The organism is Bacteroides sp. CACC 737 (assembly GCF_013874375.1).
Taxonomy (GTDB): domain Bacteria; phylum Bacteroidota; class Bacteroidia; order Bacteroidales; family Bacteroidaceae; genus Bacteroides; species Bacteroides uniformis.
Genome location: NZ_CP059408.1, coordinates 2,880,962 through 2,938,632 on the forward strand (window position 1 = coordinate 2,880,962; position 57,671 = coordinate 2,938,632).

Below are 57,671 nucleotides of genomic sequence, written 5' to 3' on the forward strand. Positions count from 1 at the left end.
CGTCCTATGCCAGGCAAAAGAATGTAGGACTCATCCTTTGGGCAGGCTACCATGCCTTTGCCCGCGACATGGAACATGTATGCAGGCACTATTCCGAAATGGGCATCAAGGGATTCAAGATTGACTTTATGGACAGGGATGACCAGGAAATGGTAGACTTCCACTACCGGGCTGCCGAAATTGCCGCTAAATATAAGTTGATGGTAGACTTTCACGGCACGTACAAACCTACCGGGCTGAACCGCACTTATCCCAATGTCATCAACTATGAAGCCGTTCACGGGCTGGAACAGATGAAGTGGAGTGACATCCATACCGACCAGGTAACCTACGATGTCACCATGCCATTCATCCGTATGCTGGCCGGACCGGTGGACTATACACAAGGCGCCATGCACAATGCCAACAAACGGTGTTACCACTCCTCAATGGATACCCCAATGAGCCAGGGAACCCGTTGCCGCCAATTAGCTGAATATGTAGTATTTGAATCACCATTGAACATGTTGTGCGACAGTCCCACCAATTACGACCGTGAAGAAGAATGCACGGAATTCATCGCTACCATCCCTACCGTTTGGGAACAAACAGTAGCCATGAACGGAGAAATTGGAAAATACATTACAATGGCGCGCAGGAAAGGAGATGTCTGGTATGTCGGCTCCCTGACCAATTGGGATGCACGTACTCTGACACTGGACCTTTCTTTCCTCGGTACAGGCAGATGGAAAGCGGAAATGTTTCATGACGGAGTGAATGCCAACCGCCTGGCTTCCGACTACCAAAAGACCGTCACAGACATTCCTGCATCCCGTAAACTGACCGTCAAAATGGCACAAGGAGGCGGATGCGCATTGAAAATATACAAAGAATAATTCATAGGCTTTTTAAACGTTAACTGATACATACGATTTATGAAAATTAAAAGACTAATGATTACTTGTTTGCTCGCAGTGTCTGTACTGGGAGGCAAGTCACAAGCACAAGACTTATTGTCCAATGTTTACGGACGCGACTACCGGCTACTGAATGGGAAGTGGGGAGCCATTGTAGACCTTTATGACCAAGGGGAAAGGATGCAGGTGTACAAAAACAGAAAACCTCAAGACAACAAGCAATTTTATGAATACTCTTTCGACGGAGGTTTGGTCCTGAATGTACCTGCCGATTTCAATTCACAAATGCCCGAATTGAAATTTTATGAAGGGACTGTATGGTACGGACGCTCTTTCGATACCCCAAAGACTGACGGCAAACGTTTGTTTCTCTATTTCGGTGCGGTAAGTTACCGTAGCAAAATATATCTGAACGGGGAAAAAATAGCCAGCCATGAAGGTGGATTCACTCCCTTCCAGGTGGAAATCACAGATAAGGTAAAGCAAAAGGACAACTTCCTGGTGGTGAAAGTCAACAATACCCGCACCACGGATGCCATCCCTGCCATGTCCTTTGACTGGTGGAATTACGGCGGCATCACACGCGATGTAATGTTGGTAAGCGTTCCACAAAGCTACATCAAAGACCATTTCATCCAGTTGGACAAGGTACAATCCAACCTGATTCGTGCCAAAGTAACCTTATCCGAAGCAAAGCCTGGCATCAACGTGCAAGTCGCCATCCCCGAATTGGGCATCAGACAGAACATGACTACCGATGCCAACGGAATTGCCCAGGCCACTATCAAAACCAAAAAACTGCAACGTTGGTCACCGGATGCTCCAAAGCTGTATGATGTAACCATCACTTCGGAAAGTGACCGGCTCAACGAGCAAATTGGTTTCCGTAACCTTTATGTAAAAGGCGAAGATATCTATCTGAACGACCGGCCCATCTTCCTGCGCAGTATCAGCTTCCACGAGGAAATTCCGCAACGCCGCGGGCGTGCCTTCTCAGAAGCGGACGCAACAATGCTGTTATCCGAAGCCAAAGAGCTGGGTGCCAACATGATTCGTCTGGCACATTATCCACAAAATGAATATACTGTCCGCCTGGCAGAAAGAATGGGATTCCTTTTATGGGAAGAGATACCTATCTGGCAAGGGATTGACTTCAAGAATACCGCTACCCGTGAGAAAGCAGGCAGAATGATTAAAGAGATGGTGATGCGCGACAAAAACCGTTGTTCCGTTACCTTTTGGGGGATTGCCAATGAAACAGCCACTTCCGCCCCGCGCAATGAATTTCTGAAACACATGAAACAATGTTGCCTGGACATCGACTCAACCCGTCTGATTACGGCCGCCTTCGATTTGGTACGCTTCAACCGCGAAAGCCGGAACTTTGAGATGAATGACTCCATTATCAACATCCTGGACATGGTAGCCATCAACAAATATATGGGATGGTATCATGACTGGCCACTGGCTCCGGACCAGGCTGTCTGGAATGTAGCTCCCGGCAAACCTCTTTTCATTTCCGAGTTCGGAGGCGAAGCGCTCTATGGCAAACATGGCGACGCGGAAGTCAAGAGTTCTTGGAGTGAGGATTATCAGGCACAACTCTACAAGGACAATCTGGAAATGTTCAAGCATATCCCCAACCTGCGCGGAACATCGCCGTGGATTCTTTTTGATTTCCGTTCTCCCTTCCGTTTCCATCCACACCAGGGAGGGGAATGGAACCGTAAAGGACTGGTTTCCGACCAGGGACAACGCAAAAAAGCATGGTACATCATGCGTGATTACTATAACCAAAAGAAAACAGAACAATGAAACACAAAATAAAACACTACATGGCTGCCCTCCTCCTGACCTCTATGGTCTGGAGCGGGCATGCCCAAGAAAAGAATGAAATGGACTTGTCCGGTGAATGGGCATTCCAGACAGATGTCATGGACTTCCGGAGAGGTTCACTGGACGTACGTTACTGCCATCGCCTGCAGGAAAGCATCGTTCTGCCGGGAATTACAGATGACTATAAAATAGGCTACAAATCTCCTTACCGCCACCTGGATAGGCTGACCCGTGTCTACGAATATATGGGCCCCGCATGGTACCAGCGGGAAATAGAGATTCCTGCGGCATGGAAAGGCAAACGCATTTTCCTCTATTTTGAACGTACACACTGGCTCAGTTCGGTATATGTAGGCAAAGAAGAAGTGAGTAAAATAGACTACATCAGTATTCCCCACAACCACGAACTGACCCAATGGCTACATCCAGGCAAAAAAGAACTGATAACTTTCTGCATAGACAACCGCTACCAGTACGATACCCATAAATGGGACCATGCCCACTCCGAATTTACCCAAATAAACTGGAACGGAGTATTGGGCGAAATTAAACTGGTAGCTGTAGACCCGGTCTATGTAGATGACATGCAGGTCTATCCGGACATCAAGAACAAAAGCATCAAAGTCAAAATGACTGTCCGCAACTGTACAGAACATACCGCCAGCGGCAAAATATCCTTCCACGTGACAGGAAAGGACTATAGACTACAAAAGGAAGTACCAGTAACAGTGACCGATTCCATTACTTATATCGAGGAAGAAATGTTTTTGGGCAAGGATATCCATTTGTGGAATGAGTTCCATCCCAATCTTTATACGTTGGACTGTAAGCTGACTTCCAGTGTAGAGGGCCAATCCTATGCGCATGAGAAAAGCACAACTTTCGGTATGCGCGAAGTAGAGGCCGGTGAGGACCATATCATCCTTAATGGCGAACCCATACACCTGCGCGGTACCGTTGAAAACGCAGTGTTCCCCAAGACCGGCTATGCTCCTGTGGACGATGCCTCTTGGGAACGTGTACTCCGTATCCTGAAAGAATATGGTATGAACCATATGCGCTTCCACTCCTGGTGTCCTCCTGCCGCTGCGTTCCGTATGGCAGACAAGCTGGGTGTCTATCTAGAGGTGGAAATGCCGATGTGGGGTAAAGATGCCCAACCCGATGAGAAGCGCTGGAATTTCTTCCGTCGCGAGCTGCGGGGTATCTTGAAAGAATATGGGAATCACCCTTCCTTCATTCTCTACTGTAACGGAAACGAAATTACCGGCGATTTCAGTTTCATAGAAGAGCTTACCGCCACGGCCCGCCAGTTGGATAACCGCCGTCTATACAGCGGTTCCACAGCCCGCACACGTGTCAAATCAGACCAGTTCTACATTACCCATCAGACTACCAAAGGACACATGGCCATCTACGAAGGACGTCCTTATACAAACTGGGACAAAAACAAGGAACTGGGAGTAGGCCTGCCCATCATCTCGCATGAATCCGGACAGCGGTGCATCTATCCCAATTTCGAGGAAATAAAGAACTTCACCGGCCCCGTACAAGCGCGTAATTTCGAGATATTCCGTGAACTGCTGGACAAAAACCACATGCTCGACCAAGCACATGACTTCTTCCGTGCTTCTGGAGCCTTGACCGCCATAGAGTACAAGGATGTCATAGAAGCCCAGTTGCGCACTTATCTGAAAGGCGGTTTCCAATTACTGTCTCTGAATGATTTTACCGGACAAGGATATGCACCGGTAGGCATTCTCGATCCTTTCTGGAATACCAAAGGGCTCATCACACCGGAAAAGTGGCGCGAGTTCTGTGCACCGACTGTTGCGTTGCTCCGTTTCGACAAACGCGCACTTTACAATGATGAAGTATTTGAAGGAAAAGCGGAAATATACAATTATGGACCTGCCCTATTGAAAAACGCAAAAATCAATTGGAGTATCACCGACAGCAACGGTAAAACCCTTAAGAGCGGAAAACTGAAAACACAAACTGTCGGAAAGAACGGGGTATTTCCACTTGGCAGTTTCAGTTATGCATTGAACAATATCACTGAACCACAGAAGCTGACGGTCCATCTTTCTGTTGCACACGTAAAAAACAGCTGGGATATCTGGGTATATCCCCGTCATAGCAACTTAATGCAGTCCACTAGTGAAGTGCTCTACACCACAGTATTCGATGAAAAAGCAAAACAACACCTTGCCGATGGCAAGAAAGTGGTACTCTGCCCCAAACCTTCCAAAGTAAAAGGTCGTAAATCAGTGTTCCACAATCACTTCTGGAATCCGATAATGTTCAAATGGCCTCCTATGACCATTGGCTGTCTGATTCATGACGACCAGCCTATATTCGAGCATTTCATAACTTCCTACCATACTGACTGGCAGTGGTGGGACATTCTGGAAAATGCCAAGGTTATTGAGATGAAGGATGCTCCGGCAGCACTGCGGCCTTTCATACAAGTAATAGACCATTACGACAATAATGAAAAGCTCGGTATTGGTTTCGAAGCAAAAGTGAAGAAAGGCAGTTTACTGGTACTGGCCGTAGATACCCAGAAAAACATCAACGAACGTCCTGCCACCCAGCAATTGCTGGAAAGCATTGACCGCTACGTAAAGAGTGACAAATTCGCTCCGCAAATTACCGTTGATGAGTCCTACATTGAATCATTCTTAAAGAAATAAATAAAGGAAATATGATGAAATTATTCTTGCTTTGGGTTCTTTTGTTGCTGCCGGTCGGACCGGCAGCAGCACAAGAGATAAAAATGTCACAAACAGCTCCATTGGAACAAGTTTATGGAGAAACAGTAGAAGATGATGCCTTACTGCCCATGAATGAACTGGATATGGATTTTGGCTATGCCCTTTATGAGACAACCGTTGATGTGGAAGAGGAGAATCCCACACTAACTATTGAAAACGTACGGGATTATGCTGTGGTCTATGCAGACGGCAAACTGCAAGGATATTTAAAAGATAGCAGTAAAAGCCTGAAAACCAATCTACCGATAGGCATACACAAACTTAGTATCTATACTGAAAATATCGGACGTATAACCTATGGTCCTGAAATTCTGGACAATTCAAAAGGTATCTACGGCAGCATAACATTGGGAAAGACAGATTTAGAAGGCTGGAAGATGACCCCATTGGAAATTAAGGAATGCGATGTGGCCGGAATAACTTTCAAAGAAGGTACCTCCTCCATCCCTTGCTTCCGTAAAGGTTGTGTCACAGTAAGCAACCCGGCACAAGAGACCTTTCTTGACGTATCCGGCTGGGGAATGGGAGAAGTCTGGATAAACGGGCAATACTTGGGTGCCTACTGGGAAGAAAATGCAGAAAAGACCCTGGAGATACCTACCGGTGCTCTGATAGCAGGTAATAATGAAATAGTGGTATTTGAACTAAAAAATAACGAACAAGCTTCCATGACACTAACCGATAAGCCTATTTTCAAATAAGCTCTTGCATGTACTTGTTTATATTCCTTAAAAAAACGACCTTTATGTAGGAGCAGATTCCGAAAAACGTGTCTTATTTAATGAGAATAGCATAATTATATATATCATGAAGAAACTAACATTTATCAGTTGCCTCCTTTTAAGTGGTTGCCTGGCCGGAGCAATGGCTGCAAACAAAAAGCAACCCATCTACAAAGATGCCAAAGCTCCCATTGAGGAGCGTGTGAATGACCTGGTCAGCAGAATGACACTGGAAGAAAAGGTACAACAACTCAACCAGTACACTTTGGGGCGGAATAACAACGAGAACAATCGTGGTGAGGAAGTAAAAAAAATTCCTGCCACACTAGGCTCCCTCATTTATTTTGATGAAGATGCCAATCTGCGTAACGAGGCTCAGAGAAAAGCAATGGAAGAATCACGTCTGGGTATCCCCATCCTTTTCGGATACGACGTCATCCACGGGTTCCGTACCATTTATCCCATCTCTTTGGGACAAGCATGTTCTTGGAATCCCCAATTGGTAGAACAAGCATGTGCCGTTGCCGCCCAGGAAGCACGCATGTCCGGGGTAGACTGGACTTTTTCCCCTATGATTGACGTGGCAAGAGACGGACGCTGGGGACGTGTTGCAGAGGGCTATGGCGAAGACCCTTATACCAATGCTGTATTCGGTGTCGCATCTATCAAAGGATACCAAGGTGAAGACATGTCCGACAGCAAGCGAGTAGCCGCCTGCCTTAAACATTATATCGGATACGGCGCTTCTGAAGCAGGACGTGACTATGTTTATACGGAAATCTCCAATCAGACTCTGTGGGACACCTATATTCCTCCCTATGAAGCTGGCGTAAAAGCCGGTGCCGCTACTTTAATGAGTTCATTCAATGACATCAGCGGTACTCCCGGAAGCGCCAACCATTACACGATGACAGAAATTCTGAAGAACCGTTGGAAACACGACGGCTTTGTTGTTTCAGACTGGTCTGCAGTACCGCAACTTATTGACCAGGGCCATGCTGCCGACCGCAAAGAAGCTGCCCGTCTAGCTTTCAACGCCGGCCTGGAAATGGACATGATGGGGCATTGCTATGACAGGCATATGGCAAAGCTGGTGGAAGAAGGTAAAATAAGCATGCAACTGGTGGACGATGCAGTGAAACGCGTGCTCCGTATCAAATTCCGCCTTGGACTTTTTGACAATCCCTACACCCCGACATCTACAGAAAAAGAGCGCTTCCTCCTTCCACAAAGCCTGGCTATTGCAGAGAAACTGGCAGAGGAGACCATTGTTCTACTGAAGAATGAAAACAAGGTACTCCCTCTGGCAAATGGAAACAAGCCAACTATCGCCGTCATGGGGCCTCTGGTACAAAACAGTGCCGAGCTCCTGGGGTCATGGTATGGACATGGACATGCAGAAGATGTCCTCCCCATCAAAAAGGCGCTGGATGCAGAATTTGCAGGCAAGGCCAAACTGATTTATACCGAGGGTTGTGGTTTCGACGGTAACGACACTTCCAAATTCAGTGAGGCACTGGCTGTAGCCCAGAAAGCAGATGTCATTCTACTCTGCATGGGTGAAAAGAAAAAGTGGAGTGGCGAAAACGCATCGCGTTCCATCATAGAACTGCCTACCATTCAAGAGGAATTCATTGCTGAAATGAAGAAAGCAAGCAAACCGATTGTTCTGGTACTGGCTAACGGACGTCCTTTGGGACTCTCTAAGGTGGAACCTCTCTGTGACGCCATCGTTGAAATGTGGCAACCGGGAGTACCTGGCGGTAAACCATTGGCAGGTGTCTTGTCCGGCCGGGTAAATCCTTCGGGCAAGCTTTCCATTACTTTTCCACGTTCCACCGGACAGATTCCAATCTATTACAATCAGCGCAAAACAGCCCGTCCACAAAGTGGCAAATATCAAGACATCCCCTCTTCCCCACTGTATGAATTCGGATACGGCTTGAGTTATACCACCTTTAATTATGGTAATATCAACTTGCCCAAAGAAACCATCAGACGCGGTGAAAAGTTGGTAATGGAAATCCCAGTCACCAATGTAGGCAAACGTGACGGTGCAGAAGTGGTGCATTGGTTTATCTCAGACCCATTTAGCACGATTACCCGTCCATGCAAAGAGTTGAAGCACTTCGAAAAGCAACTAATTAAAGCAGGTGAAACACATATATTCCGCTTTGAAATAGACCCGATACGTGATCTTGGTTTTGTAAATGCCAATGGTGAACATTTCCTTGAAAATGGAGAATATTATGTAATAGTGAAAGACCAGAAAGTAAAATTCACGGTTATAGATTAATCTTCTTTTTATATTGTAGGCCATCCTCCTTTCATCATTCTAAAAGACAGATGGCCTGCAATTTCTATTTTTAGAACAAATAAGTATACTGTTCTCCTAAAAATTTCTTGATATGCTTCAAGGCTTTGGTTATTTGGGCCTCCACCGTCTTGACAGAAATACCCATTTCCCCGGCAATTTCTTGATTAGTCTTCCCTTCTTCCCTACTTTTGCGATAAACCTGCCCACATTTGTTCGGAAGGGAACAAACAGCTTCTTCAATCAATCGATTAAGTTCTTCCATCTCCACCGAAGTATCAGCCGCAAGAGCATATCCATATTCTTCTCCTCCCTCGATGGGAACCGTATCCTTTTCATCGCGTAAAGCATTCAGGCAACGATTGCGTGCAGACTGGAAAAGATAAGCCTTGAATGAGATTTTAAGAGTCAAGTCGGCCCTACCCTCCCATAAATTCATAAAAATGGAAAGGGCCAGTTCTTCTATCTCCTGCTTGTCTCTCAGATAAAGGGACATGAAGCGGCAGAGTGAAACAAAATAAGTATCGAAAAGGTGCTTGAAAGCCTTCTCGTCATCTTGTTTGATTAACTGTAACAATAGGATATCATCTTCTGCAGGCATATCGAAGTTATATTAGATAAGGGCTTCTTGAGCGGCAAAGATACTAATATTATTCGTTCCTCGAAATTTATTAAAAAAATAATTGGAATTGGAATAAGGGTTAAACTCAAGTGATGTGTCATATAAGTGAAGGCCTATAAAAACATCATGATCATGAAAAAAAGTGTTCCTTGGAATTTAATCATTCCTAAGTTGAAACAGGAAATTTCCGCAGACGAAGAGCGGCAATTGGAGACTTGGTTACGCAGCAGTAACAACGAAGCGTTATTCAAGGAATTACAACTGTTATGGGAAAAAATTCAGGCAAATGTAGAAAACTATACGCCCAATACCGAATATTATTGGAATGAACTTGTCAACCGTATGCACGCCAGCGAGCCTAAGCAGACTGAAAAACCTGCAAAGAAACGCTTCGAGCTGAAACGGATATACCGCTACGCAGTAGCAGCATGTATAGCTGTTGCCATCGGTTGCTCATTCTACATAGGATTCCTTAACGGACAGCTTGAAGCCATGCCGCAGTTATACTCTAATTTGTCGGGTAAGTCTAAGGTTCTCCTTCCTGACGGAAGCGAAGTATGGATGCATACAGAGACCTCTTTGCAATACGAATCACAAATGAATAAGGATGAGCGTATCGTAAATGTAACTGGTGAAGCTTACTTCGATGTAGCACACGATGCTGACAAACCTTTTATCGTGCAGACAGAAGGTATGCGTATCGTAGTTCACGGAACCAAATTCAATGTCGATGCATTCCCCGGTTCGGAAAATACAGTAGTGAGTTTGGTAGAAGGGTCCGTCTCTTTGGAAACCGAGACAGAGAACCGTTTCCTCAAACCAGGCGAAACAGCTACTTTTAATCGGAAAACCCTGACACTTAAGGTAGAAAAAGATGATGTACATTTTGCCTCTTCGTGGGCAAATACACAACTCGTATTCAGAAACCGTTCATTGGGAGACATTTGCAAACTGCTTTCTAAATGGTATCGGGTAAAGATAGACGTGGATCCTACATTATCCAATAAATATTTCTATACGTTTACGTTGCGTAGCGAACCGCTGGACGAAATACTCCGTATCATGTCACGCATCCAACCTATGAAATATACCTTTAACGAAGAGAATGAATTGACAATTTCGTTTGCAGACACAAAACAAAAAGTAAAATGAAACAGTAACAAAAAACTTATGCCAAACAAATGAGAAATGCACGTTATTTAATAATTAACGAAAAGTAAACACCTACATTAATCTTTAAATTTAAGACAATTATGGATATAAGAAAACAACTCATCATTCTTATACTAGTACTTCTATGTGCCCCAGTTTCTGCACAAAAGAAAGAGAAACTGATCACACTGAAGTTCACAAACATCCCATTATCAGAGGCTATGCCAAAAGTGGAAAAGCAAAGCGGATACACTTTCTTCTATGAATCGCAGCAAATAGACATCAAACAGAAAGTCAGCCTAAATGTTAAGAATGCAACTATTAATAAGACAATAGCAGCCTTATTGAAAGGGACCAATGTTAAATTTGAAATCGACGCAACACACATTATTTTATATACCGGAAAGAATAACAAGGCAATATCCGGGCAACCACAGAACATCTCTGGTACAGTAATTGACGAAAGTGGTGAACCAATTATCGGAGCAAATGTCATGGTGGAAGGAACCAATACTGGTGTCATCACAGATCTTGACGGAAAATACACGATCAACGCACCGGCAGGGAGTAATCTCAAAATTTCCTATATCGGTTATGTGACACAGACTGTAAAAGCTGGTAGAAACAGTACCGTAAAGTTAGTGGAAGACAGTAAAACACTGGCAGAAGTCGTGGTAATCGGCTATGGTACACAACGTAAGTCCGACCTGACTGGAGGTCTGGTATCAGTAGACCAGAAGAAGCTGAACATGATAAATAGCAGTAACTTAATGGACCGTCTCGCAGGACAAATCCCGGGCTTAAGCGTAACTACTGGTGATGCGAAACCAGGAGCAGACCAAACCCTCCGTGTACGTGGTGAAAACTCATTAAGTGCCGACAATGCACCGCTCATCGTATTGGACGGTATTCCTTACAATGGTTCTTTGAGTGATATTGACCCAAACATCATCGAAAGCCTTAGTGTCTTAAAAGATGCTTCCGCAGCAGCTATCTACGGCTCACGCGGTTCCAATGGTGTTATCTTGATTCAATCAAAGAAAGGCAAGAAAGGTGCACCCCAAGTTACATACAAAGGGCAGTTCAGAATGTCGCAACCCCAACAGACTATTGATGTGATGACTCCAGACGAATACATCACATTTAAACAAGACATTGCACGCCTGAAAGATGGATGGAGTGGTGACCAATTGGCTCCTGAGAATATTCTGAGTGCCAGCGAACTTATAAATTACAAGAAAGGCGTTACAAACGACTGGCAGGACTATATTTTCCGCAATGCATTTACCATGGAACATCAGGTAGGCATTTCCGGAGGTACTGAAAGTACCACTTACATGGGGGCAGTTTCCTATCTGGATCAAGAAGGTGTAGTCTATAACTCTGCCATGAAACGTTACAATATTAATTTGAATGTCACACAAGTATTAAACAAATGGCTGACTATCGGTATACAGACCCAATTTATTCAAAGAGATGGCGGTGGTATAACCCCGAATATTGAACATGCTGTAAAACAGAGTCCTTATGGTATCTACAAAGATGAAAACGGCAAGTATTATGAAGAACCTATGGACCAATCCTTGATTATTAACCCGATGGCCAATGTCAATGCCGATCAAGATCAAACAAGACGTAACTTCTTCATCAACACCTATGCTGACATTCTGTTGCCGGTAAAAGGTCTTTCAGCCCGTACAACCTTTGGTTACAACTACCGTAGCAACTTTACCGGCACATACTATGGCCGTGACACCAAAGACGGTAGAACAGCCAGCGGAAAAGCCAGCATCAATAATGAGCACTACTGGGATTACACTTGGGAAAACTTGCTCAAGTATAATCGTGAATTTGGCAAGCACCGTTTCGACGCTACAGGTTTGTTCAGTGTACAACAGACTCAGAAGAAAACTTCCAATTCAAGTGCCGAAAGTTTTGTAAACGATGACTCCAGCTATCATAATATCAATGCAGGTGAGAAAAATAAGACTGTAAAGTCCAGTTTATCAGAAACCTCCATGTTATCTTATATGCTTCGTCTGAATTATTCATATGCCGGAAAATATATGCTGACCCTAACCGGACGTTCCGATGGTTATTCTGCCTTCGGTGCAAACAATAAGTATGCATTCTTCCCGTCAGTGGCTACTGCATGGAACATTGCTTCCGAAAGCTTTATGGAAAATACCCAAAACTGGTTGGACCAACTGAAGCTCCGCGTATCTTATGGTTCCAACGGTAACCAAGCCATCAGCCCCTATCAGACGCTGGACCGTCTACATCTCACAAACTATATCTGGGGTGACGGTGGAGCAGGTGTCAATGGTGCTTATCTAGCCAATGACGGCATTGGAAATCCGAATCTGAAATGGGAAACAACCCGAACATTCAACGTCGGTATTGACTATTCATTCTTTAACGGCCGCATCAACGGTAACATTGAAATGTATGTCGCCAACACAAAAGACTTGCTGATGAAGCGTACTGTTCCTATCATGAACGGTTATAAAACTATTTGGGATAATGTGGGTAAAACACGTAACAAAGGTGTTGAATTCACTTTAAACACTGTCAACATACGCAATAAGAATTTCGAATGGAGCACCGGAATCATCTTCTCACTAAACCGTGACAAGATTGTAGACCTGCGTGGTGACAAAAAAGATGATATCACCAATAAGTGGTTCATCGGCAAACCTTTGCGAGTTTACTACGACTATGACGTTGACGGTATCTGGCAGGAAGGTGACAAATTCACCTATACTACAGCAGACGGTACCGAAAAAGAAATCCAAAAAGGTGCCAAGCCAGGCTCTGCCAAAGTGAAAGATGCAGACGGAAACGGTTACATTGATTCCAACGATAAAGTCATCATCGGTTCAAAGAATCCAAGCTTCCTGATGTCTATGAGCAATACTCTAACCTACAAAAATTTCTATCTGTCATTTTTACTGAACGGAACATTCAAGGTTACACGTGAGCTGAATGAAGCCAATATCGGAAGTTGGAGTTACAATTTATACAACTATCTGCATAATGCCGATTACTGGACGCCGGAACATACCAATGCCAAATATGCTTCTCCGGTATATAACAACTTCGACGGACACAGCTATTACAAAAACTTTACATACATCCAAATAAAAAATATCACTTTAGGATACAATTTTGAAAAGAATTTAGTAAAGAAATTGGGGCTGAGTGGTTTGGGAGTCAATATCAGCGTGGAAAATCCTTATACATTCTGTGATATACGCAGCGTATTGAACTATGACAACAGTTGGTTTGCCTCTTACCCGACTGCACGTTCCTACGTACTTGGACTGAACTTATCATTCTAAACTTACTTAAATATATATACAATGAAAAATTATATATCAAAAGCAACTCTAGCTCTGTTAGTAGCTCTGTCTGCTACCGGTTGCTCTGACTTTCTGGATGAGAAACTGAAAAGTGAACTGGCCCCGGATAACACATATACAAGTTCCTATGGTTTCGAGGTAGGTTCCACCGGACTTTATGCCCAAGCACGTTCTGAATATAACACTTGGGGTGAAAACGGAGCCTTCATGCATAATGCCGCTTGCCCTTACGAAGCATTACAAATTGCCACTGACCTTGCTACCATGGGTACCAAAGACGGTTCTATCCAACCGTTCGGTTATTTGACATTAACTCCCAATACCGGTATTGTAGGCTCCTACTGGAATTGGGCCTACAGTCTGATTGCAGGAGCCAATGAGATGTTGAAATACTCTGAAATAAACACGAACTGGGATAATAGCACAGACAAGGCGCTCTATCAAGCAGAATCACGTTTTTTCCGTGCTTATGCATACCGTACGTTGGTTTATCTGTATGGAGACGTTCCTTATGTGGACAAGATTCAAGATCAGTTCAGAATTGATTTTACCCGTACACCGAAGGAAGAGGTTATTGCCCACATGGTAGAAGACCTTCAGTTTGCTGTCGAGAACCTGCCTACCGACCCTGATGCCGTAAAAGTTGGCAAGCTAACCAAATGGGCGGCAGAACACTTGTTAAGTGAGGTTTACTTAATGCAAGGTGATTATGCAAAGGCTGAAACAGCTGCAGAAAATGTCATCAACAGCGGATATTTCCACTTGATGGAAGACCGCTTCGGTGAAAAGGCAAAAGCAAACGGCGATGTGTTCTCCGACCTATTCGTTGAAAACAATCAAAATCGCACATCCGGCAATATGGAAAGCATTTGGGTCATGCAGTTTGAATATAACACTACTGGTGGCGGTACAAATTCCGATGACTGGACACGCCGTGCCTGGGAACCCAAATACTTCGAAATTACCGGTTTTGTTTTGGCAGACTCACTGGGTGGCCGCGGCTTGTCGCAATTGGTACCAATGAAATGGTGGATTGGAGAAGATACCGGTTTCTTTGATGAAGAAGACATTCGTAATTCCGAATACAACATCAAACGTAACTGGTATTACAACAACGAGAACATGCCCGACCTTTATGGTAAAAAAGCCACGATTACAGACGAAACATGGTTTACCACCTTCCGTCTTTATCCGGCTCTGACAAAATTCTTCTATGGCCGTTCCGAAAACCTTTCTTTGACCGGTTCCTACCGTGACCGCATGAAGTTCCGTTTGTCCGAAACTTATCTCTTACTCTGCGAGGCAAGGTTGGGTTTGAAGGATATTTCAGGTGCCCGCGAAGCAATCAATGTAGTACGCCGTCGCGCACATGCTCCTGAGATTACAGACAGTGAAATGACCATGGACTTCTTGCTGGACGAACGTATCCGCGAGTTGGTAGGTGAAGAATCACGCCGCTTTACCTTATGCCGTACCGGCAAATTATTGGAGCGTACCCGCAAATACAATACAGAATCGGGTCCCGTTATGCGTGATTACCATACATTATGGCCGATTCCTCAGAGCATAATCGATTCAAATACGGGAGCAGAATTCCCGCAAAACGAAGGATATTAACAGCACAAAGACAAAATAAAACACGAATAAAGGTAAAAAGATAGTTTTCAAGATTCTCATAAAGGGAATTGTCCGCGTCCGTTGAGAACAAAGGCAATTCCCTTAATTTTATCAACAAACAATCATGAAGATACACAGACAATTAACAGCAACAGCCTTTCTGTTTATCAGTATGGCAATCATGGCACAAGTGCCATTCAGCAAAAAGGAAGTAAAAGAGAAAATGAAGCAAGTGGCGGACTGGCAAATTTCCAATCCTAACACTGCCCACGAACACCACGACCTGGACTGGACCAATGGAGCACTTTATGTAGGTATGGCAGATTGGGCAAAACTGGCAGAAGAGGAGTACAATGACAGCACCTACTATCAATGGCTCTATAAAATAGGAAGACGGAACTGCTGGCAACCCCATCAGCGATTGTACCATGCAGACGATATAACCGTTTCCCAATCATTCATTGATTTATACCGTAAATATAAAAAAGAGGAAATACTAGCTCCTACCCTGGCACGTACGGAATGGATCGTCAACCATCCATCCAACGGTACATTCAAACTGGAGTACGGTGACAACAAAACCCTGGAACGCTGGACCTGGTGTGACGCCTTGTTCATGGCCCCCCCGGTTTATGCCAAGCTATACCGCGAAACCAACAACCGGAAATACCTCCAATTCATGGACAATGAATACCGGGCTACCTACGAATATCTATTCGATAAGGAAGAGAACCTTTTCTACCGAGACTGGCATTATTTCGGCAAAAAAGAAGCCAATGGCAGAAAGGTGTTCTGGGGACGTGGAAATGCCTGGGTACTGGCCGGATTGGCAGAAGTATTGCAGGAGTTGCCCAAAGGCTTGATGGAACGCGCTTATTACGAAGAACTGTTTGTCCGGTTATGTACCCGTATTGCCGGATTGCAGAACGAAGACGGTTATTGGCATGCCAGCCTTTTGGACCCGGCTTCCTACCCTTCTCCCGAAACCAGTTCTACCGGTTTCTTTGTATATGCACTGGCATATGGTGTGAATGCAGGTATCTTGGACGAAGATGACTTTATGCCAGTCATTATAAAAGGATGGAAAGCGTTGACTAATGCTGTAGATGCAAACGGCAAACTTGGCTGGGTACAACCGATCGGTGCCGATCCTCGTAAAGTCACCCGTGACATGACAGAAGTTTACGGTGTCGGCGCTTTTCTTGCAGCAGGATGCCAGATTTACAAGATGGCTGTAGATACGGAAGCCGATTACATAAAAATCTGGCCGGACAAGAAAACCATGCAGGGAAATCCTTTGAGTGGCTGGGTAATCTATGCAAACGAGAATGTAAGCGATGACTTCTGGAAGAAATACGACCATATCTATGTACCGGAAAAAGGAACGACCGTGAAGATTTCCGATTATGCTCGTACACTCTATATCCGTACTCATTGGAGTACATTCAATCCTGCCGAAGGAGTCTACGGATGGGACACGGATGAAAAGTTGAAAAAAGTAATTCAAGGTGCACTCGACAGAGGCATGCGTCTTTCTTTCCGCGTGATAGTCGATAGTCGTGACAGAAAGAACGAAGCTACTCCGGCTTATGTATTCGATGCAGGAGCCAAATACTATACTGATAACGGGAAACGTTCTCCCTATCCCGATGACCCTATCTTTCAGGAGAAATATGCAAAATTCATAGAAGCGTTTGCCCAGAAGTACAATAATCCCGACTTGGTAGAATTTATAGATGGCTACGGCCTTGGCAAGTGGGGCGAGGCACACACCATGAAGTACATCGACCCTAAAAACCGTGAAACTGTATTCAACTGGATCATTGACCTGTATCTCAAGAATTTCACGAAGGTGCCTTTAGTCATCAACTACCACCGTTGGATGGGTGCAGGTAAAGACTGGGCCGGTGAAGAGAATTTTGATCCCGACAGCAAACGTCTGTTGGACAGTGCTTGTGAGAAAGGTTTTTCTTTACGCCATGATGCTTTCGGAATGAGAGAGTATTACGGCCAGTGGGAACGGAATTATGTAAAGCCTTGGATTATGAAGCGTCCGGTATTGCTGGAAGGTGGCTGGATTGTAAGCAAACACCCTTACCACAATGACCCGAGCGGTTACAAAACAGCCAAAGAAGTTCGTATAGGAGAATTTGAAGACGGCCAGGAAGCTCATGTCAATATGATGGATTTCCGTGTAGGAGACGAAACCATGAGTTGGTTCCGTGATGCCTATCCTCTGGTTGAGCGTTTCATCTCCGAAGGAGGTTATCGTTTGTATCCCGATTCCATTGTGGTTCCCAAAGAGATAAAGAACGGGACAAGAATAAGAATAGCACATCGTTGGAACAATTTAGGCTGGGGATACTGTCCTACCAATATACCACAATGGAATCAGAAATACAAAGTAGCCTTTGCCTTATTGAATCAAGACAATCAGATAGCCTACTCCTATCTGGACAGCAATACCGATTTGTCGGTCTGGATTAAAGACCATCCCACTTCTTATGAGTTTACTCCTAAAATCAAGGGAGTCAAGAAAGGCAACTATACTTGGGCAGTGGCTTTGGTAGATACGACCAAAGGCAATGGCAGTAATATAAAAGGACTGAATATCTCTGCCAAAGGTACTTACACAAACTCCGGTTGGCTGAAACTGGCAGAAGTAACTATAAAGTAAATACATTAAAAACACACAAAGGTATGATGAAAAGAAACGACTTTCATGTTTCAAGATTATCGGCAAGGCTCCTCCTGCTGCTTGCCCTGCTGCTTGCCTCCCCCGGAGGATTGCAGGCAAAAGCAACTGACGCAGACACTCTTAGAGTGCTGGCCATAGGCAACAGTTTCTCACAAGATGCAGTGGAACAATATCTGCACGAACTGGGAAAGTCCGAAGGTTATATCATGATTATCGGCAACATGTATATCGGAGGATGTTCATTGGAACGGCATGTAAAAAATATACGCAACAATACACCGGCCTACGCCTACCGCAAAGTAGACAAAAATGGGGAAAGGGTAGAAATCCGAGAAATGACCATTGAGAAAGCCCTTGCCGACGAACCATGGGACTATGTAAGCCTGCAACAAGCAAGTCCGGTATCAGGCATTTACGAAACATACAAAGCGTCCCTCCCTGAACTGGTGGATTATGTCAAACCACGGGTCAGTAAAAAGACAGTTTTAATGATGCATCAAACTTGGGCCTATGCCGGCAACAGCACTCATTCGGGATTCAAGAACTACAATTCAAGTCAGATGAAAATGTACACCGATATTGTCAATGCCGTTAAGGAAGCAGCCGGATTGGTGGGCATCAAAAAAATCATCCCCTCCGGCACTGCCATCCAGAATGCCCGCACCACCTTTATAAGCGACCACATGAATAGGGATGGCTATCATCTGGACCTGAAAATAGGCAGATATACCGCCGCTTGTACCTGGTTCGAAGCTTTGACCGGCCAAAATGTCATAGGAGCCCCCTACTCCCCCAAAGGCATGAACTATGACGAGAAGGAAGTAGCCCAGACAGCAGCACACGCAGCCATACTTTGTCCGGACAAGGTCACCCATCTGGTCGACCTGAAGCAGCCGGCCGCCAAAGCCAATTACAATGAAGTGAATGTTCCCGAATACACCTTGCCTGATGCGTTGACACTGGAAAACGGAAAACCGGTAACAACAGCAGAACAATGGACGAAGAAACGCCGTCCCGAACTATTGCGACTCTTTGAAACAGAGATGTTCGGTAAGGCTCCCAAACATCCTAAGGACATGCATTTCGAAGTATTGACGGAAGACAGCCATGCACTTGGAGGACTGGCTACTCGAAAAGAAGTCAATGTCTATCTTACAAAGGACAACAAAAAGTATTTCAACATACTCATGTACATTCCCAACCAACGTGCGGGAACCGTACCGTTGTTCTTCGGACTCAACTTCAAAGGTAACCACACCATCAGCACCGACCCCGGCATATCATATCCTACACTTGAAAAACAAAAAGAGTTCAGATGGAGGAAGCTCCCCGAAAGAGGTATCGCCTCGGCACGCTGGCCCATAGAAACGATTATGAAGAACGGCTATGCGCTTGCCACTATTTACCGGGGAGACATCGATCCTGATTTCGATGACGCCTTTAAAAACGGAGTTCATCCTTTGTTCTACAAAAAGGGACAACGCCGCCCTGCCGATAACGAATGGGGAACCATTGCAGCATGGGCATGGGCCATGAGTTGTGCCATGGACTATTTTGAGACGGACAAAGAGATAGATGCATCCAAAGTGGCTGTCTTCGGTCATTCCCGACATGGCAAAGCTGCATTATGGGCCGGTGCTACAGATCCACGTTTCTCCCTAATCATTTCCAACTGTTCCGGTTGCGGAGGTGCAGCGCTCTCCCGCCGTGCCTTTGGCGAAACAGTCCGTGCCGTCAACCGGCAATTCACGCATTGGTTCTGCCGCAACTTCTGGAAATACAATGATAAGGAGGAAAATTTACCGTTCGACCAACACGAGCTCATTGCCCTGCAAGCTCCCCGTCCGGTCTACATAGCCAGTGCAACCGAAGACCGCTGGGCCGACCCCAAAGGCGAATTCCTATCCGGAGTATATGCCACTCCCGTATATGAGCTTTTTGGCAAGAAAGGATTAGAGTCTACAGAGATGCCTGCTACAGATACCCCCGTCCGAGATGGAAGCATTGCCTACCATATCCGCACCGGAATCCATGACATTACGGTTTATGATTGGGAACAATACATCTGGTTCGCTGATAAATGGTTCAAAGGCAAATAAGAAACTTCCCCTTCAGGACATTCGGAGAGATATGAGTCACCAGGAATAAAGAAATGAGCGCCCGGACAGGATAACGAAACCCAGCATACAATAGTCCGGGACTTTGTTTCCTTTACATAGGGACTTAGTCATACACTCTTGCAGATAGAACACTGACGTGAGAAAACTTTAAAAAACATGAATCCGACGAATCAACAGAGCGTCTGAATTCGTCGGACTCACGTTAAATAATCTGAGTTCTATATAAAAATCAACGCTTTAACAACTCATCTCTTCTGTTGCAACCCCTTCAGCAAGTGGTCCACCGCCGCTTTCAGCTGTGCATCTTCTCCCTTCAAAACAGCTTCCGGCACATTATAAACCAAGATGTCCGGCTGTAAAGTCCGGTTCTCCAGATAGTTACCCTGCATATCCACACAACCTACCTGCGGAATACCGAATACAATACTTGGATCAATCTGGCTTTCCCACCAGACAGCAGTCATGGTTCCTGCCACTGGAGCACCTATCAGCTTACCGATACCCAACGTCTTGTACACAAAAGGAGTACCGTGGGCATTGCTGTAATTATCCTCGCAAACCAACATACACGAAGGTTTCAGCCATCTATCAAAAGGATCGCTGCCGATGTACTGGCCGCGCGGCACAAAGCGTTCATACTCCTTGCCGCTAAGTAACGTCGCTACTTGTTCGTGCAGCCATCCGCCTCCGTTATGGCGGGTATCCACCACAACAGCCTCTTTCTTACGACTGCTTTCGCTCAACAAATCGGAGTAAATCTTACGGAAGCTCGGACTATCCATACCTTTGATGTGAATATAAGCAATGCGCCCGCCGGAATATTCATCCACCTTCTTGCGACAGTTTTCCACCCAGCGCTTATACAATAGCTCATTCTGGGCACCGTAAGATATGGGCTTCAAGGTTTCTTCAAACCGCTTGCCGGTAGCAGGATCATAAACAGAGAGAATCACCTTGCGCCCTGCCTTACCTTCGAGTAACGGGAAATAATCGGCACCTGCCTTAATGGCAACACCATCCACTTTTTCGATAATACACCCCGGTTTGACATCCGTCTTTTTCTTCGTCAATGGACTTTGAGCTATAATTTCTTTAATCTTCAGTCCATCGCCCGCATAAGCTTCATCATAGAACACTCCCAAAGCTGCCGTAGGAAGTGCTGCGCCCGAAGCATAATAACGCGCTCCCGTATGAGAACCGTTCAATTCACCCAGCATCTCACTCAGCATTTCCACAAAATCGTAGTTATTGTTGATATAAGGCAAGAAGCGCTTATAAGTTTCTTTGTATCCATTCCAGTCCGTACCTTGCAAGTCTGCCACATAGAACTTATCATTTACCTGCTGCCAGATGTGGTCGAAGATATATTCACGCTCACCGTAAGGACGGTAATCGAAGAAAGCCTCAAATTCAATTGGAGAAATCTTGCTGCCTTCAATCTCTATCTTCTTCATTCCGTCGCGGGCACAAAGGAAGATATTCTTCCCTTCCTTATCTGGCTGCAAAGCGCCTGCACCTACTTTCTTCAAAAGAACTTTTGTAACATTCTCTTTCAGGTTGTGCTCCCAAAGATCGTACCCATCCTCAAAAACAGACAGATAATAGAGTTTATCCCCTTTAGCAGAAAGCATGGCATCTGCCATATGCGAGGAATTGACGGTCAGGCGTACAATACGGTCAAAGCGGTTTGCAAGATCGAACTTCAACGGTTCTACCTTTTTCTCCTTATCTTTGTCGGCATCCTCTTTTTTCTTCTTGGCATCCTTTTCGTCTTTCTTTCCGGCTTTTTCTTTCTCTGCCTTCTCCGCTTCCTCAAGCAAAGCGGTTTCTTCCTTGTTCATCAAGAAACGGTCGTATGCTTCAGCATCAAAGAACATGATATAAGTATCGTCTTCGGCTCCCCAACTGCCGTGGCTGCGATACCCCGCACGGTCACTGGTCCAAATCATGGCTTTGCCGTCCAATACCCACTTGGCATTGCCATCGTTGTACCCGCTTTCGGTCAGGTTCACCATTTCACCCTTGCCATCGGCATTCAGCAGCACAACATCTTTGTTGTTCCATCCACCTACACCGATATAGTCCGAAAGAATCCATTTGCTGTCCGGACTCCATTGGAACCACTGGTCACCGTCCGAATAAGAGTATTGGTACTTGCCATCCATAACGGTACGTACAGCCTTCGTCTTCAGATTGATGACACGGATGGCGCTACGGTTTTCGAGAAAGGCAATCTCTTTGCCGTTAGGGCTATATTGGGGTTGGAAAGAAGCGACATCCGAATTCGTCAGGCGTTCTTCCTTCAGCTCTGTAGCATAGGTAAACAGCTTTTCATCCTTACGCACAATCGTCGAAGTGTAAAGTTGCCAAAGCCCGCCACGTTCGGAAGCATAAACCAGTGTCCGGCCATCGGGGGCAAAGTCTACAGTGCGTTCCTGATAGGGAGTATTCGTTATCTGCTTCGTAGTCTTATATTCCACTGAAGTGACGTAGATATCGCCACGCAAAACGAAAGCCACTTCCTTACCATCCGGAGACACTGCCATTTCCGTGGCGCCACTACTCTTAATCTGGCGGATAATATCCTTGTCGTTTCTGTCGGAAACAATGCAGATGTTCACCTTTTGCGCTTCTCCACCGGGAAGCAGGGTATAAATCTCACCATCAAATCCATAGCACAACCTTCCGTCCGTAGCGGCACTGAGATAACGTACCGGATTTTTGGTATAGTGCGTCAACTGCACGGCCTTCGCATCTCCGGGAGTACGTCGGTAGATATTGAAAGAGCCGTTTTCCTCACTCAGATAGTAGAATGTTTTTCCATCAGGAGCCCAAACCGGTTCACGGTCTTCTCCTCCGAAAGTAGTCAGTTGGCGGTACTGCGGTTCTTTTCCCGGAGTATACATCCAGATGTCCCGGGCAATGGGCGATACGTGATGTTTACGCCAGTAGTCCTCGTAACCTTTCTTATCCTGATACAACATCGCTCCCTCCTTATTGATGGAGATGCACTCCATAGGCATGGACGAAATCATCGTCGGACGCCCTCCCTCCACTGATACTCGATAGACCTGGTTGAACTGCCCGTTAGAGGGAAAGACAACAGCCTCGGCAGACGGCATGATGCCTGCAGAGAACAGGATATGTCCGGCATCTGTAAAAGCAAGCGGTGTTTCGCTTCCCGAGTGGGTAGTCAGCCGTCGTGGTTCGCCTCCGTCTTTGGACACAATGTAGACGTCCAGGCTTCCCATACGGTCCGAAGCAAAAGCAACCTGCTTACTGTCCGGACTCCATACCGGATCCGTATCATATGCAGGATTGGTAGTTATCTGCATGGCACGTCCACCGGTAACCGGCACCGTATAAATATCTCCCTTATACGTAAAAGCAATGGTGGTCCCATCGGGAGAGATAACACTATGACGCATCCAGAGCGGAGCATCTTGCGCAAAAGTAAAACCTGCCAGGCAAGCGGCAGCAATACCTAATAGTAGTTTTTTCATAATGATTCTTTTTGGGGGATAAAAAAAGCCTCACGTCTTTTCCTTGTCAGAAAAAGTCCGTGAGGCTTGCTTATTTCTCTTTAAGTTACCCTCAATTAGAGAGCTCCTACTTCCTTCAAAGCAGCATTTGTCTTGTGAACGGCAGCAGCGCTGGCAGCAAATTTAGCTTTTTCGTCAGCAGTCAGTTCCAGTTCAACGATTTTCTCGATACCGTTCTTGCCAAGGATTACGGGAACACCGATACAGATGTCTGATTCACCGTATTCTCCTTCCAGATATACTGAACAAGGAATCATCTTCTTCTGGTTGTGGATGATAGACTCAACTACATAAGCGCCTGCCGCACCCGGAGCATACCATGCAGAAGTACCCAGCAACTTAGTCAGTGTAGCACCGCCTACCATGGTAGAAGCTACTACTTCGTTCAGTTTTTCTTCGCTCAGCAGTGTGCTTACCGGCTGTCCTTTGTAAGTAGCCAGACGAGCCAACGGAATCATGGTAGTATCACCGTGACCACCGATAACCATGCCTTCTACTTCGTTGGCGTTGCAGCCCAAAGCCTGAGACAAGAAATATTTGAAACGAGAGCTGTCCAAAGCACCACCCATACCGATGATACGGTTCTTCGGCAAGCCCAAAGACTTCAATGACAGATAGGTCATGGTATCCATCGGATTAGAAATAACCACGAGGATAGCATTCGGAGAATATTTCAAGATGTTCTGTGCAACCGACTTAACGATACCTGCATTAACACCGATCAATTCTTCACGAGTCATACCCGGCTTACGGGGAATACCGGAAGTAATCACTACAACGTCGGAGTTGGCAGTCTTCTCATAATCGTTGGTACAACCTACAACAGTGGTGTCGAAGCCCAGCAGTTGAGCAGTCTGCATCATATCCATTGCCTTACCTTCTGAAACGCCTTCTTTCACGTCCAGCATTACCACTTCGTCAGCCACTTCATTAAAGGCCAACACATTAGCGCATGTAGCACCTACGTTACCTGCACCTACTACGGTTACTTTTGACATAATTTCTAAAGTTTTTTGTTTATAAGTATTCTTTAAAGATGATACAAAAGTACAGCGAACTTCGTAATTAGAGAAATATTTCCGTAATAATTTTAGTTAAATACACATTTAGCCAACGATTAGTGGACGATGATTAATGATTAATGATTAATTTTGCGGACGATTAGTGAACGTAAGACGAATAATCAGTCACCAACCATTAATCACTTAACCATTAATCATTATCAAAAATGGCAGTTAAGAAGAATACACTTCTCATCGTGGCAGGCAGCCTCCTTATCTTATTATTAATAGGAGTTACCATTCTGCTGATTTCCGAAAAGCAAACCAACAAGGAACTGGTGATGGAATTCAATCTGGATAAAGAAGACCTTGAAAATCAATACACAGACTTCGCCAGACAATATGACGAACTGAAGCTGACCGTCTCCAACGACTCCCTCTCCGTACTTTTGGAGCAGGAACAACTGAAGACCCAACGTTTATTGGAAGAACTCCGCACCGTGAAGAGCAGCAATGCCACCGAGATACGCCGTCTGAAGAAGGAACTGGCCTCTCTCCGCAAAGTCATGATAGGCTATATCAACCAGATTGACTCGCTGAACCGCCTGACTGCCCAACAGAAGGAAATCATAGCCGATGTCACCCAAAAGTACAACGCCGCTTCCCGGCAAATCAGCAACTTGTCCGAAGAAAAGAAGAACCTGACCAAGACAGTGACGCTTGCCGCACAACTGGACGCCACCAACATCTCTGTGCAGCCCACCAACAAACGCGGCAAGACTGCCAAGAAAGTGAAAGACATCGTGAAGTTCAAAATAAACTTCTCCATCGTGAAAAACATCACTGCAGAAACCGGCGAACGCACCCTCTACATCCGCATCACCAAACCGGACAATGACGTGCTGACCAAAAGTCCCTCAAACACCTTCCCATACGAGAACCGGGAACTGGTATATTCCATCAAGAAGTATATAGAATACAACGGAGAAGAGCAAACCGTCACCGTATATTGGGATGTAGAAGAATACCTCTATGCAGGTACCTACCGCGTAGACATTTTTACTGACGGCACCCTTATCGGTTCACAATCATTCAACTTGAATTAATACATTTTTCAGACAAGTAAGAACAAAAGAGCATAAAACATGCGGCATACTACTGATTTCGTAACGCTGCAAAATGTGTTCTTTTGTTCTTATGCCTAAAAAAATTTCTAAATTATTTTGCAATATCATTGAAAGCCTATACATTTGCATCGTTGTTTATGCAATTATTGTTGTTGTATAAGTAACCGATTCATCACCTTAATTAATGTATAGCCCAATGAAAAAGTTCTTCTGTTTCATCTGTTTGGCATACCTGTCCTTCCCCGTGAAGGCCCAGGAAGCATTGAGCTTGGATAGTTGCCGTGCATTGGCAATTTCCAACAACAAAGAACTGCTGATAAGCCAAGAAAAAATCAACGCTGCACATTATCAAAAAAAGGCGGCATTCACCAATTACCTTCCCAACATTTCGGCCACCGGTGGATATATGCGCAGCCAAAAAGAGTTGTCTATCCTCAGTGATGCCCAAAAAGGGGCCTTGTCCGGATTGGGTACAAACCTCAGCGGCCCCTTGCAACAAGCCGCCCAAGTCATAGCGCAGCTTCATCCTGAAATAGCGGGGAAACTGCCGGCTTTAGGACAAAGCCTGGTAGGTGCCCTCGACGGTGCAGGCCAATCCTTGGTTGACGCCTTTCGTACAGACACCCGCAACATGTATGCGGGCGCACTGACCTTGACCCAACCCCTATATATGGGCGGCAAGATACGTGCCTACAATAAAATCACCAAATACGCCGAAGAGCTGGCCCGCCAGCAGCACAACACCGGTATGCAGGAAGTAATCCTGAGTACAGACCAGGCATATTGGCAGGTAGTATCCCTTGCCCATAAAAAGAAGCTGGCAGAAGGTTATCTGAAACTACTGCAGAAACTCGACAGCGACGTCGACAAAATGATTGCCCAAGGCGTTGCCACCAAAGCAGACGGACTCTCCATCAAAGTAAAAGTGAATGAAGCCGAAATGACTCTGACCAAAGTAACCGATGGCTTGAGCCTTGCCCGGATGCTGCTGTGCCAACTGTGTGGTCTTGACCTTTCCACTCCTATCATGCTCGCAGACGAACAGAAGGAAGACCTGGCCCCCACAACTCTGAAAAACGGTGCCATCGACATCAACAACGTTTATGCCACTCGCCCCGAAGTACGCAGCCTGGAACTTGCCACACGGATTTACAAGCAAAAAGTAAATGTCACCCGTTCGGAATATCTTCCTTCCATAGCACTAATGGGCAGCTATATGGCAACCAACCCTTCCGTCTTCAATAGTTTTGAGAAGAAGTTCAAAGGAATGTGGAACGTGGGTGTCATGGTATCGGTACCCATCTGGCACTGGGGCGAAGGCATCTATAAAGTAAAAGCAGCCAAATCGGAAGCACGCATCGCCCAATACCAGTTGGATGACGCCAAAGAAAAGATAGAGCTGCAGGTCAACCAGTCTGCTTTCCAAGTGAACGAAGCTGCCAAAAAACTGACCATGGCCGAAAAGAACCTGGAAAAAGCCAACGAGAACCTGAGATACGCCACACTCGGCTTTGAGGAAGGCGTTATACCCGCCAGCAATGTGCTCGAAGCGCATACCGCATGGCTTTCTGCTCAATCGGAAAAGATAGACGCACAGATTGACGTAAAACTGACGGAAATCTATCTGAGAAAGGCAACGGGGGAATTGACAATTGATAATTGATCGTTTCTTCAATCATAAATTGTAAATAGTAAATAATATGTTAGATACAAAATCACAAAACAGCAACATGTTGTTGGCATTCCTCACACTGACGGGAGTTATTGCCATCGTTGCCCTTGTAGGTTTCTTCATGTTGCGTAAAGGGCCGGAGATTGTGCAAGGACAAGCAGAAGTAACGGAGTATCGAGTATCGAGCAAAGTGCCGGGACGTATTCTGGAATTTCGTGTAAAAGAGGGACAAAGCGTACAAGCCGGAGACACCCTTGCCATTTTGGAGGCTCCGGACGTGCAGGCCAAACTGGAACAAGCACGCGCCGCCGAATCGGCAGCCCAGGCCCAGAACGAAAAAGCTTTGAAAGGCGCCCGTCGGGAACAGATACAAGCTGCCTATGAAATGTGGCAAAAGGCACTGGCCGGACTGGAGATTGCCGAAAAATCCTACACGCGTGTGAAGAACCTGCACGACCAAGGCGTGATGTCTGCACAAAAGCTTGACGAAGTTACCGCCCAACGCAATGCAGCCCAGGCTACAGAGAAAGCCGCCAAAGCCCAGTATGATATGGCCAAGAACGGTGCGGAACGCGAGGACAAAGCCGCTGCCGCTGCCTTGGTGGAACGTGCTAAAGGAGCTGTGGCCGAAGTTGAATCGTACATCAAGGAAACTTACCTGATTGCACAGACTGCCGGTGAGGTATCCGAGATATTCCCCAAAGTAGGCGAGCTTGTGGGCACGGGTGCTCCCATTATGAACATCGCTATTCTGGATGACATGTGGGTAACCTTCAATGTACGCGAGGACTTGCTGCAAGGGTTGGGTATGAATACCGAATTCGAAGCGTTCATCCCTGCCCTCGATAGGAATATCCGCCTGAAAGTGTACTACATGAAAGACCTCGGCACATATGCCGCTTGGAAAGCGACCAAGACTACCGGCCAGTTCGACCTGAAAACATTCGAAGTAAAAGCCGCTCCGCAAGAGAAGGTGGAAGGACTGCGTCCGGGAATGAGTGTGATATTGGAGAAATAAAAGGAGTTATGAGTTATTGGGGAGGATGATGGAAAGAGATAAGAAACATACGGCTTTGTGGAATGTAGCAAGACGCGAATGCCGCCGTCTTGTTTCCCGCCCGCTCTATCTGTTCTGTATGGTGATAGCACCGTTGTTCTGCTACATATTCTTCACCACGTTGATGGACTCCGGGCTTCCTACGGACATGCCCGTAGGTGTGGTAGACCAGGACATGAGTGCCACTTCACGCCAGCTGATACGTAACTTGGACGCTTTTGAGCAGACAGCCGTCGTGGCTCGCTATCCCAATATCAACGAAGCCCGCACCGCCATGCAGCGCGGAGAGATTTACGGCTTCTTCTATATACCCGAAGGCACCTCCGCCAAGGCGCAGGCGCAACGGCAGCCCAAACTCTCGTTCTACACCAACAACACACTACTCATTGCCGGCTCACTGCTCTTCAAAGATATGAAGATGATGAGCGAACTGGCATCGGGAGCCGCCGCCCGCACCGCCCTCTATGCCAAAGGCGCTACCGAGGAGCAAGCGATGGCCTTCCTCCAGCCCATCGTCATAGATACGCATCCACTCAATAACCCGTGGCTGAACTACTCCGTATATCTGTGCAACACCTTTGCACCGGGTGTACTGATGCTGCTTATCTTCATGGTGACCGTCTATTCCATCGGAGTTGAGATAAAAGACCGCACAGCCCGCGAATGGCTGCGCATGGGCAACAACTCCATCTGGATTTCCCTTACCGGCAAACTGCTGCCGCATACCGCCATCTTCTTCCTGATGGGAATATTATATAATGTATACCTCTACGGTTTCCTCCATTTTCCCTGCAACAGCGGCATCCTGCCGATGCTGCTTGCCACCCTTTGCCTGGTGCTGGCATCGCAAGGCATGGGAATATTGATGATAGGAACCCTGCCTACCCTGCGTCTGGGACTCAGTTTCGCTTCCCTATGGGGCGTACTCTCTTTCTCCATGTGCGGATTGTCATTCCCCGCCATGGGCATGCACCCCGTATTGCAGGCATTGGCAAATCTGTTCCCCCTGCGCCACTATTTCCTGATTTATGTGGACCAGGCACTGAATGGATACCCCATGATTTACTCGTGGGTCAACTACGTAGCGCTGCTTATTTTCATGATGCTCCCGTTCCTTATAGCCCATAGGCTGAAAGGAGCGTTGGTTTACTATAAATACATGCCCTAATGAAAGACCTGACGTTCAGACAGAAAATGATACAAGGCATTCATGACTTGTTCTATATATGGAAACGGGAATTCGGTACAACCTTCCGCGACCAGGGCGTGCTCATCTTCTTCGTGCTCGTTCCGTTGGTCTATCCGTTGATATATGCTTTCATCTATACCAACGAAACCATCCACGAAGTGCCCACTGTCGTGGTGGATGACTCACGCTCCTCGTTGAGCCGCGAATACCTGCGGAAAGTGGACTCCAGTCCCGAAGTGAGCCTCGTGAGCTACTGCGCCGATATGGAAGAAGCCAAACTGATGTTGAAAGACCGCAGGGCATACGGCATTATCTACATCCCCTCCAGCTTCAGCGACGACATTGTACGCGGTAAGCAGACGCAGGTCAGTATCTTCTGCGACATGAGCGGACTGCTGTATTACAAAGCCTTGCTGACCGCCAACACCAACGTGTCGCTCGCCATGAACGCAGACATCAAAGTGGAGCGAAGCGCCAATACCACCGACCGCCAGGACAAGATTACCGCCTACCCGATAGAGTATGAGGATGTCGCCCTCTATAATCCGACCAACGGATTTGCCGCTTTCCTGATTCCGGCAGTATTGGTATTGATTATCCAGCAAACGCTGCTACTCGGCATCGGCTTGTCTGCCGGGACGGCACGCGAACAGAACCGCTTCCGCGACCTGGTGCCTATCAACCGCCACTACAACGGCACACTACGCATTGTGATGGGAAAAGGGCTGAGCTACTTCATGGTATATTCACTGGTATCGGTATATATACTGTGTGTGGTTCCATGGCTTTTCAGCCTCAACCAAATAGCGATACCCGGTGTCCTGACTCTGTTCACCCTGCCCTACCTGGCCGCTTGTATTTTCTTTGCCATGACAGCATCCATTGCCATCCGCAACCGCGAAACGTGCATGCTGCTGTTCGTGTTCACCTCAGTGCCGCTGCTGTTCCTCTCCGGCATTTCGTGGCCGGGAGCCGCCATGCCTGCTTTCTGGAAGTACTTCTCGTACATCTTCCCTTCTACCTTCGGCATCAACGGCTACGTACGCATCAACAGTATGGGAGCCACACTCAATGAAGTCTCTTTCGAGTATCAGGCACTATGGATACAAACGGGCTTCTACTTCATCACCACGTGTCTGGTATATCGCTGGCAGATATTGCAGAGCAGGAAACATGTAATTGAAGAGTATAAGAAGCATAAGAGTATAGAAGCGTAACACATCGTTCCAAGCCTACGAAACAAAGTGTTCACATACGTTTGAACACTTTGTTTCAGCGTATCAGAACAATTTGTTCCAATATATAAAAACAGTTTGTTCGCCATATTGAAACAGTCTGTTTCCTATAAGGGAACAGACTGTTTTGTTAAAGGAAACAAATAGTTGCCCTACAGCATCGGCAAGGCAGCAAACAGACAAACGGGGCTGTAATACCTAATTACGGTCGCATGTGTTTCTCTAATATTGGGTAAAGTATCTCAGCATACCTCATAAAGCCCAAATCGGTAAAATGAATGCCGTCTACCGTAGCCTCCCCGTCGTAGCCAATAATGTCACGGGAAGAAAGGAAATAGATGTTTTTCTCTCCACGTTGCTTCAAAGAACGAAAAAAGGCATTCAATGTCTCATTCTTGTCCTTCACCTCCTTGGCAATCCTGGTGTCAAAAGGAGAGTGGGTAAAGAGAGGGTCTTCCACGAAAAGAACAGGCGTATCGGGATGCTTGCTGCGAATAATGGTATAGAATTTATCGGCACGCTCTCTCATTTGCTCCACGGTAGCATTGGGCACAAAGTCGAGGACAAACATAGAAGCGTCCACACCGGCTATGACATCGGCAATCTCCAGGTCGAGCAAGGCATTGCCGCTAAAGCCCAGATTGATACACTCACGATTGAGCCAACGTTCCAGAATATTGGTATGTGCCATGCCGGGACGGGAAGCGCAGCCTCCCTGCAAGATGCTGGTACCATAGAATACTACCGGCTTCTCACGTTTCGGCAAGTCCACTGCCGGTGGAGTGATGGCAGATAGGGAATCCACTCCGATGGAAAGCGAGGTAACCCCGTCATATAAAGAAAGGTACAAAAGGTATTCGCGCTCCTCGGACAACATATTGCTTACGATAGTCGCCTTGCTGACCTTGCCCTGCGGACGACCGCTACCGGCAAATATCCATTTGCCGTCTTGCAGGCAGTAGAGGTCGAGGCCTTTAATACCGGTAGGCGTCATGTGGTTCATACTCATATTGTTCCTTACTTCCCATTTGGCGGAAATGCTTGTAGAGTTGGAACGGAAGCGCACGGCAAGTCCGGCACTGTTGCGGCCCAAGTCCCACAAAGGCTTGCGGGAGCTGTTCTGCAGAGAGTCCGGCAGACGCTCATAGCGGGTAAGGGTAGATTCTGTTGCTTTGCCCAAAAGGGGGAAGGCGGAAGCATCGTGATAGACAGTCTGGGCATTGGCAACAGCAGCCAACAACAAGCCCATCAGAAGAATTCTGGTTTTCATATGACAAGATATTAAGTGTTAAGTATCAGACGGCAAAGATACAAGGTTTCTTTGAAAAACGAAGAAATGGAAGCATTTTACATCAATTAACTCCCACATGCTTGTTTCTTTACGAAACATTCGTATTTTCGCAAAAAACAATTCATATGAAACACATCCATTTCCTCTTAGCAGGCTTCCTACTGTGCATCTGCTGTACCCTGCAAGCCAAAAACCGTGTGATTGACCAACCACCGTTCATCGTAAGAAACACGACTTCCATCGAAGTGAGCAAAGTAGTCATCAGTGACACGGCAACCGTGCTCCACATCTATGCCAAGTATCGTCCCAAGTACTGGATACAGATTGCACCCGACAGCTACCTGACAGACAATAACGGAGAAACCTACCAACTGCGTTCCGGCATAGGCATCACACCAGGCAAGGAATTTTGGATGCCCGAATCGGGCGAAGCGGAATTCCAACTGGTCTTTCCTCCCCTATCCGACAATGCTACCTCCTTCGACTTCACCGAAGGCGAAAAGGTGGAAAACGGATTCAGCATCTGGGGAATACAGCTGAAAAGCAAGAAACTGCCGGAATTGGCACTTCCCCAAAACGCCGTAGTGCACAAAACCGACCCTAATGCCGAACTTCCCGAACCGGTCATCCAATATGGAAAAGCCATGCTGAAAGGGAAACTCCTGGATTCACGCCCCAATATGGCAATGCCAATCAGTATTGCCGTGTGGGAGAATATCAAAGGAGACATCATGGACATACCACTCGACATCCAGCCTGACGGCAGTTTCACCAAAGAAGTAACGTTACCCGGCACTACCCCATGTACCATGTATCTGGGTAGAGAACATATGCTCCAGTTCTTCATGGAACCGGGCAAGACAACAGAAATATACGTCAATCTACGCGAAGCTTCCCGACGCAAGTCTAAATTCCACAGCAAGGGGAAACCCTATGGAGAAATGGTATACATCAACGGGCCTCTAGAAACCGTGGCACAAGAGTTGAACGGAAACCACCCCGACATCAACATGCAAGACAAGCTCTATCAAAACATAGCTGCACTGGCTGGCAAGGATATTGATGCAGCCAAAGCATACGTACTCCAAATATCCGGCGAAACACAAGAAGCAATAGACAAATTGCCTTACAGTGTTTCTACCCGACAACTTTTGACTATCAATAACAAACTGACTACGAATGCCATGCTGTCTTCCGTTGCCAGCATCTTGACATCGGCTGCCCTACAAGCCAATCTCATCAAACGGGAGGAAGCAAACAACTACTATCAGGAACTTTCCCGGAAAGTGCCCTCCAACTACGTGTCCGACGAGGACATGAGCATATTGAATGTGCCGCAGGCAGTCTTGTCCAACCAGTATGTACAAATGGCTCCAAGAAATGTAGAACGGAGCGAGGAACTGGCCAAAGCATGGGGAACAGATAAAGGCATCTTCTTCGATATAGCCCGTAATGTCACCCTCTACCGGGGTATCAAGAACTTCACCCCACTCACCGACGAGCAAAAGGCAACCGTTGCCGCCATGCCCGCCGCATACCGCGAAATGCTGACTGCCGCCAATGACGAGTTGCTTGCACAGCTCGAAGCCAACAAGAAAAAGACGGGTTACACCATCCACCAAGTGGATACCAACGTCAACAACGAAGAGTTGTTTACTTCCATCATCAGCAAATTCAAAGGAAAAGTATTGTTAGTAGATTTCTGGGCCACCTGGTGCGGTCCATGCCGTATGGCAAACAAGATGATGGTCCCCATGAAGGAGGAACTGAAAGGTAAGGACATTGTATATCTGTACATCACCGGTGAAACCTCCCCCTTGAAGACCTGGGAGAATATGATTCCCGACATCCACGGCGAACACTTCCGCCTGACAGATACCCAATGGAAATACCTCTCGGACGCATTCAAGATAGAAGGGGTACCGACTTATCTGATTGTAGACCGAGAAGGAAACACCACGTTCAGGCAAACTGGTTTCCCGGGAGTGGAAAAGATGAAGGAGGAATTATTGAAAGTTACTAAATGACAAACTGATAAAACAAAAAACAGCAGGGATAGGCCTGCTGTTTTTTGTTTTATCAGTATACCGTTATTACTTTTCAGCCCATTCCTTGGCTCCCTGCTCCTTCAGTTTAGCAGTGAATGCCTTTGCCTTCTCCATAGCAGCCGCTTCCTCTTCCGGACTTGCATACGCATGCTTGTAGCCTTTCACCACATTCCATTCACCACGGGTGAAATCGGGGAATGCCACAGCCGCACAACCGTTGTCCATGGAAAGTTCTCCCAGTTCTGCAAGGCAGCACCACTCAGCAAGGTCGTATACATCCATATCCAAAGGAAGACCGTTCTGCAGGCAATATACCAGACGGCTGTCCATCACGAAGTCCATGCCACCATGACCTCCTACTTCCTTCGCCATCTCACCGTACTTCTTCAAAATGGGATGCTGGTATTTCTCCACGAGTGCCTCCATCTCCGTTTCCGGTAGGAAACCGTGTGAATTCAAATCATCCACTTTGGGCTGAACGCCCGATGCACTCAGCTGGTCAGCGTCAAGCGCATACCCTTCTACCGGATATTTGTTGGCGAATCCCTTGGTTCCCGTAAGCTGATACAGACGGTTATAGGGTTGTGGCGTCATTACATTGTGCTGAATCTCAATCACCTTTCCATTGGCTGTACGAATCATGGTCGTGGTATGGTCACCGTTACGGAATTCCTTGCACTCCTCGCCGGTTCTTTTCTCTACCAACTCCTTGCCCACCACAGATTTGGTGTCCATGGCTACCAGCGTTTCCATACGGTCACCACGGTGAATATCCAGTGCTTGCGCCACCGGACCAAGGCCGTGAGTGGCATACACGTCACCGCGATGCTTCATGTTGTAGTCCAAACGCCAGCCCAACTTGTCATTTTCTCCATTCTTCCAGTAATAGTCCCAAAACGGGCTCAAGTTATGTATATAAGCACCTTGTGCACGGATAACTTCACCGAATACGCCATGCTGCGCCATGTTCAGCGTATTCATCTCGAACCAGTCATAGCAACAGTTCTCCAAGATGAAGCAATGCTTGCGGGTAGACTCACTCAAGTTAATCAAATCCCAGCATTCCTGCAGGTTCATGGCCGAAGGCACTTCTATCGCTACATTCTTTCCGTTCTCCAGCGCACATTTGGCAACGGGGAAGTGATGCAGCCAGTCCGCAGCAATATAAACCAAGTCTATATCATCACGCTTGCAAAGTTCCTCGTATCCCTTGTCACCGGAATAGACGGCGGCTTTGGGCATGGATGCCTTCTTCAAGAGCTCCTGACATTTATCTGCACGGGCCTCTTCATAATCACAAAGAGCCACTACCTGCGTACCCGGAATATAAGTGAAACGCTCCACTGCTCCGGGACCACGCATCCCCAAACCAACAAAACCCACACGCACTGCCTCCAGCTTCGGAGTAGTCAGTCCCAATACACTCTTTTGTCCTTCCGGACGCTCGGGAGTCTTGACAACAATGGTACCATTTTGCCATTCCCATTGAGTTCCCTTCTCTGTGGTTTGCACAGTAGAAGTCTGGCTTGTGCATGCACCCAATACGAAGCACATTCCCAGCAACAACGATTTAACTGTTCCCATATTTCTGCTTTATTTAAGGTAAAAGAATTAATTGCAACAAAGATAGACAATCTTAACCAAAAGAAGATTATCAACAGCCATGTTCTTTTCAATCAGACAAAAGAATATACATACAGTAAACGCATTTAGATTAATTAACTCACTGTTTGATGCCAGTTTACGAAATATTCGTAGATTTGTATTGAATTCATTTAAATACTTTATCCATGGAAAAGTTAACGATACAAGAAGAAGAAGCAATGTTGTACATTTGGGAACTGGGCAGTTGCTTCGTAAAAGACATTGTTGCCAAATATCCCAAACCGGCGCCTCCCTACACAACAGTAGCATCTATTGTGAAAAACCTGGAGCGCAAGCAATATATCCGTGCCGCACGTGTAGGCAATACCTACCAGTATACCCCGCTTATACGCGAAAGCGAATACAAACGTACCTTTATGAGCGGTTTTGTGCGCAACTACTTTGAAAATTCTTATAAGGAAATGGTTTCGTTCTTCGCCAAAGACCAGAAGATTTCGGCCAATGACCTGAAAGACATTATAGATATGATAGAGAAAGGAAAGGAGTAAACATGTTAGCCTATTTTCTGAAAGTGAATGTAGCGATAGTACTGTTTTATGCATTCTATCGGCTGTTCTTCTACAAAGACACATTTTTCGGCTGGCGCAGAACCGCACTGCTTTGTTTCTTTGCCGTTTCCGCTGCCGTACCTTTGCTGAACATACAAACGTGGATTACGGAGCAGGAACCGATGGTGGCCATGGCAGATCTCTATGCCAGCGTTGTGCTACCGGAACTCACAGTAGGCACAGAAGTGGCTCCGACCGACTGGAAAAGCATCCTTTCAGAATATGCCAATATCGCCTATTGGGGAATAGTGGCATTGCTGATGATACGCCTCATCATGCAACTGGCAGGCATCATCCGCCTAACATGCCGATGCCGCAAGATACAAATAGGCAACACAAGTATACATCTACTTCCCAAAGCAGACGGGCCTTTCTCTTTTTTCCACTGGATTTTTATCCACCCGTCCTCGCATACGGAAGAGGAGTTCAACGAAATATTGACCCATGAGCAGACACATGCCCGGCAATGGCACTCCATTGATGTCATCATCAGTGAACTGGTGTGCATTTTCTGCTGGTGTAATCCATTTGCCTGGCTCATGAAACGGGAAATCCGTACCAATCTGGAATATATGGCCGACGCCCGCGTATTGGAAAACGGCTATGACTCCAAAACCTATCAATACCATTTGTTAGGATTGTCACATCAAAAGGCTGCAGTAACCATCTATAACAGTTTCAATGTTTTACCTCTAAAAAAACGCATCAAGATGATGAACAAAAAGAGAACCAAAGAAATAGGAAGAACCAAATATTTGATGTTCCTTCCTTTAGCGGCCTTACTTATGATTGTCAGCAATATCGAAACCGTAGCGCGTACCACAAAGAAGATTGCGGTGGAAGTCATAGAAGCTGTAGATCCCCAAACCGAACAACCGGCACCGGAAGTTCAAGACCCTCAAGTAGCTCCCCAACCGGAACAAGACACGAAAACCGTGACTTACAAAGGAAAGGTAGTGGACAAGGATGGAAAGCCAATACAAGGTGTGAAAATACTAAGTGTTCCTAATTCTACTCCTACCGAAGTCACTACCCAAGCCGATGGAAGTTTTGAATTCAAAGCCTCTCCCAAAGCAAAATTATTATTCTTATATCAAGACGGAAACAAAAAGAAAAGCATCTCTTTCACTGATGAAAGATTACCCAAAGAAAACAAAACGAATTGGACAATCGTTTACAATGAGAAATGGAATGAAGTCATGCAAAGCGACCCGGGAACTCCAGACAATCCGATTTTCGAGGTAGTAGAGCATATGCCCGAATTCACTGGTGGAGGTATGCCTGCACTGATGGAATACTTGAGCAAGAACATCAAATATCCGGAAGCAGCTATGAAGAAAGGTATACAAGGACGGGGTATCGTGCAATTTGTTGTGGAGAAGGATGGAAGTATTACCAATGTAAAAATACTGCGTGGCGTTGACCCTGAATTGGACAAAGAAGCCGTGCGCGTAGTCAGTGCCATGCCTAAATGGAAACCCGGTACACAACGCGGAGAAGCAGTACGCGTAAGATTTACGGTACCAGTAATGTTCCGATTGACAGAAGACAAGATCCCGGTGAAGTATGCTCCCATTGAAAACAAAATAAATGAACTGGTGGTAGTGGGTTATGCTCCGGAAGGTACAACGGTACCGGAGGAGGGAACCATTTTTGAAGTTGTAGAACAAATGCCCGAATATCCCGGCGGTATGCCCGCAATGATGGAATTCATCAGCAAAAACATCAAATATCCGGCAGCTGCACAGCAAGCTAAGATTCAGGGAAGAGTTACCATACAGTTTATCGTAAATACAGAGGGCAACATCATCAATCCCAGAGTTCTCCGCAGTGCCGACCCTCTGCTGGATGCCGAAGCAATCCGCCTGACTACCATTATGCCTAAGTGGAAGCCCGGCATGCAAAGAGGACAAGCTGTAAATGTAAAATATACAGTTCCCATCATGTTCCGTCTGCAAGAACCGGAAAAGAGTCCTGCTGTTCAGAACGCCACTGTTACTCCAACTAAATAAACTAATTCTCTCTCCAAACAAGTTTAAATGAAAAAGAAGCAGTTACCCGGCGACGGGCAATTGCTCCTTTTTCATAAAGGAAATATCCATGTTTATTTATGCACTTCCACAATCCGTGTCGGTGCCATTTCCATATTTCTGCGGTCTACCTGGCGGACTACGGCGGCAGCCAGTTGCAGGAACGCACGCCCGGTCACCGTATTCTCATCCAAAGCAACCGGAGTGCCCTTATCACCACTCTCACAGATGCTCTGTACAATAGGTATCTGCCCCAGCAACGGTACATTCATCTCTTCCGCCAACCTCTTGGCTCCTTCTTTACCGAAAATATAGTATTTATTCTCCGGCAGTTCGGCAGGTGTAAACCAAGCCATATTCTCTACCAAACCGAGAATAGGCACATTCACTTTGTCATTGGTGAACATATTGATGCCTTTGCGTGCATCTGCCAGCGCCACAGCCTGCGGCGTGCTGACAACGATAGCCCCCGTCAGCGCCAATGTCTGCACCACAGTCAAGTGAATGTCACTCGTTCCGGGAGGAAGGTCAATAAGGAAATAATCCAGTTCTCCCCAGTCGGCATCACCAATCAATTGCTTTAAAGCATTGCTTGCCATACCTCCGCGCCACAAGGTGGCCTGATCGGGATCGACAAAGAAACCGATGGAAAGCAGCTTGATACCATACTTCTCTATCGGAACAATTAAATCACGTCCACCAATGTTCTCCGCCACCGGACGGGCATCTTCCACTTGGAACATCTTAGGAACGGAAGGTCCGAAGATATCAGCATCCAGCAGACCCACCTTATAACCCAACTTTGCCAAAGACACGGCAAGGTTGGCAGCAACCGTGGACTTGCCTACCCCACCTTTTCCGGAAGACACTCCGATAACATTCTTCACCTGAGGTAATAGCTTACCCACTTCCGGACGTGCCGCCTGACGGCTTTCAGTCGTAATCACAACCTCCACCTCGGGAGAAACATACGTATGTACAGCCGTCTCGGCAGCTTTCACCATCGACTTCATGAAAGGATCGGTCGGTTTCTCAAATGTCAGCGAGAAGCTGACCTTCATCCCTTCAATCCGCATGTTATCGGCCACCATCTCAGCCTCAACAAGATTCTTTCCAGTGCCGGGATAACGCACTGTTGCCAATGCATCAAGGATTAATTTTGGATATAATGTCATTGTATTTACTATTTGACGATTTACTATTTACTATTTTTATGCGAATCAGCAGTAGTTTTAACCACTGATTCACATCATTTACTGGTTTGCAGTCCACTACGCTTGCTACGGTTATAACTGCGATACTCATCCAGCTCTATCTCCACATCCGGCTCCTGCAACTCACCCTCTTGCGGAAGATGGAACTTGATGTACTTGATATTCAAACCACGATCCAGCCATTGTTGTTCATAATAGGTCTTGATGCTGAGTATCTCATCAGCCATGCCGGAGTGATATAAGTCTTCCGTCATCACATCCACCGGCAACCGGTTTCTTTCAATCATGTACCGGGTATAGGTAAACATGAAGTTGCTGTCCGTCTTCAGATGAACGATACCGTCATTCTTCAGGAACTTGCGGTAGCGCTCCATGAAATAAGTGGAAGTAAGCCTTTTGGTAGCCTTCTTCATCTGCGGGTCCGAGAAAGTAAGCCAGATCTCACTCACTTCATCCGAAGCAAAAAAACGGTCGATGATTTCGATATTCGTACGCAGAAAGGCCACATTCTTCATGCCCGATTGCAGCGACTCGGTAGCTCCCGTCCACATACGGGCTCCCTTTATATCCACTCCGATGAAGTTCTTGTCGGGAAACATGCGTCCCAATCCGACAGTATATTCTCCCCTACCACAGCCCAGTTCCAGGACAATAGGATGGTCATTTTTGAAAAACTGCCCGTGCCAATTTCCTTTCATGTCAAACGGCACATTATCTACCGCGGAATACGGATACTCGAAAACATGCGGATAACTCGCCATATCGGCAAACTTCTCTAACTTGTTTTTTCCCATTTAAGAAGTATTGAAACATAAAACATATTATTTTAAGCACGGATTGCACGGATTTTCACGGTTTCTCTTAAATCTATCCGTGTTTTCCGCGCAATCCGTGCCTAAAAGTATAAAAACAAAGTCCCGGCAAGTCTTATACGATAGACATTACCGTATTATTCAACGATCGTTACCCAACCATGAGTATCTGGCTCGTCACCATACTGGATGGCACGCAGCTTGTTGTAAAGCTTCGTACATACCGGTCCCGGTTTTCCATCTTTGGAAATAACGTATGACTTGCCGTTCTCTACGTCGTCAATACGTTCGATGGGGCTGATAACGGCAGCTGTACCGCAGGCACCCGCTTCCTCGAAAGTCAGCAATTCTTCTTCAGGAACCGGACGACGCTCTACCTTCATACCCATATCCTCTGCCAGCTGCATCAGGCTCTTGTTGGTGATGGAGGGCAAGATGGAAGTAGATTTCGGAGTGATATACGTATTGTCCTTGATACCAAAGAAGTTGGCAGCACCACATTCGTCCATGTATTTCTTTTCCTTGGCATCCAGATAGAACTCGCAGGCATAACCCAAATCGTGCGCTTTCTTGTTGGCACGCAAACTGGCTGCATAGTTACCACCTACTTTATAAGTACCGGTACCCAATGGAGCAGCACGGTCGAATTCGCGGATAATGACATACGGATTGGTTGAGAATCCACCCTTAAAGTAAGGACCTACCGGGGTCACGAACACCACAAACAGATATTCGCTGGCAGGATGTACGCCTACTTGTGCACCGGTACCCACCAGCAACGGACGGATATACAGAGAAGCACCCGATTCATAAGGCGGAATGAAACGCTCGTTCAGCTTCACCACCTTCAGAATAGCTTCTTTGAAACGCTCTGTAGAAAGTTCCGGCATCAAGATGCCACGGCAAGTGGATTGCAGGCGGGCTGCATTCTCTTCCAAACGGAAGATACGCACTTTACCGTCTTTGCCACGGAAAGCCTTCAAACCCTCAAACGCTTCCTGACCGTAGTGCAAACAAGTGGCAGCCATATGCATAGGAATGGTTTCCTCACTGCAAACTTCCAGTTCGCCCCATTGTTCGTTACGATAGTAAATTCTCACATTGTAATCTGTCTTCATGTATCCGAACGGCAGATTAGCCCAATCAAGTTCTTTCATATCTCAAAGTATTAGTTACTTCTATTACGTACATTTTGCAACAAAAATAGCTTTTATTCTTCAGATTCCCGCTTCTCCGACAGTAATTTTTCAATTTCCTTATCAGCTTTGGTCAATTTATCGCTGCAAAATGCTATAATTCCATTTGCTTCCTTTATTTTTTCAGCAAGCACATCTATCTCCAGTTCATTGTTGTCTATCTGGCTGACAATTTTCTCCAAACGTGCCATGGCTTCGGAGTAGGTTTCTTTTTTCTTGGACACCATATTATTTACGATTTGACGGTTTACGATTTACGATTGAGGTTACTTCTCCTTTTTGGAGCAGGGTGGTGATTTCATCTCCTTCATTCAGCAAGCCGACATTTTTCACAACCTTCCCGTCTTTCAACGTGATGCTGTAACCGCGGGCAAGCAGCTTTTCCGGTGAAACATCCACCAAGCGCTGCTGCAACAATTCCAGACGGTGGCGATGGCGGGACAAATAGGAAGTGACAGCTTGCACTACATCTTTCCGCGCAGTCAGTAAAGCTATTTTTGCATCGGATATGCAACGGTATGAAGCAGAAGGAATCCGGTTCTTGCAGACAGACAACTTGCGCTGTTCCTGCTGCAACAGATTCCTGACCCCCTCATGCAAGCGGGAAACAAGCATTTCCAGTTCATCGGCGGCATTGTTCATGAGGTCTATCAAGAACTCGGCGGCGGCCGTAGGGGTCTTTACACGGGTATGTGCCACAGAATCCAGCACCGTGTCGTCCCGCTCGTGACCGATACCCGTTATGATAGGTAACGGAAACTGTGCACAAGCAGCAGCAAGCAGATAGGTATCGAAACCGGACAAGTCGGACGTGGCGCCTCCACCGCGAATAATGGCAACCACATCAAACTCGGACAAGCGTGCATTCACCCGGTCGAGAGCAGAAAGGACAGACTCCTCTACACGGTCACCCTGCATCAAGGCAGGAAACAGCTCCGTATAAAAGTAGAACCCCCGGGAATTGTTTTCCAGCTGATGACAGAAGTCACCATAGCCCGCCGCCGTCGGTGAAGATATGACGGCAATACGTTGCGGCAGGCGGGGTATATCCAGTTCTTTATTAAGAGTGAGGACTCCCTCCTCCTCAAGCTGCCTCAATATTTCCCTGCGGCGACGCGCCATATCGCCCAACGTATAGGTGGGATCTATGTCCTGCACTGTCAAACTATATCCATAAAGTTCGTGGAAACTGACAGTGACCTGAACCAGCACTTTGATGCCCGAAACAAATGCCTGCCCCGTAGCCTCCTCAAAATAGGGCTTCAGCAACCGAAACACATTTGCCCAGATGGTGCCTCTCGCCTTAGCTACCAGACTATTGCTACGGGGATCTTTCTGCACAAATTCCAGATAGCAATGCCCTGTACTGTTGGTACGCACATCGCTCAACTCTGCCTGCACCCAAAACTCATCGGGGAGACACTGCTCCAGACTACGGCGCACAAGGGCATTCAACTCTTGTAAAGACAAGGCTTCCATACAGCTATCATTCAACCAGTTATAACTTTATAAAATTTTATCCGTAATAAAGCGGTACTTTATTCGTGATAAAGTGACAATACACTATTGGCAAGCCAACAGAAATTCTCGTTATTTGTTTCTTTCGGACTGATAATCCTGATACGCCTTCCACATATCGGGCACGCCATAGCCATAGATATTATCAGGATAATCCGTACGGTCACCGGAACGGCGCACCAATTCTATCACTTCTTTTGCCGTAAATTCGGGACAAGCCTGCCACAAGCAAGCCACCATGCCGCACATAATGGGTGAGGCAAAAGAGGTACCGTTCGCCCTTCCCTGGTTGCCGTCCGTACGTATAACGTCGGCCCCCAGCCCGACGGCTACAACATCCGGCTTTATCCGATGGTCTGCCGTATTCCCTACAGACGAGAAAGGAGCCAGAACAGCTTCCTTGTCGACAGCACCCACCGTCAGCACATTTTCGGCATCGCCCGGAGGCGTAATCTTCTTCCAAGAACCGGTGCCCGAATTTCCGGCACTGCATACCAATACCATGCCCTTATCGGCTATGCGCGATGCCTGACGTGACATCAGCGCATAGTGCCCATCCAGATTGCGGAGCTTATAATTCTTGGATTTATCATCGAAAGCGTAATATCCCAATGAAGTATTAAGCACATCCACTCCCACGCTATCGGCATATTCCACAGCAGCAGCCCAGTAGTCCTGCTCTACCAGATGCTCGGAGTATTCGTCTTCGCTACGCAGCAACCAGAAAGAAGCTTCGGGAGCTGTACCGGTCATGACACCGGGGCGATTCATGGCGATGCACGAGAGCACCGCCATGCCGTGGCTGCTTTCGGCAAATATATCCGATTGGGGATTCACAAAATCCTTCGTACCCAGGATGCGGATATTCTGCATGGCGGTTATCTTGTCGGCATTGTGGAAACCCGCGTCGATAACGGCAATCGTCATTCCTTGTCCCTTGAAGCCTTCTTCGTGCAGCTTATCGCCATTGCTCAGCCGTATCTGGTCGACAGCCAATCCATAAATGCTGTCGGGATGCACGCTCGGGCGGTTTATCAGAGAGTCGCGCTCTGTCGCCATGAACGGCCCGTCACCTCCGGGAGCTATCCAGACCTTTTCCGTCTTCCGAACAAAAGGCAGGGCGGCAATACGCTCTATCAATGCAGAGTCGTTGCAGGACACTGTAACAAAATTCTCCCATTTGCCGGTAACGACAATCTTCGCGCCTTGCCTGCGAATCTCATCCACATACTTACGGCATACCGGAAGGTCTGTCGAGTCTATCGGAAGATTCTGCTTCCGGCGACGCTCAATCGCCTTTTCAGAAAGGAACGCTTCCGGATGTTCCAGCGAATACGTGGTGGCAGCCTTATCCTTCAGGCTGATACGATACTTCAAAGTATCTTGTTGTGCCGATGCTCCCGCCGCAAACAGGACAAAGGCTGAAAGAAGTACAAGTCTTTTCACAATTAGAAATTATAAATTAAAAATTAAAGAAACATCCCGATGCCCCGTTGGGAAGCGATGAATGAGCCTCCAACCACACGCCGGCCGACATAGAACACGGCAGACTGTCCTGGAGCAATGGCAGAAGCCTCCGACAAGAAGTGCACCAGCAGACGCCCGTCCTCCAGGCGCTTCACGGTGCAAGGAATAGGTTTGCTGCGATAACGGATGCGCACGGTGAGTTCTTCCGATCCAAAGAATTCGTCTTCATCCGTCAGATTCTCCTCTTCGGCCAGCATATATCCGGCCTTCAATTGTTCCGCATCGCCCAGCATCACGGTATTCTTCTGCGGATTAATTTTCAGCACATAGGCAGGTTTGCCCAAAGCTATCTCCAGGCCTTTCCTCTGTCCGATAGTGTAGTAAGGAAATCCTTTGTGCTCCCCCAGTTTGACGCCTTCCGAATTGACAAACCATCCCGGCCCCACTTCACTGTCTATCTCCGAGGAATGCTCGCGCAAGAAGTCGCGGTAGTCTCCCTTGATGAAACAGACTTCCATGCTTTCCCCTTCTTCCGCCTTGAGCGTATATCCTTTATCACGAAGATACTCGCGAACCTGCATCTTGGTGAATGCTCCCAACGGGAAGATGCATCGCTTCAACACCTCCTGCCCCAGTCGCCAGAGGAAATAGGACTGGTCTTTCTTATCATCATCCCCGGCAACAATGTAAACCTTCCCGTTCCGTTCCTCCAGACGGGTGTAGTGCCCGGTAGCAATGAACGCACACCCCAACCTGTCCGCCCACTCCGTCAGGATACGGAACTTGAATAACGGATTACACATCACACAAGGATTGGGAGTACGCCCCCGACGATATTCATCGATAAAGTTCTGAACAATAATCTGCCGGAAAGCCTCACGCTCATCTGCCACATGGTGTTCAATTCCCATACTGTCGGCAAGGTTGCGGGCTTCCACCGGTTCGTCTCCCCACACCCACATGGTGAGGCCGACTATCTCATAGCCCTGTTCCCTCAACATCAGGCAAGTGGCGGTACTGTCTATACCTCCGCTCATTCCCACTAATACTCGCTTTTCGGATTTGTTCATATTCTGCCATTCATTCATATAATCTGCAAAAGTACACGTTTTCAAGCAGAATACACAGCTTTTCAGCTAAAGAGAGAGTATTTTCATCCTCCACAGCCTTCACCTTCTTCCTCAACCTTCCTATTCATCGGCTTTTCCGGTAAGACCTCTTTCCTTCGCACTACCGCACCTCATAGGTGTTCCGGCGTTTTCTTATCAATTACGCATCTGTCTTTGATTACACCTCCTTTCCTCTTAGCATAACCATTTATGAATCAGCAGATAATCAGTGCAAAAAGAATGCAACCATTTTGCAGTGACGCTACGCCCCTACTACAGTGAGGTTAGCAGCAGGCAATTGACAGCTCCCGAGCCTTCAACGGGAAAGCGAATACAAGGTTTTTACCCGATAATCCATTTACTGCCCGGTATCAACGAGATGAGCTTGGTTGCCACGAAACAACTGATAAACGTACATACCGCTATAACCGGAATGGCAGCCACAGTGGGCAATCCCAATGTAGACTTAAACACCGACACCCACAAGCCAAGCCAGAAAATGTGCATAAGAAACATGCCGTAGCTGAGTTTAGACATTTCGGCAATGATGCGCGGAGGCTGCGGAATGCTGATACAGCCGAACAACAAAAATGTGCCTGCCGTCAACGCCACGCAATTAAGGGTACAGAAAGCCCATCCCACCTCAATGACCGGTGTAGAATGAACCACTCCTGGAACAGCCTGGACATAGAACGACCATATGGTAGCCGCCGCGCCGACCAGCATAAGCAAGAAACCGACCCGCAGACGCAAGGAGCGCCCCCAAGTAAGATGCACGCGGATATAATGTGCCAGCACAAGATAGCCTAAATAACCCGAAAAATACCATAACATGTGATATTCGTTCCAGAAACACTGTCCCCATACTTCACCAAACCAACGGTTGAGGAAAGGTATACAAGTAGAAATCAGAAACAGTCCGATGAAGAAACGTTCTTCTTTAGCCGAAACCTTCTCCAGCCACGGTGAAATGACCGGAATGAACAGATAAAGACTTATCAACGGATACATAAACCAGAAGTGCCCGGCAAGCGCAGGAAAGTTCAGCCAGATACGTGAAAGGTCGTTCAGAGATTGTTCGCCATCTATCTGTCCCCACAACATGGGCAACGTGCTATATAGTACCATGAAAAAGACGAACGGTGGCATGATGCGCAGGAAACGTTTGCGGTAAAACTGCCAACAGCTCTGTCCTTTCTTCATCGGTGCAAGCAGGTAAGCCGAAACAATCATGAACAGAGGCACAGACATACGAGAGAAACCATCATAAACTGATACCCACAACCTATCGGCCTCATTCTGAAGGAAAGACTGCGGTCCTACCATATCTGTAGAGCCGGCAGCTCCATAAAAATTCTCACTGGCATGAACCAACATGACCAAGAAGCACGCAAACACGCGCACGTAATCCAAAAAAGCAATACGTTTCATTTTATTTTAAGTTTTCTATTTATGCAAGTCAGGAGTTAAAGATGTCAGCACTTCACTACTGTCCGCATCATTCATCAATTTATTCTCTTGTATTCGGGAACGCAGATATCCTTAACCGCGCAGCTCCCATAGGGATGAGTGTAATTTCTTCTTTGTCGCCTCTCGCTGCATCCTCTTCGGGCAACACGCCACACAACCCGGTTTCATCTATTTCCCATTCGGGAACCAATCGGCCGACAGCCTTCACCTCCAAAGGTACATTGGCCACCGTAAAAGGGTAGTCGTCGGCCGGCCATGATTTACGGATTACCTCGAAGTGTTTCAAGGGTTCTGTCTTGTCCAACACCAGCGAATAATTCCACGCGCTGCCGGGATATATCTCAGTAGTGGGCCATTTTTGAGGGTCAGCATCTTTTTGCCATTTAGAATCACCGATGGCCGTTTCGCGGCTGTCTTTCTCTACATATTTCTCTGCAATCTTAAGAGAGAGCGTGAGAGGACCGTAATCCACACTTACGCTGTTTTTATTGACCTGCCAGGTGCGCATGGACAAAGACATCGGAAATGTCAATTCCACACAGTCTCCATCCGACCACTCGCGATGGATGCAGAGATACTTCCCTGCCACGGGAACCGCATCCACTTCCTCACCATTCACGCACACTTTCGCCTTTTGAGTCCATGAAGGAATTCGGAAATAGAACGGAAAGACGACTTTTCCCTCGGTAGAGACAGAAAAACGGATGTCTTCCTCAAAAGGATAATTCGTCTCTTCGTGCAAAGTGATTTCCTTTCCATCAGCTACTTTCACCACAGCTTTGCAAGCTGCATAAAGAGCCGTTGCCACTCCATTGTCGGGAGTTTCCAAAACCAGATGCTCGGCAAAGTAGGGCCAGCCTTGTGCATGATTGTGCTGACAGCAACGACTGCTGAAAGGATTCATCGAAAGAAACGGTCCGCGGTTGTCGATGCCCGGATGATGATTTTTGGAATCACTGACGACATGGTTCGGACAAGTGATGTAGCGTAACGCTTTAAAATCCGGCATCACGGCAACCGGATAAGAGTTAAATGCCACTTCTTCGCAATGCTCGGCCCATAAGGGGTCGCCCGTTATGCGAAGCATAATTTCATCGGAAGCCATCTGCTCAACCAGCCCGCAGGTTTCCACCCCTTGGCGAGGGTCGATATATCCCAAACGGGCATTCTCATCCGCCCCGAACATGCCACCGGGCACCTGCCCGAAAGTACGACGGATCAGCCGATGGACATTATAAGAGGCTTTCAGCATGGCAGAATCACCGGTCTGCATATAATAAATGGCAGGCTCACGGAAACATTGGGCAATGTTTACGTTGTGCCAGTTGGGCAAAGAGGTCGACTGAGTCCAGTCCGCAGTGTTGCGATGAATCTTTTCGGCCAATTCGAGCAAAAAAGCATCTCCCGTATGGCTGTAAAGCCAGTAAATGCTGATGATATTATCGCCTCCACGACTATTCTCCCAAAAGTCTTCCAGAAGTTGGTCGTCGGGAACCGTCATCTGCCATTTAAAGTAGTTTGTCATCAGGGCTATGACACGCTGGTCTTGAGAATACTCGTAATAAGATTGCAGGCACCAGAGCATAATCATCTGTGCCCAAAGTTCGCGTTTTCCATTGCGTTCGTTGACCGGGCCGAAATAACCGTCCGGCTGGCGACTGGCAAATACGCCTTCGATCCAGTATTTGGTTTCTTCTATCATCTTCGGATCATTCAGAATATATGCCAAACTGCTATACCCTTTGAGCCAATAGGGAACTTCCTCCCAACCATGGTCTCCACCGGTCGTAAGCCAAGCATTGTCATCCTTTTCCAACCAAGCACTGATTTCCCCTAAATGTCCGGTCAGGCCGTCGCGCTGCAACTCCAGAAATTTCCTTACCCACCCCTCGGGACGGATGCTGCCTACTGGCAATTTTATAAAGTTCAATGGACGAAGCGGGGCACGGTAACCCATATAATTAGTATTGACAGCATGTATATCCGGCCGGTCAACCACCGTCACCGTACCAGCAGAAGAGGCAGAAGTACAAGCCATAACCGAAATTGCCAATGCCACGAAAAGGAAGGCAGCCACCCATGTATATAAGTTCTTCATGTTATATCTTAATCAATGCTATTCAATAAATCCACCTTCCCTTCATTAACCAACTTCAATATCAACTCACCGAAAAGGGTGTTCTGCCAGGCAAACCAAGGGCGGGTGAAGTTGGCAGCATCATCCCTATGGAACGACTCGTGCATGAAGCCCGTACCGGCATCCGTATCCATCAGCATCTTGATGCAAGTTTTGATTTCGGCATCATCCCGGCTTGTGAAAGCTTTCATCATAATGCTCATAGGCCACACCATGTCATAGCCGATATGCGGTCCGCCGATACCCTCACCGGCTTTGCCGCTGAAGAAATAAGGATTGCTGTCGCTCCACACAAAACGGCGGGTATTCTGATAAATAGGGTCATTGACGTCTACATCTCCCAGATAGGGCATGGCAAGCAAGCTAGGCACATTGGCATCGTCCATCAGCAAATGATTACCGAAACCATCAACCTCGAAAGCATAAATGGTACCAAATTCAGGATGATTGTAGGTTGCATAGCGTTTCAAAGCCATTTCCACCTCATCGGCCAAGGCACGGCAGTCGGCAGCCAAAGCAGTCTCCTTGTTCACTGTTTCCAGAATCTCGGCAGCCTTACGCAAGGAAGTGACAGCAAAGAAGTTGGAAGGCACAAGGAACTGAAACGTTGTGGCATCGTCCGACGGGCGGAAGCAGGACACGATAAGTCCCACCGGACGGACAGGAGCACCCAGACCATCATTGTTCAGCGTATCGAGCGCACGCTCCGTCTTGCGTTGAAATTTGTAGGGACCGGCACCCTCTTTGCGCTGCTGCTGACAAAAAGTAGTATAAATATTGCGGATGGCTTCCAGCCATTCAGCACCGAAAACCGAAGTGTCACCCGTCACCTGCCAGTAGTGATAAGCCAACCGTAAAGGATAACAAAGCGAGTCGATTTCCCATTTACGTTCATGCAGTTCGGGCTTCATGTCAGTAAGGTCACTCATCCAATGCCCATCGGGTAGCGCACCATCGTTGTAAGCATTCGCATATGGGTCGATATTGATACATTTGAACTGGCGTAGAATAACACCGGCCAGCATCTCTTTCAGTTTCGGGTCGTTATTGGCAAGCTGCACATATGGCCATACTTGCGCCCCTGAGTCACGCAACCACATAGCATGGATGTCACCCGTATATACAAAAGTATCAGGCTTTCCATCGCTGCCCTTGCGGAAGTGCACAGTAGTATCCAGCGTATTTGGAAAACAGTTGGCAAACATCCAGGAAAGCTTGCGGTTCTTCAAAAGTTTCTGTACACGGACAATCTCTTTCTCCACGGCAGTGGAACGGAAAAGTCGTTGTTTCTCTTTAGGACGGTTAGAGGTATAGTTACCGGCAGATGCCGTATTATCCTGCACGGCTACAAAGCCCGCATCGGCAAGAAGGCAGCTACTATTGACAGCCTGAACCATCCCGGCAGCCGCAGCCAGAACAAGACTGAAACAAATCTTTTTGGAATTAAGACTCATATTTCTTCTATATAAATTCGAATTGAAAATTGCTATTAGTCAAGTGGAGGGGTGGTAGCTTTCACTCCCTCGAAAGTCATGCGCACCGGCTTTATCTTTCCTTTTTTGTCAAAGTACATCCGGTCAATGCAGGTGGCACGGCTGTTTGCTGCCGTTTCTCCCAACGGGCGACGGTGGTAAATGATGTACCATTCGTCCTTACCTTTTCCACGCACCACTGAATGATGTCCGGCACCGGTAGCCACATCGGCATCCTGCTGAAGAATGATTCCCTCGCGATGGAACGGCCCGAAAGGAGAGTCGGCAATGGCATAGGCCACACGGTAGTCGGGACTTCCCCAACCGCCTTCCGACCACATGAAGTAATACTTTCCGTTACGTTTCAACATGAAAGGACCTTCCACATAGTCCTGAGGAGTCACTTCTTTATAGACTGTGCCATCATCAAAAGGAACGACACTAAGTAAATCGGAAGACAGTTTCACGATGTTGCAATGCCCCCATCCGCCATAGTACATATAGTAAGTGCCATCGTCATCACGGAACACAAACTGGTCGATGGGCTGTGCGCCATTCACAATTTTATCAATCAGGGGCTTGCCCAACACATCTTTGAAAGGACCTGCCGGATTGTCTGCCACAGCCACACCGATGCCGCCAATCTCAGAGTTGTTCTGTATATCGTTCCCTCCGAAGAAAAGATAATAGCGGTCATTGGCCTCGATAACAGCCGGCGCCCACAAAGCACGGCGCAACCATGGGATATTTTCCTTTGAAAGCACGCGTGGATGTTTGGTCCAATGCACCAAGTCGGGCGAAGAATAGGCATCCATAAAAGTCTGTTCATCATAAGGAGCGGAATATGTAGGATAAATCCAGAACTTCCCGTCCAGCACTACTCCCTCAGGGTCGGCATACCAACCGGGAAAAATCGGATTGCCGCTACGTTTCTTTTGAACTTCTTCACCAGATTGCGCATAAACGGAAGAAGAGGAGCAAAACAATGCCAAGCAGTAAATAGTAAGTTTCTTAAGTTTCATGGTAAATAGGGTTTTCAAACAGTGATTTATCGTAAAAGAGAGAGGGTGTGTCAAAACGTTTTTCAGCTATCACTCCGTCAGACATTCGGCACACCCTCATCATTAATTGCTATGGTTTTGGCTTTGAGGTCACTTCTTCTTTTTAAGCGTTTTCGAGAAGGAGTAAGGAGCATCCTCCTCTCCTGTCCCACGCAGTTTGTTGGGCACATTGTCCATAGTGAAGCGCAGTGAGGAGCCGTTCGTCAGTTGCTCGTGTGTCAGAAAGTTGCGTGTATAGTCAACGCCATCCACAGTGAGTTTCTGCACGTAGCGGTTGGCACGACTATTTTCAGGAGCTTCAATCGTCACAGTCTTACCATTTTCCAAATGCAGACGTACAGAACGGAAAAGAGGAGCACCCAGCACATACTGGTCTGTACCCGGACAGACGGGATAGAATCCCAAAGCTGAAAACACGTACCAAGCAGATGTCTGGCCGTTGTCCTCATCACCGCAATAGCCGTCGGGATTGGCATTGTACATACGCTCCATAACCTCACGCAGCCAGTACTGCGCCTTCCACGGCTGGGAGGAATAATTATAGAGGTAAATCATGTGCTGTATAGGCTGGTTGCCGTGAGCGTAGTTACCCATATTCATGATCTGCATCTCCCGAATTTCGTGGATGACACTGCCATAATAACTTTCGTCGAACACAGGCGGCAACACAAACACGGAATCCATCATCTGGTTGAAGAAGTCCTTGCCACCCATCAGGTCAATGAGTCCTTGCGGATCGTGAAAAACCGACCATGAATAATGCCAACTGTTTCCTTCGGTGAAGGCGTCACCCCACTTCAAGGGATTGAACGGCGATTGGAATGTACCGTCTTCATTCTTGCCGCGCATCAACTTATGGGCAGGGTCGAAAAGATTCCGGTAGTTCAGCGCGCGTTTGGCAAAAGGAGCCAGTTCTTTCTTCGACTTGCCGAGCGAAAGTCCCAGCTGGTAGATGCACCAATCGTCATAGGCATACTCCAGCGTACGGGCTGCATTCTCGTTGATTCCCACATTATAAGGCACGTAACCCAGCTTATTGTAATACTCATGTCCCAAACGTCCGGTAGAGGAAACCTCGGGATGCACTTTCTCCGTACCGTTCTTCACAGCTTCCCATAATGTCTCGATGTCGTAGCCGCGCAGTCCCTTCAGCCAAGCATCTGCCACCACAGAGGCAGAATTGTTGCCCACCATGCACCCACGGTGTCCCGGACTGGCCCATTCGGGCAGGAAACCGCTCTCCTTGTAAGTATTGGCCAACCCTTCCTGCATCTTGGCATTCATGGATGGATACATCAGATTAAGGAAAGGGAAAAGACAACGGAAAGTGTCCCAGAAACCGGTGTCGGTAAACATATAGCCGGGCAGCACCTCACCATTATAGGGGCTGTAGTGCATTACCTGACCTTGCGCATCTATCTCGTAGAAACTGCGCGGGAAAAGCACCGAACGGTAGAAACAAGAGTAGAAAGTACGCAGACGGTCGAGGTCGGTATCCTGCACTTCAATGCGGCCCAGTACCCGGTTCCATTCGTCACGCCCAGCTTTCGCCACCTCTTCAAGCGTCCGGTCACCCAGTTCCTTCAAGTTCAACTCGGCCTGCTCGTGACTGATGAATGAGGAAGCCACACGTACATTCACCTGCTCGCCACGGAGGGTATGAAAACCTATGATGCCACCGGCATGATTGGCACCTGCCTCGGTGGTACGGGGGGCAATCTTTCCGTCCTTCACGGCAGCAGTATAAGTAAAAGGCTTATCGAACTGCAATACAAAATAGTTCTTGAAATTGCTTGGCACACCACCACTGTTCTTGGTGGTGTAGCCTATGATTTTCTTTTCAGCCGGAATGATTTTCACAAAAGAGCCATTGTCCATGGCATCGATCACCACATAGGCTTCCTCCGTTTCAGGGAAAGTGAAACGGAAGGCAGCGGCACGCTCGGTAGGAGCAAATTCCGCCGTCACATCATGGTCGGCAAGATAGACTTTATAATAATAAGGAGTGGCAGTCTCGGCTTTATGAGAAAACCAACTGGCACGCTCGTCCTGGTCGAAAGCCACCTTTCCGGTGATAGGCATAATGGCAAACTGTCCGTAATCGTTAATCCACGGACTGGGCTGGTGTGTCTGCTTGAATCCGCGAATCTTGTCGGCATCATAAGTATAAGCCCATCCATCCCCCATAGTACCGGTCTGTGGTGTCCAGAAATTCATACCCCAAGGCATTGCCACAGCAGGATAAGTGTTGCCCGTAGAAAGGGCATGCTTGGATTGCGTGCCAACCAAGGTGCTGACGTAATCAACAGGAGTAATCGGCTCGTCAACCGGCAGTAAGGCCGCCTGCATACCACCTACAAGAAGGAGGGCGGTTCCCCATGCAAAAAGTCTTTTCATTCGTTTAATAGATTTTGTCATTGTTTATTTCCAATCAGCTTGCCTTCAAGCATTTTCATGTAATATCCGCCTACTACCGAGCGGGCCTTGAAGCCACGCCAGTTGGGCTTGTCGGTAAACACCCAGTCGGACATAGGCACGCGGTCTATCGTTTCGTTCATGAACTTATGCAAGGGGACGATGAATTCACGGAAAGTGGCCAGGTCAGGAGCCATTGTAGCAGTCCACATGATCCAGTCGGTCTTGGTATAAGTCTCACGACTGTCCAGAGGCAAACCATAAATATTCTGCTTCGTCAGATAATAAGGTATCTCCATTTCTGCAATTTTTGTGTCAAAGATATTCAGTCCGAGCAATTTATCCCAGACAAGGTTGTACTTCTGGCTCCAGGTACCCGGCTTGTCAAAGGTCAGACGATAATGGCCACCGTCGTTGGCCATACGTTCCCACTCAGCCGCCATCTGACGGGCCTTCGTTGTATAGCTTTCGGCAACATCCTTCTTGCCGAGCATTTCGGCCAACCGGCCATAAGAGGCCACCCCTAAAATTGCCTTGATGGAAAGATTCGTGTTATGGGCAAAGTGTCCGGCGAAGTCGTCGGTACAGAGCTGGTTCTCAGGATCGAGTCCCTTTTCCACCAGATAGTCGGTCCAGGTGGTGAGCACTTCCCAATGTTTGGCCGCATAGCCGGCATTGCCCTCTACGGCAGCAATGGCAGCCGTAAGAATCAGCATGTTTCCACTCTCCTCAACCGGCATATCGCCTCCGTAAACCTGTCCGTTGGCAAGAGGATAGGTACCCAAATCATGGGCGGCGAAGGGCTTGGTCCATTTGCCGCTTTCACTATAATGGAAGATACCGTTCATCATGCCCTTCTCCAGTTCAGGATTATAGATCAGATAGAGGGGAGCCGAGGGGTAGGTCAGGTCCACCGTATTGATACAGCCGTTACTGTTGTTTTCCTTCGACAGCCACAAAAGGTCACCGTTGGGGGCTTCCACCAGCTTGTGGGCGGCAATGGACTGACGGTAGGCCAACGCGCAGAGTTCGGCATATTCCTTGCCGCCTACGGCAGAAGCATCCTCCATTAACTTTTTATCGAAGACATAGCAGCGTGCCAGCAACTCGTCATACTCATTGTAGGCGGCCAGCATTTCCGACTCGATGGTACGGTCGCCTTTCGAGTTCCAGTAAGGACGCAAGTTTGTACCGAAGTATTGGATGGAATAGATGTCGTCATATCCCAGCATTATCTTATCGGTAACCTTCCTCACTTTACCATAGTCACGCACCAAGGCCATATTCCCGTTGCTGTCCTCACCCGCAAGCGAAGCTGAATTAAAGGTGCCGTTCACGAAGTTCTTGCGCAGTTCGGTACTGTTGCCGATGCTGTATGCTGTGTTTTCTTTACCGGAAACCATGTAGAAATATCCCCAGTCAATGCGAAGGTCATCGCCCTGCTTAGCCAGGATATTCTGCTCTTTGCTTCCGCTCTTCAAGTAAAGCAGCCCGTCAGCTTCATATCCCTCGCTTGCAGATTGCTGGTAAGGCTGGTCGAGCGCCCAGCGCGGCGAGGCCTCAAAGTACACCTCCACATCGTGTTCCTTGCCATCACGGGCAGCAACACTGTAAGTAAGGTAATTCACGGGGCGGCTCAACAGCTTCAGGTCTTCCATGAAAAGAGGTGCCGTGAAAGTGACTTTCAAGTCGACATCACCACAGGTAAAAGCGTAGTGTGTCTGCATGGGCTGCACGTCGGCAGAGGTCTGCACGGCTGTGTTGCCAAACACGGTTTCCTGATGTTTCGGAATCTGCAGGCCGAAGTCGAGCAGACCGTTGCCGACCGGATTGATACACTCGGCGGCAATGATGTTGTCTCCTTGTTTCAAAGCAGCCAAAGCCTCATCGGAAAGTTTCACGACTTTGTTCTTATTGCATGTGGTTCCCGTACTGTGTATCTTCACTCCGTTGATATAGAATACGGCATCATCATCATTGGAGAATTCCAGATAGACAGGTATGCCGGTCAAATCGCGGTCGATATTTACCGTACGGCGCACCCAAATATTGCGGGTCCCCCATTGGGTCTTGGCTGTAGGCTCATTTTCTTTGGTACCAAAGGCACCACGGTCCGACTTCCATCCGGAATCATTGTAATCGGCAGATGCCCAGTCGCCAGCGGGCTTGTCTGTGATATACCGTCCAGTCCAGTCCCCTTGCTGAGAGGTGGGCACGATTGCATTCATCTCCAATTCTTCAGTCCCCATAAAACGGTAGGAAACACCGTCTACCTTCACCACGCCAATCAGAGGGAAATCCTTACCCGTCCAATGGCGAACGGGGCTGTCATAAAGGTTATCGCTCATGGACCATGCACTGGCATAAGGGTCGATGGTAACAAGCGGGTAGGCTGGAGCTCTCAAGTCATTCTTGACGACTTCATAAGACGTATCCTTGTCACTGCACGCAAAAAGGCATGATGCCAACAAGGGGTATAAAAGCTTTTTTCTCATATCGTTTGTATAATTATATATGTTAATATTGATGCCCTCTAACGAATAAAATTACGATACTTCATTCGCATTAAAAAATTCTTGATTGCAAATATCCATTAAAGCACCAATATATAAAGACACATACTGCTCTATAAAAGAAAAAAACTGTTCAAAAAGCCCTGTACAAGCTTCTTTTATTACTTTTTTGTGGGTCTAGCATTATAATCCCCCATACACGCTTAATCCTGCTTACTCTTGTTCGAGGGTTTCTGCATACGCTTATTCAGGCTGACAGGAGTACCTAAAACCGGGAAACCTCTTTCATCCCATGATATTTTCTGTATTCGTGGCGACCTCAGTTCGCCACTGCCGATTACTCCATTGGGCAGATTTCTGGCGTGATACAACACGTACCACTCGCTGCTGTCGGGCGATGGAACAAACGAAGCGCCGCCAGGTCCCCATACACTATCATTCATAGACAAAGAAAATACCGGTTCCTTTTCCTTGACCCATGAAACCGGAGCCAACAAATCGGCATCCGCATCGCAGTGCAATAATCCCACACAATAGTAAGGTGTCCAACATCCGCTTGCCGAATACAAGATAAACAACTTGTCGCCATTGAGCGACTTTATAAAATATGGAGCTTCATTGACATATATCGGGTAGGCCGTCCTACTGCCATCAGGATTTATCCATTGTCTTTCCCAACTGAATGTAGGCTCTGAAATCATCACCCTTTCACTGCTGAGTGTCCACGGATTTTTCATGCTTGCTATGTATATACACTGAGTCTCTT

General features: G+C 47.1%; 35 protein-coding genes and 2 pseudogenes (2 of these 37 running past the window's edge). 18 read left to right on the top strand and 19 right to left on the bottom strand.

Going from position 1 to position 57,671, the window contains the following annotated elements; all coding sequences use genetic code 11:
• The 5 genes from H1A11_RS12470 to H1A11_RS12490 all read left to right on the top strand — a co-directional run.
• Positions 1 to 875: the final stretch of a glycoside hydrolase family 97 protein gene (locus H1A11_RS12470; RefSeq protein ID WP_181757286.1), read on the top strand. The gene continues 1,120 nt to the left of window position 1, outside the view; only the last 875 of its 1,995 coding nucleotides appear in the window; its start codon lies off the left edge, out of view; the stop codon is at positions 873 to 875.
• A 39-nt stretch (positions 876 to 914) separates the two neighbouring features.
• Complete coding sequence (locus H1A11_RS12475; RefSeq protein WP_131225434.1) at positions 915 to 2,711, top strand: glycoside hydrolase family 2 protein; 1,797 nt, start codon at positions 915 to 917, stop codon at positions 2,709 to 2,711.
• The gene (locus H1A11_RS12480; protein ID WP_138344930.1) at positions 2,708 to 5,428 is read left to right on the top strand and encodes a sugar-binding domain-containing protein; all 2,721 of its coding nucleotides are present in this window, start codon (positions 2,708 to 2,710) and stop codon (positions 5,426 to 5,428) included. Before H1A11_RS12475 ends, H1A11_RS12480 begins: the two co-directional genes overlap by 4 nt.
• A gap of 11 nt (positions 5,429 to 5,439) precedes the next feature.
• Positions 5,440 to 6,210 carry a hypothetical protein gene (locus tag H1A11_RS12485; protein ID WP_138344928.1) on the top strand — a complete coding sequence of 257 codons (771 nt, stop codon included), beginning with the start codon at positions 5,440 to 5,442 and terminating at the stop codon, positions 6,208 to 6,210.
• Between the two features lie 106 nt (positions 6,211 to 6,316).
• Positions 6,317 to 8,527, top strand: a complete 2,211-nt coding sequence (locus H1A11_RS12490) for a glycoside hydrolase family 3 N-terminal domain-containing protein (protein ID WP_181757287.1) — start codon at positions 6,317 to 6,319, stop codon at positions 8,525 to 8,527.
• Positions 8,528 to 8,597: 70 nt separating this feature from the next.
• Here H1A11_RS12490 and H1A11_RS12495 read toward each other — a convergent pair whose 3' ends face one another.
• A complete protein-coding gene (locus tag H1A11_RS12495; protein WP_119961204.1) occupies positions 8,598 to 9,146 on the bottom strand; it encodes an RNA polymerase sigma-70 factor in 549 nt (182 codons plus the stop codon).
• Positions 9,147 to 9,299: 153 nt separating this feature from the next.
• On the opposite strand from H1A11_RS12495, the gene H1A11_RS12500 reads away from it, so the two are divergent.
• The 5 genes and pseudogenes from H1A11_RS12500 to H1A11_RS19190 form a co-directional block, all read left to right on the top strand.
• Complete coding sequence (locus tag H1A11_RS12500) at positions 9,300 to 10,319, top strand: FecR family protein (RefSeq protein WP_119961268.1); 1,020 nt, start codon at positions 9,300 to 9,302, stop codon at positions 10,317 to 10,319.
• Between the two features lie 101 nt (positions 10,320 to 10,420).
• The gene (locus tag H1A11_RS12505) at positions 10,421 to 13,660 is read left to right on the top strand and encodes a TonB-dependent receptor (RefSeq protein ID WP_138344926.1); all 3,240 of its coding nucleotides are present in this window, start codon (positions 10,421 to 10,423) and stop codon (positions 13,658 to 13,660) included.
• A 21-nt stretch (positions 13,661 to 13,681) separates the two neighbouring features.
• Positions 13,682 to 15,298: a RagB/SusD family nutrient uptake outer membrane protein gene (locus H1A11_RS12510; protein WP_138344924.1), complete on the top strand. Its 1,617-nt coding sequence runs from the start codon at positions 13,682 to 13,684 to the stop codon at positions 15,296 to 15,298.
• 124 nt (positions 15,299 to 15,422) lie between these two features.
• Positions 15,423 to 16,532 (top strand): annotated as a pseudogene (locus H1A11_RS19185) (glycoside hydrolase family 105 protein); the annotation flags it as partial.
• A 1,469-nt stretch (positions 16,533 to 18,001) separates the two neighbouring features.
• Positions 18,002 to 18,874: pseudogene (locus tag H1A11_RS19190) on the top strand (DUF4886 domain-containing protein); the annotation flags it as partial.
• A 1,487-nt stretch (positions 18,875 to 20,361) separates the two neighbouring features.
• Here the strand turns inward: H1A11_RS19190 and H1A11_RS12525 are convergent.
• Positions 20,362 to 23,619, bottom strand: a complete 3,258-nt coding sequence (locus H1A11_RS12525; protein WP_181757289.1) for a S41 family peptidase — start codon at positions 23,617 to 23,619, stop codon at positions 20,362 to 20,364.
• Between the two features lie 95 nt (positions 23,620 to 23,714).
• The gene (gene mdh, locus H1A11_RS12530; RefSeq protein WP_005829779.1) at positions 23,715 to 24,656 is read right to left on the bottom strand and encodes a malate dehydrogenase; all 942 of its coding nucleotides are present in this window, start codon (positions 24,654 to 24,656) and stop codon (positions 23,715 to 23,717) included.
• Positions 24,657 to 24,886: 230 nt separating this feature from the next.
• Here mdh and H1A11_RS12535 point away from each other — a divergent pair, with 230 nt between their 5' ends.
• The 5 genes from H1A11_RS12535 to H1A11_RS12555 all read left to right on the top strand — a co-directional run bounded on the left by H1A11_RS12535 (position 24,887) and on the right by H1A11_RS12555 (position 30,921).
• A complete protein-coding gene (locus tag H1A11_RS12535; RefSeq protein WP_138344919.1) occupies positions 24,887 to 25,765 on the top strand; it encodes a hypothetical protein in 879 nt (292 codons plus the stop codon).
• Positions 25,766 to 25,982: 217 nt separating this feature from the next.
• Entirely contained in the window at positions 25,983 to 27,449 is a 1,467-nt protein-coding gene (locus tag H1A11_RS12540) for a TolC family protein (RefSeq protein ID WP_117974254.1), read from the top strand.
• 37 nt (positions 27,450 to 27,486) lie between these two features.
• Positions 27,487 to 28,476, top strand: coding sequence for an HlyD family secretion protein (locus H1A11_RS12545; RefSeq protein WP_131225440.1), 990 nt, complete (start codon positions 27,487 to 27,489; stop codon positions 28,474 to 28,476).
• Positions 28,477 to 28,504: 28 nt separating this feature from the next.
• A complete protein-coding gene (locus H1A11_RS12550) occupies positions 28,505 to 29,683 on the top strand; it encodes an ABC transporter permease (protein ID WP_119961270.1) in 1,179 nt (392 codons plus the stop codon).
• Complete coding sequence (locus tag H1A11_RS12555; RefSeq protein ID WP_117965187.1) at positions 29,683 to 30,921, top strand: ABC transporter permease; 1,239 nt, start codon at positions 29,683 to 29,685, stop codon at positions 30,919 to 30,921. Before H1A11_RS12550 ends, H1A11_RS12555 begins: the two co-directional genes overlap by 1 nt.
• 220 nt (positions 30,922 to 31,141) lie before the next feature.
• On the opposite strand, the gene H1A11_RS12560 is transcribed toward H1A11_RS12555, so the two are convergent.
• Positions 31,142 to 32,209, bottom strand: coding sequence for an SGNH/GDSL hydrolase family protein (locus H1A11_RS12560; RefSeq protein WP_174647247.1), 1,068 nt, complete (start codon positions 32,207 to 32,209; stop codon positions 31,142 to 31,144).
• Positions 32,210 to 32,355: 146 nt separating this feature from the next.
• Here H1A11_RS12560 and H1A11_RS12565 point away from each other — a divergent pair, with 146 nt between their 5' ends.
• Positions 32,356 to 34,257, top strand: coding sequence for a TlpA disulfide reductase family protein (locus H1A11_RS12565; protein WP_174647248.1), 1,902 nt, complete (start codon positions 32,356 to 32,358; stop codon positions 34,255 to 34,257).
• Positions 34,258 to 34,323: 66 nt separating this feature from the next.
• Here the strand turns inward: H1A11_RS12565 and H1A11_RS12570 are convergent, their stop codons facing one another.
• Complete coding sequence (locus tag H1A11_RS12570; protein ID WP_119961226.1) at positions 34,324 to 35,862, bottom strand: Gfo/Idh/MocA family protein; 1,539 nt, start codon at positions 35,860 to 35,862, stop codon at positions 34,324 to 34,326.
• Between the two features lie 206 nt (positions 35,863 to 36,068).
• Here H1A11_RS12570 and H1A11_RS12575 point away from each other — a divergent pair, with 206 nt between their 5' ends.
• A complete protein-coding gene (locus H1A11_RS12575) occupies positions 36,069 to 36,431 on the top strand; it encodes a BlaI/MecI/CopY family transcriptional regulator (protein WP_005829755.1) in 363 nt (120 codons plus the stop codon).
• A 2-nt stretch (positions 36,432 to 36,433) separates the two neighbouring features.
• Positions 36,434 to 38,503 (top strand): M56 family metallopeptidase, encoded by a 2,070-nt coding sequence (locus H1A11_RS12580; RefSeq protein ID WP_181757290.1) that lies wholly within the window; start codon positions 36,434 to 36,436, stop codon positions 38,501 to 38,503.
• 92 nt (positions 38,504 to 38,595) lie between these two features.
• Here the strand turns inward: H1A11_RS12580 and H1A11_RS12585 are convergent, their stop codons facing one another.
• From H1A11_RS12585 to H1A11_RS12650, 14 genes are all read right to left on the bottom strand, one after another.
• Positions 38,596 to 39,696, bottom strand: a complete 1,101-nt coding sequence (locus tag H1A11_RS12585) for an Mrp/NBP35 family ATP-binding protein (RefSeq protein ID WP_117600807.1) — start codon at positions 39,694 to 39,696, stop codon at positions 38,596 to 38,598.
• Positions 39,697 to 39,770: 74 nt separating this feature from the next.
• The gene (gene trmB / locus H1A11_RS12590) at positions 39,771 to 40,529 is read right to left on the bottom strand and encodes a tRNA (guanosine(46)-N7)-methyltransferase TrmB (protein WP_117600806.1); all 759 of its coding nucleotides are present in this window, start codon (positions 40,527 to 40,529) and stop codon (positions 39,771 to 39,773) included.
• Between the two features lie 155 nt (positions 40,530 to 40,684).
• Positions 40,685 to 41,704 (bottom strand): branched-chain amino acid aminotransferase, encoded by a 1,020-nt coding sequence (locus tag H1A11_RS12595; RefSeq protein WP_016273137.1) that lies wholly within the window; start codon positions 41,702 to 41,704, stop codon positions 40,685 to 40,687.
• Between the two features lie 53 nt (positions 41,705 to 41,757).
• Positions 41,758 to 41,970, bottom strand: a complete 213-nt coding sequence (gene xseB / locus H1A11_RS12600; protein WP_117600805.1) for an exodeoxyribonuclease VII small subunit — start codon at positions 41,968 to 41,970, stop codon at positions 41,758 to 41,760.
• A gap of 1 nt (position 41,971) precedes the next feature.
• A complete protein-coding gene (gene xseA, locus H1A11_RS12605; RefSeq protein WP_117600804.1) occupies positions 41,972 to 43,222 on the bottom strand; it encodes an exodeoxyribonuclease VII large subunit in 1,251 nt (416 codons plus the stop codon).
• Positions 43,223 to 43,333: 111 nt separating this feature from the next.
• On the bottom strand, positions 43,334 to 44,707 hold the full coding sequence (locus H1A11_RS12610; protein ID WP_181757291.1) for a S8 family serine peptidase: 1,374 nt from the start codon (positions 44,705 to 44,707) through the stop codon (positions 43,334 to 43,336).
• Between the two features lie 23 nt (positions 44,708 to 44,730).
• Complete coding sequence (mnmA, locus tag H1A11_RS12615) at positions 44,731 to 45,798, bottom strand: tRNA 2-thiouridine(34) synthase MnmA (RefSeq protein ID WP_098032197.1); 1,068 nt, start codon at positions 45,796 to 45,798, stop codon at positions 44,731 to 44,733.
• Between the two features lie 381 nt (positions 45,799 to 46,179).
• The gene (locus tag H1A11_RS12620; RefSeq protein ID WP_117600803.1) at positions 46,180 to 47,268 is read right to left on the bottom strand and encodes an acyltransferase; all 1,089 of its coding nucleotides are present in this window, start codon (positions 47,266 to 47,268) and stop codon (positions 46,180 to 46,182) included.
• 79 nt (positions 47,269 to 47,347) lie between these two features.
• On the bottom strand, positions 47,348 to 49,405 hold the full coding sequence (locus H1A11_RS12625) for a beta-L-arabinofuranosidase domain-containing protein (RefSeq protein WP_181757292.1): 2,058 nt from the start codon (positions 49,403 to 49,405) through the stop codon (positions 47,348 to 47,350).
• Positions 49,406 to 49,413: 8 nt separating this feature from the next.
• Entirely contained in the window at positions 49,414 to 50,898 is a 1,485-nt protein-coding gene (locus H1A11_RS12630; RefSeq protein WP_181757293.1) for a glycoside hydrolase family 125 protein, read from the bottom strand.
• 35 nt (positions 50,899 to 50,933) lie between these two features.
• Complete coding sequence (locus tag H1A11_RS12635; protein ID WP_098032184.1) at positions 50,934 to 51,938, bottom strand: glycoside hydrolase family 43 protein; 1,005 nt, start codon at positions 51,936 to 51,938, stop codon at positions 50,934 to 50,936.
• 129 nt (positions 51,939 to 52,067) lie between these two features.
• Positions 52,068 to 54,374: a GH92 family glycosyl hydrolase gene (locus H1A11_RS12640; protein ID WP_138344911.1), complete on the bottom strand. Its 2,307-nt coding sequence runs from the start codon at positions 54,372 to 54,374 to the stop codon at positions 52,068 to 52,070.
• Between the two features lie 17 nt (positions 54,375 to 54,391).
• Positions 54,392 to 56,887, bottom strand: a complete 2,496-nt coding sequence (locus H1A11_RS12645; protein ID WP_138344909.1) for a glutaminase domain-containing protein — start codon at positions 56,885 to 56,887, stop codon at positions 54,392 to 54,394.
• 221 nt (positions 56,888 to 57,108) lie between these two features.
• Positions 57,109 to 57,671: the 3' portion of a family 43 glycosylhydrolase gene (locus H1A11_RS12650; RefSeq protein WP_138344907.1), read on the bottom strand. 535 nt of this gene lie beyond the right edge of the window; only the last 563 of its 1,098 coding nucleotides appear in the window; the start codon falls outside the window, past its right edge; it ends in the stop codon at positions 57,109 to 57,111.

What these genes read in the sequence shown, in the direction of transcription:
- H1A11_RS12550 (WP_119961270.1), top strand. Translation starts at nt 28,505, where the DNA reads ATGGAAAGAGATAAGAAACATACGGCTTTGTGGAATGTAGCAAGACGC.
- xseB (WP_117600805.1), bottom strand. Translation starts at nt 41,970, where the DNA reads ATGGTGTCCAAGAAAAAAGAAACCTACTCCGAAGCCATGGCACGTTTG.
- H1A11_RS12545 (WP_131225440.1), top strand. Translation starts at nt 27,487, where the DNA reads ATGTTAGATACAAAATCACAAAACAGCAACATGTTGTTGGCATTCCTC.
- H1A11_RS12535 (WP_138344919.1), top strand. Translation starts at nt 24,887, where the DNA reads ATGGCAGTTAAGAAGAATACACTTCTCATCGTGGCAGGCAGCCTCCTT.
- H1A11_RS12640 (WP_138344911.1), bottom strand. Translation starts at nt 54,374, where the DNA reads ATGAAAAGACTTTTTGCATGGGGAACCGCCCTCCTTCTTGTAGGTGGT.
- H1A11_RS12575 (WP_005829755.1), top strand. Translation starts at nt 36,069, where the DNA reads ATGGAAAAGTTAACGATACAAGAAGAAGAAGCAATGTTGTACATTTGG.
- mnmA (WP_098032197.1), bottom strand. Translation starts at nt 45,798, where the DNA reads ATGAACAAATCCGAAAAGCGAGTATTAGTGGGAATGAGCGGAGGTATA.
- H1A11_RS12595 (WP_016273137.1), bottom strand. Translation starts at nt 41,704, where the DNA reads ATGAAAGAACTTGATTGGGCTAATCTGCCGTTCGGATACATGAAGACA.
- H1A11_RS12630 (WP_181757293.1), bottom strand. Translation starts at nt 50,898, where the DNA reads ATGAGTCTTAATTCCAAAAAGATTTGTTTCAGTCTTGTTCTGGCTGCG.
- mdh (WP_005829779.1), bottom strand. Translation starts at nt 24,656, where the DNA reads ATGTCAAAAGTAACCGTAGTAGGTGCAGGTAACGTAGGTGCTACATGC.
- xseA (WP_117600804.1), bottom strand. Translation starts at nt 43,222, where the DNA reads ATGGAAGCCTTGTCTTTACAAGAGTTGAATGCCCTTGTGCGCCGTAGT.
- H1A11_RS12495 (WP_119961204.1), bottom strand. Translation starts at nt 9,146, where the DNA reads ATGCCTGCAGAAGATGATATCCTATTGTTACAGTTAATCAAACAAGAT.
- H1A11_RS12565 (WP_174647248.1), top strand. Translation starts at nt 32,356, where the DNA reads ATGAAACACATCCATTTCCTCTTAGCAGGCTTCCTACTGTGCATCTGC.
- H1A11_RS12555 (WP_117965187.1), top strand. Translation starts at nt 29,683, where the DNA reads ATGAAAGACCTGACGTTCAGACAGAAAATGATACAAGGCATTCATGAC.
- H1A11_RS12505 (WP_138344926.1), top strand. Translation starts at nt 10,421, where the DNA reads ATGGATATAAGAAAACAACTCATCATTCTTATACTAGTACTTCTATGT.
- H1A11_RS12480 (WP_138344930.1), top strand. Translation starts at nt 2,708, where the DNA reads ATGAAACACAAAATAAAACACTACATGGCTGCCCTCCTCCTGACCTCT.
- H1A11_RS12580 (WP_181757290.1), top strand. Translation starts at nt 36,434, where the DNA reads ATGTTAGCCTATTTTCTGAAAGTGAATGTAGCGATAGTACTGTTTTAT.
- H1A11_RS12560 (WP_174647247.1), bottom strand. Translation starts at nt 32,209, where the DNA reads ATGAAAACCAGAATTCTTCTGATGGGCTTGTTGTTGGCTGCTGTTGCC.
- H1A11_RS12585 (WP_117600807.1), bottom strand. Translation starts at nt 39,696, where the DNA reads ATGACATTATATCCAAAATTAATCCTTGATGCATTGGCAACAGTGCGT.
- H1A11_RS12645 (WP_138344909.1), bottom strand. Translation starts at nt 56,887, where the DNA reads ATGAGAAAAAAGCTTTTATACCCCTTGTTGGCATCATGCCTTTTTGCG.
- H1A11_RS12625 (WP_181757292.1), bottom strand. Translation starts at nt 49,405, where the DNA reads ATGAAGAACTTATATACATGGGTGGCTGCCTTCCTTTTCGTGGCATTG.
- trmB (WP_117600806.1), bottom strand. Translation starts at nt 40,529, where the DNA reads ATGGGAAAAAACAAGTTAGAGAAGTTTGCCGATATGGCGAGTTATCCG.
- H1A11_RS12510 (WP_138344924.1), top strand. Translation starts at nt 13,682, where the DNA reads ATGAAAAATTATATATCAAAAGCAACTCTAGCTCTGTTAGTAGCTCTG.
- H1A11_RS12570 (WP_119961226.1), bottom strand. Translation starts at nt 35,862, where the DNA reads ATGGGAACAGTTAAATCGTTGTTGCTGGGAATGTGCTTCGTATTGGGT.
- H1A11_RS12485 (WP_138344928.1), top strand. Translation starts at nt 5,440, where the DNA reads ATGATGAAATTATTCTTGCTTTGGGTTCTTTTGTTGCTGCCGGTCGGA.
- H1A11_RS12540 (WP_117974254.1), top strand. Translation starts at nt 25,983, where the DNA reads ATGAAAAAGTTCTTCTGTTTCATCTGTTTGGCATACCTGTCCTTCCCC.
- H1A11_RS12500 (WP_119961268.1), top strand. Translation starts at nt 9,300, where the DNA reads ATGAAAAAAAGTGTTCCTTGGAATTTAATCATTCCTAAGTTGAAACAG.
- H1A11_RS12475 (WP_131225434.1), top strand. Translation starts at nt 915, where the DNA reads ATGAAAATTAAAAGACTAATGATTACTTGTTTGCTCGCAGTGTCTGTA.
- H1A11_RS12635 (WP_098032184.1), bottom strand. Translation starts at nt 51,938, where the DNA reads ATGAAACTTAAGAAACTTACTATTTACTGCTTGGCATTGTTTTGCTCC.
- H1A11_RS12620 (WP_117600803.1), bottom strand. Translation starts at nt 47,268, where the DNA reads ATGAAACGTATTGCTTTTTTGGATTACGTGCGCGTGTTTGCGTGCTTC.
- H1A11_RS12525 (WP_181757289.1), bottom strand. Translation starts at nt 23,619, where the DNA reads ATGAAAAAACTACTATTAGGTATTGCTGCCGCTTGCCTGGCAGGTTTT.
- H1A11_RS12490 (WP_181757287.1), top strand. Translation starts at nt 6,317, where the DNA reads ATGAAGAAACTAACATTTATCAGTTGCCTCCTTTTAAGTGGTTGCCTG.